We start from the raw sequence: 56030 nt of genomic DNA, 5'->3' as shown, positions 1-56030 counted from the left end.
TCAATGCCTGGTCACATAGTCATCTATGCTCACAGGCTTTTCGGTCTTGTCGCCTTGATACAATTTGGATGATTTTGCGTATCTCGTGGTTAAACCATATACATCCCGCCGTTGACGTGCAAAGTTTCACCAGTGATGTAACCCGCTTCGTCAGAGGCTAAAAATGCAACCGCGCTGGCGATTTCTTTTGGGGAACCTAAGCGACCCGCAGGAACAGCCGCCAGCGTACCCGCACGCTGTTCTTCAGTCAGCGCACGCGTCATGTCCGTTTCAATAAAGCCCGGAGCAACAACGTTTACAGTAATACCGCGGGACGCAACTTCACGCGCCAGCGATTTACTGAAGCCGATCAGACCTGCTTTCGCCGCAGCGTAGTTGGTCTGACCCGCATTTCCCATGGTACCAACCACAGAACCGACAGTGATAATACGTCCATGACGCTTTTTCATCATAGCGCGCATTACCGCTTTTGACAGGCGGAAAACAGATGAAAGATTGGTTTCGAGAATATCGTTCCATTCGTCATCTTTCATTCGCATCAGCAGATTATCACGTGTGATACCGGCATTATTGACCAGGATATCGACTTCACCAAATTCTGCGCGAATTTTTTCCAGAACAGATTCAATAGATGCCGGATCGGTCACATTCAACATCAGACCTTTACCGTTGGCACCTAAATAATCACTAATGGCCTGAGCGCCATTCTCACTGGTCGCCGTACCGATAACGGTCGCGCCACGGGCAACGAGCGTCTCTGCAATGGCGCGGCCAATACCGCGGCTTGCACCGGTAACCAGCGCGATTTTTCCTTCAAAACTCATGGTTTTCCTCTTTTATTGCTCAAGCGCCGCAGACATCGCCGCCGGTTCGTTAAGCGCCGACGCCGTCAGGGTATCAACAATACGTTTCGTCAGACCCGTAAGGACTTTGCCTGGGCCGACTTCATACAAATGTTCGACACCCTGAGCCGCCATAAATTCGACACTTTTCGTCCATTGCACAGGACTATATAACTGACGCACCAGCGCGTCGCGAATCGCATCCGCGTCGATCTCACACTTAACATCAACGTTGTTGATAACCGGTATCATCGGCGCGTTAAAGGGTATTTTCGCTAATTCGACCGCCAGTTTTTCGGCCGCAGGCTTCATCAGCGCACAATGGGACGGCACACTGACCGGCAGTGGCAACGCACGTTTCGCGCCAGCAGCTTTACAGGCGGCGCCCGCACGTTCGACAGCCTCTTTGTGCCCGGCAATGACCACTTGTCCCGGAGAGTTAAAGTTCACCGGAGAAACCACCTGGCCTTCTGCCGCTTCTTCACAGGCTTTTGCAATGGAGGCATCGTCAAGACCGATAATGGCTGACATGCCGCCTGTTCCTTCCGGAACAGCTTCCTGCATGAATTTACCACGCAGTTCCACCAGACGCACCGCATCGGCAAAATTAATCACGCCAGCACAAACCAGCGCAGAGTATTCACCCAGGCTGTGGCCCGCCATCAGCGCAGGCGCTTTACCGCCCTGCTGCTGCCAGACGCGATACAAAGCAACTGATGCCGCTAACAGCGCAGGCTGCGTCTGCCAGGTCTTGTTCAGTTCTTCAGCCGGTCCCTGCTGGGTCAGCGCCCACAGGTCATAACCCAGCGCAGCAGAAGCTTCTGCAAAGGTCTCTTCTACGATAGGGTAGCTTGCCGCCATATCAGCCAGCATTCCCACCGTCTGGGAACCCTGTCCAGGGAACACAAATGCAAATTGCGTCATGTTTAAATCCTTATACTAGAAACGAACCAGCGCGGAGCCCCAGGTGAATCCACCGCCAAAGGCTTCAAGCAACACAAGCTGACCTTCTTTGATACGCCCGTCACGCACGGCTTCATCCAGCGCACACGGAACGGAGGCCGCAGACGTGTTGCCGTGTCTGTCCAGTGTCACCACCACATTGTCCATCGACATGCCCAGTTTTTTAGCTGTCGCGCTGATGATGCGCAGGTTAGCCTGGTGCGGAACCAGCCAGTCAAGTTCTGAACGATCCAGATTATTGGCCGCCAGCGTCTCATCAACGATATGCGCCAGTTCGGTGACAGCCACTTTGAACACTTCGTTACCAGCCATCGTCAGATGAATCGGATTTTCCGGATTCACGCGATCGGCATTCGGCAGTGTGAGCAGTTCGCCATAGCTACCGTCGGCATGCAAATGCGTCGAGATGATGCCCGGTTTATCGGAGGCGCTCAGTACCACTGCGCCTGCACCATCACCAAAAATAATGATGGTTCCGCGATCGCTCGGATCGCAGGTACGCGCCAGTACATCAGAACCAATAACCAGCGCGTGTTTTACTGCACCGGATTTGACGTACATATCGGCAACGCTTAACGCGTAAGTAAAGCCCGCACACGCCGCTGCGACGTCAAACGCCGGGCAGCCTTTAATGCCCAGCATGCTCTGAATCTGGCACGCTGCGCTCGGGAAAGCATGTGTTGCTGAGGTGGTCGCAACCACAATCAAGCCAATCTGATCTTTATCAATGCCCGCCATTTCCAGCGCGCGTTGGGCGGCGGCAAATCCCATCGTTGAGACGGTTTCATTTGGCGCAGCAATATGGCGTTCACGGATACCTGTACGGGTGACAATCCACTCGTCAGACGTATCGACCATTTTTTCCAGATCGGCGTTAGTCCGCACCTGTTCAGGCAGATAGCTGCCAGTACCAATAATCTTCGTATACATGTACGCTCAGTCACTTTTCGGTTATATACCGCTTGTCACAACGGCTAAGAGGCTGGGGCCGTCTCACCACACCGTAATCATTGTGGTTGCGATACGTCGCCATTGCCAGCATCCAGCAGTGTAAATCCAGCTGGGTATACAGATTCCAGGCGAGCGGCAATTCGCTGAGGAACTTGTCGCTGCACCGCCTGCACTGCCTGTTCAATCGCGACGGTAAACGCTCGCTGATTGGCCGCACCATGGCTTTTAATCACCGTGCCACGCAATCCTAACAGACAGGCGCCATTATACTGGTCGGGGTTGAGGTGACTGAATCGCCTCGTCAGGCTTTTTTGCAACCAACGTTTTAATATCAGCAGCCACCACGACCGTTTTTTACCCTCACCCTGAGATTTCAGCAGCGAAAGGAACATTCTGACAACACCTTCCATCGTCTTTAATGTGACATTGCCTGTGAAACCATCACATACCAGAACATCTGTTTTTCCCGTCAACAGTTCGTTGGCTTCAAGATAGCCGATGTAATTGACAGAAGGCGTTGCTTTTAGCACCACAGAGGCATCACGAATACTGTCGAGACCCTTCGTTTCTTCTTCACCGATATTGAGCAGAGCCACGCGAGGGTTACTGATTCCAACCACTTCTTCCGCAAGCACTGACCCCATTATGGCAAATTGCACCAGCATCTTGCTGTCGCAATCGACATTCGCCCCTAAATCGAGGACGACCGTCTTCCCTTTCTGCTGATGTGGCAAAACCGTCACCAGCGCAGGACGCTCAATACCCTCCAGCGGTTTGAGCAGTAATTTCGCAAGTCCCATGAGCGCCCCGGTATTCCCGGCGCTGACACAGGCTTGTGCTCGCCCTTCTTTCACGAGTTCCAGCGCCACACGCATAGAGGTTCCACGGCTGGCGCGGATTGCCTGCGAGGGGCGGGCATCACTGGCGATAACTGACTGTGCAGGAATAATCTGCAGACGCGAACGTTGTTCAAAGTCAGCTTTAGCAAGTAATGGCGTGATTGTATCGGGATCCCCGACTAAAAGAAGTGTGAGTTGTGAATTAGAATTCAGTGCCTGCAGTGCTGCAGGCACTGTCACGGAAGGGCCAAAATCTCCCCCCATGACATCTAACGCCAGGGTTAGACGTGTCAAGGTATCTTCGCCGCCTGGTTTGGTAATTCCCCGCGTGAACGGGGAAGTTCCTCACTAAGCTTCATCACGCAAACGCGTGATTACTTAGCGATTACCTTGCGGCCACGGTAGTAACCGTCGGCAGTGATGTGGTGACGCAGGTGTTTTTCACCAGACGTTTTGTCTACAGACAGGCTGGTGACTGCGGTCAGAGCGTCATGAGAACGACGCATGCCACGTTTGGAACGGGTTGGTTTATTCTGTTGTACGGCCATGGACCTTACTCCTCAATTACTTACGCTTTAAGCTGGCTAATACGGCAAATGGGTTTGGTTTTTGCGCTTCATCAGGCAGTTCCCCAAAGACCATGTCCGCCTCGGACACTTCACAGTGTTCAGAATCATGCACCGGAACTACAGGCAAGGAGAGGATAATTTCATCTTCAACCATTGCAAGCAGATCGATTTCACCGAATTCGTTAACCTCAATCGGCTCATACGCTTCCGGGAGTGCTTCAGCCTGTTCGTCAGAACGGACCGGACTGAAACAATACGTTGTGTGAACATGATGAGGAAACGGCTTCCCGCAGCGCTGACACTCGAGCGTTACCGTAACCTTCGCATCGCCTGTAATTACAGCAAGACGTTGGTTATCGATGGCGAACGACATGTTGCATTCCACATCACTGTCCACACTGACTACAGAACCGGCGACGCGCTCTACGAGATCAGAAGTATAGATACCTTCGTAATCGAGGCGTTTTTGAGCCGTACGAACCGGATCAAGAGTCAGGGGTAATTTTACCTTTTGCATAGGGCGCGCATATTAACTTTGTAACGTCATAGAGTCAAAGAAAAAGGCAGCCTGCGGTTGCCTTTTGCCAATAATTCGCACACATTGCGGTTTACAGACTTATTTTCGCTCAGGAGACGCCATGCGGCACACCTGAAAGACGAAGAGCATAGTTTAAAATGGCTCTCATCATTACGCTATATCTGGTGGAAAAAATATGCCGAATCTCATTCTCGCCTCCACATCCCCCTGGCGCCGCGCCCTGCTGGAAAAACTGGCGATACCGTTTGAATGTGCGGCCCCTGAGGTAGACGAAACACCGTTGCCCGCAGAGAGCCCTCGCCACTTAGTCAACCGTCTGGCGCAAGAGAAAGCGCAATCGCTGGCACACCGTTTTCCTGCACATCTTATTATTGGTTCCGACCAGGTGTGTGTCCTCGACGGGGAAATAACCGGTAAACCATTAACGGAAGAGAAAGCCTGTGAGCAGTTGGCCAAAGCCAGCGGCAATATCATTACTTTCTATACGGGACTGGCGCTGTATAACTCCGCAAGCGGACATCTGCAAACCGAGGTGGAGCCGTTTGACGTGCATTTTCGCCATCTCAGCGAAACGGAGATCAGCGATTACGTTCGCAAAGAGCGACCACTGCACTGTGCCGGCAGTTTTAAAAGCGAAGGATTGGGGATTGCGCTTTTTGAACGTCTGGAAGGTCGTGACCCGAACACACTCATTGGTCTGCCACTGATTGCGCTATGCCAGATGTTACGTCGCGAAGAGATGAACCCGTTAATGGCGTAGCCATCGTCGTTATTCAGGCCTGCTAAAAGGCAGGCCTGAAAAATCGCCCTCAGCCTGCGTTTTTACGCAGTAGCTGCAAACAATGCCTGAGCTGATCGTCCATCGGCGCTTCAATGCGCAGTACTTCACCGGTTCCAGGATGGGTAAATTTCAGCGCCGCCGCGTGCAGGAACAGACGCGATAAACCGGTTCCCGCCAGTTGCTTATCAAATTCACGGTCGCCATAACGATCGTCAAAAGCGATAGGATGCCCGGCATACTGGGTGTGTACGCGAATCTGATGCGTACGCCCGGTGACAGGACTACAACGCACCAGCGTAGCGAAGGCGTAACGCTCCTCCACCTTAAAGCGCGTTTCCGATGGTTTGCCTTCCTGATTCACCCGCACGATACGCTCGCCACTTTGCAGGATATTCTTCAATAGCGGTGCCTGTACGGTTTTGACATGCGACTGCCACTGTCCACGGACCAGCGCGAGATAATCTTTTTGCATCCCTTTCTCGCGCAATTGCTCGTGTAGCGAACGCAGCGCCGAACGTTTTTTCGCCACCAACAACACGCCAGAGGTATCACGATCGAGACGGTGAACCAGCTCAAGAAAACGGGCTTCCGGGCGCAGCGCGCGCAACCCTTCAATCACCCCAAAGCTTAAACCACTGCCGCCATGCACCGCCGTACCCGACGGTTTGTTCAGCACCAGGATGTGATCGTCCTCATAAAGGATAACCTCTGCCAGCGCAGCCACTTTTTGCAGATGTGGCGACACCGCCTCTTCTTCCCGTTCGGCAACACGAACCGGCGGAATACGCACTTCATCGCCCGCTTCCAGTTTATATTCTGGTTTGATGCGTTTTTTGTTCACCCGCACTTCGCCTTTACGCAAAATGCGATAAATCATACTTTTCGGTACGCCTTTAAGCTGCGTACGCAAAAAGTTATCGATGCGTTGCCCCGCTTCGTCAGCAGCAATAGCAACAATTCTTACGGATGGAGTCTCTGTTTTCATGGGCGCCGATTCTAAATAGCCATACCGATTAGCGCCACTCATTTTTCTGTGCTTATATTTATCTTTATCCTCCGTCAGTCACATCTTTCATGGTTGATTTGATGGTTATTAAACCAATCAGCATCGATAAGTGAAAAAACTGTGAGTAAGCGGGTGATAAAAGGTAAAAGTCATCTTGCTATAACAAGGTTAGCAGTGGAATAATGTAACCGTTTCCGTGTCAAATCTTGTTAAAACAAGGAATTTTACGGAAAAACCCATTTTGTCCGGACGATCATCCACGCAGCAATGGCGTAAGACGTATTGATCTTTCAGACAGTTAGCGGGCTGCGGGTTGCAGTCCTTACCGGTAGTTCGGATCTTCTCTGGAGAGTAATACCCAGGCGGTTCCCCTGATAATTGCGCTGTGTTTCCGTATGAAATACAGGCAACCGACACTTTGCGCCTCTTTGAGCTGACGATAACCGTGAGGTTGGCGACGCGAATAGACACGAGGCCATCGGTTCATACCCGGAAAGGCATTACTCTGCCCGTAGCTTAGTCGTCAATGTAAGAATAATGAGTAAGTTACGATGAAAAGAATGTTAATCAACGCAACTCAGCAGGAAGAGTTGCGTGTTGCCCTGGTAGATGGGCAGCGTCTGTACGACCTGGATATCGAAAGTCCAGGGCATGAGCAGAAAAAAGCAAACATCTATAAAGGCAAAATTACCCGTATTGAACCAAGTCTGGAAGCGGCTTTTGTTGATTACGGCGCTGAACGTCACGGATTCCTCCCGTTAAAAGAAATTGCCCGCGAATATTTCCCCGCCAATTACAACGCTCATGGTCGTCCAAACATCAAAGATGTGCTGCGCGAAGGCCAGGAAGTGATTGTTCAGATTGATAAAGAAGAACGCGGCAATAAAGGCGCTGCACTGACCACCTTTATCAGCCTGGCGGGGAGCTATCTGGTTCTGATGCCAAACAACCCGCGTGCGGGCGGCATCTCCCGTCGCATTGAAGGCGACGATCGCACCGAACTGAAAGAAGCGCTGGCAAGTCTGGAACTGCCTGATGGCATGGGGCTTATCGTGCGTACCGCGGGCGTCGGCAAATCTGCCGAAGCGCTGCAATGGGACTTAAGCTTCCGCCTGAAGCACTGGGAAGCCATTCAGAAAGCCGCGGAAAGCCGCCCTGCTCCCTTCCTGATCCACCAGGAGAGCAACGTGATTGTTCGCGCCTTCCGCGACTATCTTCGTCAGGATATTGGTGAAATCCTCATCGATAACCCGAAAGTGCTTGAACTGGCGCGCCAGCATATCGCGGCGTTAGGTCGCCCGGATTTCAGCAGCAAAATTAAACTGTATACCGGTGAAATCCCGCTGTTCAGTCACTATCAGATTGAATCGCAGATTGAATCCGCCTTCCAGCGTGAAGTGCGCCTGCCTTCCGGCGGCTCGATTGTTATCGACAGCACCGAAGCGTTAACTGCGATCGACATCAACTCCGCACGGGCCACCCGCGGCGGCGATATTGAAGAAACCGCGTTTAACACCAACCTGGAAGCGGCCGATGAGATTGCTCGCCAGTTGCGTTTACGTGACCTCGGCGGTCTGATTGTTATCGATTTCATTGATATGACGCCGGTACGTCACCAGCGTGCGGTGGAAAACCGTCTGCGTGAAGCAGTCCGTCAGGATCGTGCGCGTATCCAGATTAGTCATATTTCACGCTTCGGTCTGCTGGAAATGTCCCGTCAGCGCCTGAGCCCGTCGCTGGGTGAGTCCAGCCATCACGTCTGCCCGCGCTGTAGCGGTACCGGCACCGTACGTGATAACGAATCGCTGTCTCTGTCTATTCTGCGCCTGATTGAAGAAGAAGCGCTGAAAGAAAACACGAAGGAAGTACATGCGATTGTCCCCGTGCCAATCGCGTCCTATCTGCTCAACGAAAAACGCATGGCAGTCAATGCCATCGAAGCGCGTCAGGATGGCGTGCGCTGTGTGATCGTGCCAAACGATCAGATGGAAACGCCGCACTACTCCGTTCTGCGTGTACGTAAAGGCGAAGAGACGTCAACCCTGAGCTATATGCTGCCGAAGCTGCATGAAGAGGCTATGGCGTTACCGTCAGAAGAAGAGTTCGCCGAGCGTAAACTGCCTGAGCAGCCCGCTCTTGCGACGTTCGCTATGCCGGAAGTTCCGCCAGCCCCTGCAACAGCCGAACCTGCTGTGAAAGCTGCGCCGTCGAAAGCCGCCGCAGCCTCTGCGACGCCTGCGGAACCGGGCCTGTTAAGCCGTTTCCTGGGGGCGTTGAAATCGCTGTTTAGTGGAAGCGAAGAAGCGAAGCCCGCAGAGCAACCAGCGCCGAAAGCCGCAGAAAAACCGGAGCGCCAGCAGGATCGCCGCAAACGTCAGAACAACCGCCGCGACCGTAACGATCGTAGTGAACGCCGTGACAACCGTGATAACCGTGGTGACCGCCCGGAGAACGGTGAAAACCGTGACGAAAACCGCCGTAACCGCCGTCAGTCTCAACAGAATACTGAGAGTCGTGATAATCGTCAGCAATCCACTGATGTAGCGGATAAGGCGAAATCCGGCGACGAACAGCAGCAACCGCGTCGCGAGCGTAATCGCCGTCGCAGCGAAGACAAACGTCAGGCGCAGCAGGAAGTGAAGGCGCTGAATATTGACGAGCAACCGAGCCAGGAAACGGAGCAGGAAGAGCGCGTTCGTCAGCCTCAGACGCGCCGTAAACAGCGCCAGTTGAACCAGAAAGTGCGTTACAACGAGAATGCCTCTGAAGTGGACGCTGTCACCGTCGTGGCCGCTGAAGCGAGCGATGCTGCACCGGTTGTTGAACAGACGGTTACCACGCAAAGCACTGAACTGGCGAAAGTGCCACTGCCGGTCGTCACCGAGACGGCCTCTGAGCAGGAAGACAATGGTGAAGCACGTGACAACGGCGGTATGCCGCGTCGCTCTCGTCGTTCCCCACGTCACCTGCGCGTGAGCGGTCAGCGCCGCCGTCGTTACCGTGACGAGCGTTACCCGCTGCAGTCGCCCATGCCACTGACGGTTGCCTGTGCATCACCAGAAATGGCTTCCGGTAAAGTGTGGATCCGCTATCCGGTTGTCCGTCCTCAGGATGTGCAGCCAGAAGAGCAGATCGTCGAAGAGATTCAGACGCCGTCCGTTGTGACTGAGCCGCAAGCACTGGTTGCCGCAGTTGAAACGGTTGCAAGTGAATCGGTTATTGAAACACCGGTTGAAGTGATTGCAGAAGCACCGGTTCAGGTTGAAGACATTGTCGAAACCACACATCCGAAAGTGATTGCCGCCCCGGTTGATGAACAGCCGCAGGTGATTGCGAAAGCAGATGTCCCGGTTGCCGAGGAGATCAGCACCCAGGCAGAGCCTGTTGCGCAAACGTCAGAAACGACGCCAGCAGTTGAAGAGGTTGCTGAAGTCGTGGCGGTTGAGCCTGAAGTGGTTGCAGAATCCGTTGCAGAACCCGTTGTTGTCGAAGAGGCTGTTGCGCCTGCGCACGTCGCGGCACCGGTTGCAGCGGAGACGGTTGCCAATATCGTCACACCTGTCGCAGCAGAAGTGGTCGTCGGACACAGCCACGCAACGGCACCGATGACACGTGCGCCAGCGCCGGAATATGTGCCGGAAACGCCACGCCACAGTGACTGGCAGCGCCCTGCCTTTGCCTTTGACGGTAAAGGCGCAGCAGGCGGTCACAGTGCGACGCATCATGCGTCTGCGGAACCGACCCGTCCTCAGTCTGTGGAATAACACCGACTGACGCATAAGCCGACCTTCGGGTCGGCTTTTTTATTCCTCTTTCGGCCGTCGCATTCCCGCCAGTTCAGGCATTACCGCTTTCATCAGTTCCAGAAACTTACGCAAGCGCGTGGGGTAGTAACGCGCCCACGGATAAACCAAGTGTACCGGCAGCGGCGCGGCCTGCCAGTCAGGAACTAACTCAACCAGCCGCCCTTGCGCGATATCATCAGACACCGTCCAGGTGGATACTATTGCGGCACCCAGTCCCGCCAGAGCGGCATTACGTGCAACATAAATACTGTCTGTGCTCAGACGTGGTGTAATCGCCAGGGTTACCGGTTCGCGGCTGTGCTGATGCGTCAACGAAACGTTGTGCTGATAAAAGGTATTCACCGCTATCCAGGGAAGCGCTGAGAGTTGTACTGGCTCGGTTATCTCTGGCAAACCTGCCAGCAGATCAGGCGTCGCCACGACGCTGCGGGGCACTTCAGCCAGTAACACTGAAACCGTCGCCGGGTCGACTTCCGCCCCCACCCGAATTGCGCAATCAATATTATCGCTGAGAAAATCGACCGTTTTATCGTTTAGCATCCACTCCACTGACAGGCTGGGATAACGCGCTAAAAATTGCAGCAACGGTGGAAGGAGTTGCTGCTGACCAAAGGCATGTGGCGCTCGCACGCGCAGCGTACCAACAGGCTCATCCTCCGCGACGTTGAGGCCGTCTTCCAGCGCCAGCCAGGCATCAATAATGTGTTTAGCATGGTGATAGCCGCGTTCGCCGTCATCCGTGAGTTTCATGGCATGGGTGGTGCGCAAGATCAGTTTCACCCCCAGCATGGCTTCCAGTGATTGCAAGCGACGGCTAATCGTTGCCTGTGTGGTTTTCAACTGTCCGGCAGCGGCAGACAGCGACCCCGCCTCCACGATGCGAACAAAAGTCCGCATCAGCTCCACCCTGTCTATACGCTCAGTTCTTATCATTCACAAAATGCTCATACGTGTTACGTATAATTGTTTTACCACACCGCCATCTACCCGGTAAGCGCCCGACAGAGAAAAATAGCCTCACACCTTTGATTGAGGATTTCTGAATGAACACACCGTCTCGTGGGCTGATCTTTATTCTGGCACTGGGCGCAGGCTTCAGCGTAGCCGCCATCTATTACGTCCAGCCGCTGTTACCGTTAATGGGGCAGGATGTAGGCCTGAGTATGACGGGTATGGGCCTGGTACCGACATTAACGCAGGCTGGCTATGCCTTAGGTATTTTATTTTTGCTGCCGCTCGGAGACCGCTACGACCGTCGCACGCTCATTCTGGTAAAGAGCGCAGCGCTCGCCCTGCTATTGCTTGCCTGTAGCCTCACCACGCAGTTGCACTCCCTGCTGACAGTAAGTTTGCTGCTGGGAATGGCCGCCACGATGGCGCAGGATATTGTCCCCGCAGCGGCGATTCTTGCCCCGCAAGGCAAACAGGGGAAAACCGTCGGCACCGTGATGACCGGGCTGTTGTTGGGCATTTTGCTTTCGCGTACGGTGAGTGGACTGATTGGGGAAGCCTTTGGCTGGCGGGAAATGTATCAACTGGCGGCGGTGAGTATCGCTCTGGCTGGCGGGTTACTCTGGAAAGCACTGCCGTCCTTTGGCGCGCATTCCCCCCTGAGCTATCCCGCGCTGATGATGACGATGGCGCAGTTATGGCGTCGCTATCCGACACTTCGCCGCGCCGCGCTGGCTCAGGGGTTTCTCTCGGTCTCATTCAGTGCATTCTGGTCAACGCTTGCCGTCATGCTTGCAGAACATTATCAGATGGGTAGCGCGGCAGCAGGCGCCTTTGGCATCGCCGGGGCGGCAGGGGCACTGGCGGCACCGCTGGCGGGTCATCTGGCGGATAAAGTGGGTGCAGAAAAAGTGACACAACTGGGCGCGTTACTGGTTACCCTCTCCTTTGCGCTGATGTTTCTGTTACCCACCCTGCCCGTTCAGGGACAATGGCTGCTGATTGCCCTCTCGGCGATAGGTTTCGACCTGGGGCTGCAATCCAGCCTCGTGGCGCACCAGAATCTGGTTTACAGTCTGGAGCCACAGGCCAGAGGACGCCTTAACGCCCTGTTGTTTACGGTGGTATTTATCGGTATGGCATCAGGGTCGATGCTGGGCAGCCAGGTCTACGCAGTGGCGGACTGGGAAGGCGTGGTTGCACTTTCCACTCTCGGCGGGATCATTGCACTGATTATCCGGCTTACAGGGAAACGCCAGCCTGCAACCCGGCAAATCAGCGCGTAAAGGACAAAAAAATGCCCGCTCCGGGGTGAGATGGAGCGGGCAGACAAAACATACCCAGTTTCATGATATGTTTCAAAACGGTATTAACGGTTAAGCTGGAACAGCGACATCCCCTGCATATCCGTAAACGCTTTGTACGAGGCCTGTAACGCCGCCTGCTGCATAACATAAGACGAAATCGCTGCGTTCCAGTCCACATCAACCAGTTGGCTCATCTGATCGGTTTGTCCCAGGGCGCGTTCACTGCCCAGAGAGTCAAGCGCACTCAGCTCACTTAATTGCGTTCCCAGTTCCGCACGCACGCTCAGCACATTGTTCAGGGAGTTTCTCAACCCACGGTTGGTTTTTTCCATCACCTCTTTCGCATCGGCTTTCAGCGTTTCGTCATCACCCACCGGCAATTTCAGCGACGCAATCGCCGTATCCAGCATTTTGAACAAACTGGTTTCCGACGGATCGCCATTGGGTTCAGGGACTGCATTACTGGTGATGGTATTGAAGATTTTATCGCCAGTATGACCAATCACCATGGTACGCGATGCATCCACCTGTTGAGTGATACTTTCCGAACCACCATTGTAAGTCCCGTCAGCCTGAGCGAACGGCGGCGTCTCGGTTTTGTAACCGGCAAAAATATAGCGGTTATTACCATCAGTGCTGTTTGCAAGGTTCATCAACTGATCGCGAATCCCCTGTAAATCGGTCGCCAGTGAGGCGCGATCGTCATCACTTAAGGTTCCGTTGACAGCATTGATGATTTTTCCCTGGGCGCTCTGGATGGCCGTCGTTACCTGATTCAGCACATTCTCTTCCAGCGATACCTTTTGTGTGGCAAACGTCCGGGCCAGTGCAAACTGGCTGTTCTGCGCCTGCGCCTGTGAAAGCACCACCGCCTGAGAGGCTGCAATCGGATCGTCGGACGGGTTGATCACCCGTTTACCCGTCGACATCTGTTCGCCATATTTCATCCACTCAGCCTGGGAACTGGTAATTCCACTCATATTCTGCTGGTACATCATTTGGGTACTGATACGCATCGTTGTCTGCTCCCTTAGCGAATACTCAACAGTGCATCAAACAGCGAACTGGCGGTTTGCAGGACCTGGGCATTGGCAAGGTAATACTGTTGGAAACGCTGCAAATTGCCGTACTCTTCGTCAAGGTTAACACCGGAAATAGACTGCTGTTGATTGGTCAACTGCTTCACCACGTTACTCTGGGTGTTACTGCTGGTTTTCAGCGTCGCCGTTTTGCTCCCCACATCGCTCACCAGCGTGGCATAAGCATCGTTAAAGGACTTTGAGCCGCCGACCGTGGTGTTATCTTTTTGCAGATCCAGCAGTGCCTGTCCATTGCGGTTATCACTCGCGCCAGCCGTTGCATCCTTTGCCATCGCGATTTGCGATTCATTGGTGACCTCAACGCCCATATTGATAATGGCGTTACTGACGGGTTTTAAGGTAAAACTGTCGTTTTTCGCCGCCCCCGCGCCCACCGTCACTTCCAGCCCGTCAAAGGTCAGTTTTCCGCCGCTTTCGGTGGCTTCAAAACGGGTATTGTCGGCCAGACGGGTGATCTGCCATTTTGCGCCGTCGTACACCATGGTGTAATCCGTCGCCTGCACCACAGAGGCATCCGTCACCGTTGCAGCCGGCGTCGCCGAACCGGTATTTTTGCCATTTTTAAGCACGGCCGGACTGCCGACACTAAAGAAATCGACATCTGTTTTTCCATCCGCATCGTAGCCTTGTCTGTGCTGCTGGTTAAATGCGTCGGCAAAAGCCAGCGCCAGTTGGCCCAGCGTGTTGCGCGTCTGGTCCAGTTCCTGTGAACGGAACGTCAACAAGCCGCCGAGTGAGCCGGTGGTAAGCAGTTTTTCTGGTATTTCTATATTCCCGGCGACCGGGTCGGCATACGCCACAGTCGTACGGGAAGGATCGGCCTGAGAAGGTACAGCGGCTAACTGGCGTGCGTTGCTGCCCTGCACCAGCGAATAACCGTTTGCCATCGTGATGTTATACGTGCCGCCATCCTGAACGCTTACTTCCACACCGACGATTTTGTTCAGCTCGCTCACCAGTTGGTCACGCTGATCGAGCAAATCGTTTGGCGACGCACCGGCCCCCACGCCTGTCAAACGCGAAATCTGATCGTTCAGACTGGCAATTTGCTTACTGTAGTTATTAATCTGGTCAACGCTTGCGCCAATCGCGATATTGACCTGTTTGTCCTGATCGCGAAGGTACTGATCGGTGGTTTTAAACTGATTGACCAGACCGTTGGCTTTGCCAATCAGCGTCTGGCGTGCTGCCGGGTCCTCTGCGTTACTCACCAGCGTTTGCAGGCTGGTAAAAAAGTCCTGCATTGAGGTCGAGACCGAACTGGTTTTGCTCGCCAGCAGGTTATCAATTTTAGACATTTGCTCGTAACGGGTTGTCAGACCGCTACTCTGATTTTGCGCCGCACGCAGTTGATTCGTAATAAACGCATCGTATTCACGCTGTACGCCCGATACGTAAACCCCATTGCCTACCCAACCGCCGGCCCCCAGCGTGCTATTGGCTTGCGCCATAATGGTCGTCTGACGGGTATAGCCCGCAACGTTGTAGCTGGAAATGTTGTTACTGGCAGTATTCAGCGCCGCCTGGGCCGCACTCAGCCCGCTCATGGCGTTATTAATCAAGCTGGACATGGAGGTTCCTTTTAATCCTGGAGTTACAAAGCATTATCGGCAGCAGGTCGCGGGACTTGAGCCATTTAGAAGAGATTATCGAGACGGGTGCTATACGCGTCGCTCACCTTCTCACTCATCGACTTCAGTTGCTGGATCATACTGGTCAATTTGCGGGCATAATTCGGATCGGTGGCATAGCCTGCGCTCTGCAACGCCTGCGCTCCCTGCTCTGCCGTTGCCGCAGTAGTCACCGCGGCATAGCGCGGATTGCGGGTCAACACGCTGACGTAATCTGACAACGCCTCCAGATACGAACTGTAAACGCGGAATTTGGCTTTCACCTTCTTCGCCTCGCCGTTTTCAAATTCAGTGGTGGTGATCTCCGTTACCGGCCCTTTCCAGTTAGCCGACGCCTTCACCCCGAACAGGTTGAAACTGGGCTCGCCATTTTCACGGCGAATTTGCCGCTGGCCCCAGCCGGACTCCAGCGCGGCCTGCGCCAAAATAAGATGATGCGGCACACCGCTTTTCTCACTCGCCAGACGAGCGGGTAGCGACAGTTGCGCCAGGAAGTCCTTACTGTCTCCGGACAGCGGCTCGTCATTGCTCTGCGCTGTTTTAGGCAGCGCTTTGCGCACCAGTTGCGTCAGCGCCTGATTTTGATAGCTGGTCACCGTTTCCAGTGGAAACTTCATCGGCACCTGAGCCGACTCTTCCGTTGGTTGCGCCAGCCCTTGCGTCATCTGTTTCACCATCATTTCCGCCAGCCCCAGTCCTTTACCGGCGGTCATCTGTTGAGCAATCTGCTGGTCATACATGCTGGTATAGAGCCGCGTCTGGCTGCTGCTGAAAACGCCGTCTTTCGGCAGCGCTTCACGCATGCTTTTCAACATCATTTGCACGAACATCCCTTCCACCTGGCGGGCCACCGGCCGAATGTTCGCCGCCGGATCCTGGCCCGCTTTGGCTTTCAGTTCATTCAGCGATTGCGCGTCCCAGGCGGCGCTCGCCATCAGCTTGCTGTCGCTAATCATCAGATGATTTCCAGTTTGGCGCGCAGGCAACCCGCGCTCTGCATGGATTGCAGGATTGACATCAGATCCATCGGCGTTGCGCCCAGCGCGTTCAGCGCGCGCACCACGTTATTCAGATTGGCGCTTGAACGGACGCTTTGCAGCGAGCCTCCGCTCTGGCGGAGATCGATCTGCGTCTGTGGCGTCACCACCGTCTGACCGCCGCCAAAAGGCGTATCCGGTTGGCTGACGTTCGCCTGCCGGTTCACCGTGACAGAGAGGTTACCCTGCGCCACAGCGCAACTGTCCAGCGTCACCTCGCGGTTCATCACCACCGAACCAGTACGCGAGTTGATCACCACTTTCGCATCCTGTGGCGTGACGTTGACTTCCATATTCTGGATATCGGCCAGGAAACGAACCTGGGAACTATTACCGCTTGGTACACGCACCTGAATCGTTCGCGCGTCCAGTGCCGTCGCGCTGCCAAAACCCCGCGCCCGGTTGATGGTATCGGCAATCTGCTGCGCCATCGTGAAGTCTTCATTATTCAGTTGCAGGTTGAGGGTATTACCTGCGCCAAACTGGCTGGGAAGTTCACGCTCGATGATCGCGCCGTTGGTAATGCGCCCACCGTTTAGCTGATTCACCTGCACGCTACTGCCGCCCGCTGATGCGCCCGCGCCGCCGACTAAAATGTTCCCTTGCGCCAGCGCGTACACCTGACTATCAACGCCTTTCAGGGGCGTCATCAACAGCGTGCCGCCACGCAGACTTTTGGCGTTCCCCATTGACGACACCACCACGTCAATGGTTTGCCCCTGACGGCCAAAAGCCGGAAATGACGCAGTGACCATCACCGCCGCCACGTTTTTCAATTGCATGTTCGTTCCGGTTGGCACCGTGATGCCAAGCTGCGACAACATGTTATTCAGCGTTTGCGTGGTAAAAGGTGTCTGGGTGGTCTGGTCCCCCGTCCCGTCCAGCCCGACGACCAGACCGTAACCAATCAGCGAGTTTTCACGCACGCCCTGGACGCTGGTAAGATCGCGAATACGATCGGCATGGGCCAGCGCGCCGGCGAGGACCAGAACCAGTCCAATGACATATTTAAACATGGAAGACCTCGCTTACATCGGCGACAGGTTGAGGAAGAAACGCTGGAGCCAGCCCATATTTTGCGCTTCGTTGATGTAGCCGTTACCGACATATTCAATACGCGCATCGGCCACCTGCGTCGACGGAACGGAGTTACTGCCGCTAATGGTGCGCGGATTCACCACCCCGGAGAAGCGGATGAACTCAGTGCCCTGGTTGATGGCAATCTGCTTTTCACCCACAACATGTAAATTGCCGTTGACCAGCACCTGATCGACGGTCACAGTCAGCGTGCCGCTAAAGGTATTGCTGGCGTTAGCGCCGCCTTTACCGTTAAAGGTATTCCCGCCAGAGGCGTCAACATCCGCTCTCGCGTTGCCAAAGAGCCCTTGCAGATAACGCGGGACGGTATCGAAGCCAAAGTTGGTTTTACCGTCACGACTGGCGTTCGCAGAAGAGCTTTTACTGGCGCTGACGTTTTCCTGTAGCACGATGGTCAGCGTGTCGCCAATGTTGCGCGGACGGCGGTCCTCAAACAGCGGCTGGTAGCCATAGTTGATGGGCTGCGCGGACTGAAAAATCGACCCATTCGCTACCGGCGTCGGGCCAGGAATCGGCTGCGCCGTGGTCGCGCCCTGAACGAGCGGAGTGGAAGGTATCCAGGCACATCCTGACAGCGAAACCACCAGCAGGGCCATAATCGGGTAAGCGTGCGCAGCGTTTTTTTGCATTGCCTTTATCTTCTGAAACAGGGTGCCGGTGAGACAACCGCCCCACCGGATCACGCCTTAGAGTTGCGTCAGTTTTTGCAGCATCTGGTCAGTCGTCGATACCGCTTTGCTGTTAATTTCGTAGGCGCGTTGAACCTGAATCATATTGACCAGTTCTTCCGCGACATTAACGTTTGAGGTCTCGACATAGCCCTGATACAGCAGACCCGCACCGTTCAACCCTGGCGTACTATCGTTTGGCGCGCCAGAAGACTGGGTTTCGGTGTACAGGTTTTCGCCTATGCTCTCCAGACCGGTATCGTTCATAAAGGTTGTGAGGTTCAACTGTCCGACCTGAACCGGTGCAGCCTGACCCTGCTGGGTCACGCTAACCACGCCATCACGACCGATAGTGATACTCAGCGCGTTCGCCGGAATGGTAATCGCAGGCTGAACCTGAAAGCCGCCCGCCGTCACCAGTTGACCGTTCTGATCGACCTGGAATGAACCATCGCGGGTATACGCAGAGGTTCCATCCGGCAACAGCACCTGAAAGAACCCCTGCCCTTTAATCGCGACGTCTTTACTGTTGTTGGTTTGCGACAGGTTGCCCTGACTGTGCAAACGTTCGGTTGCGACCGGACGCACGCCGGTCCCGATTTGCAGACCGGACGGCAGCGTGGTTTGCTCAGAAGACTGCGCGCCAGGCTGACGAATAGTCTGGTAAAGCAGATCTTCAAACACCGCACGCTGACGTTTAAAACCATTGGTACTGACGTTTGCCAGGTTGTTGGCAATCACATCCATATTGGTTTGCTGCGCGTCCAGGCCGGTTTTGGCGATCCATAATGAACTGATCATAAAATGTCCTGTGTTAACTCATCGACAGCAGTTGGTTAGCGCGCCCCGCGTTGTCATCCACGCTGCTGATAACCTTCATCTGCATCTCAAAACGGCGGGCGCTGGCAATCATGTCGCTCATCGCGGACACCGAGTTGACGTTACTGCCCTCCAGTACCCCCGACATCACACGGATGCTGGGATCGGGTTGCAGCACCGGACCTCGGGTTGCCTGGGCCGCGGCGGTCAGACGAAACATGCCGTCGTCGCCCCGCTGCACTTCGTTGCCTTGCGCCTTCACCAGTTTCAGACGTCCTACCGGGGCGATGGTGTTTGCCGGGTCGCCCGGATTGAGCGCGGAGATCGTCCCGTCGGCCGCAATGGTGATTTCTGAACCTTCCGGTACGGCAATCGGTCCCGCCTCACCGATGACAGGATGCCCCTGAATGGTCAGTTGTCCGGTCGGATCGACCTGAATGCTGCCGTTACGGGTATACCCTTCGCGACCATCTGCGGTCTGTACGGCCAGCCAGCCGTCCTGCTGTAATGCGACATCAAGCGGACGCGAGGTGTAATCCATCTGTCCGGGCGTCATATCCGCCCCCGGCGTTGAAGCGGTCACCAGCGTACGCGTGGGCAGCGACAAACCTTCAACCGGGACGGCGCGCAGCGCATTAAGCTGTGCGCGAAATCCCGGCGTTGAGGCGTTTGCGAGGTTACTGGCCGTCACTGCCTGTTGGTTCAGCGTCTGACTGGCCGCCCCCATAGCGGTATAGATTGCGTGATCCATTAAGCTATCCCGTCAGGCGCTTAGCGCAGGTTAACCAGCGTGTTGAGGATCTGGTCCTGGGTTTTGATGGTCTGCGCGTTCGACTGATAGTTACGCTGCGCGACAATCATGTTCACCAGTTCTTTACTCAGATCCACATTGGAAGACTCCAGCGCGCCGTTGGTCAGCTTGCCGAAGTTACCGGTGCCCGCCGTTCCCAGCAGTTCTACGCCAGAAGCCTGAGTTGCCGCCCAGACGTTGTCGCCCTGAGAGGCCAGGCCTTCATTGTTGGCAAAGTTCGCCAGCACGATTTGGCCGAGGATCTGTTTCTGTTCGTTGGAGTAGTTACCAACTACGGTGCCGTCGTCGTTAATCTGGTAGCTGACCAGGTCGCCCGGTTTGTAACCGTTCTGGGTTGTGGCAATCACCGCGTTTGAGCCGGTGTTCTGCTGCATTGAGTTTTGCAGGCTGAGAGTGAACTGCGCAGGAACCGCGCCGTTTACCGTCCCGGTGGTGATCTCAAATGAAGGGGTAGCATTCGCCGTCCCGTTCAGCGTCCAGGTTGATTCAGTGGCGGGTGGAACAGGCGCAACTTCGGTATACCCTGTGACGGTATCGAGCGCGCCATTCTCGTCGAACTTCATCTGCGCAGACTTCACCAGCGGCGAGTTAGCCACGCTGGAGTCCTGTGTCCAGACATCCCAGGTGTTATCGCCGGTTTTGACGTAATAGAGGTTAATGTCATGCTGGTTACCCTGGCTGTCGAACACCGTCACCGGGGCACGTTTGTTATAGCTGTCAGCGTCAGTCGGTTTAAAAGGGGTGTTCGCCGGAATTTTATCCGTCGAGTTCAGGTTAATTTGCATCGCCGCAGTATCGGTGCTTTTCGCTCCCATCAGGGTGTTCGGGATAGTAATCGGCCCCGGATTTGCCCCCTGTTGGATAGTCGGCGGCGTACCGGTTGCCGGATAGCCCGTCAGTTGCATCCCCTGCATGTTGACCAGATTACGGTTTTCATCGAGCTTAAACTGTCCGTTACGGCTGTAGAAAACGGAACCGTTACTGTCGACCAGACGGAAGAAACCATTCTGGCTGATGGCGACATCCAGGCCACGACCGGTATTGGTGGTTGTCCCGTCGGTAAAGTCCTGGGTAATTCCCGCAACTTTTACCCCCAGACCGACTTTGGAACCCGCAAACATATCCGCAAAGGACGCCGTACCTGATTTAAAACCATAGGTGGCGGAGTTGGCGATGTTGTTACCAATGACATCGAGGTTGGTGGCGGCGGCATTCAGGCCGCTTACCGCTTGTGAAAAAGCCATGATGACTCCTGATTAGTGTGAAGGCTTAGATGATCTGCCGTACTTCGTCGAGGGTGGTGGTGCCATAAGTGCCGAGATCGAGGGTGTTGCCGCCATTGCTGCGGATCACCCCCTGCACCAGAGCAAACTGCAGTGGCTGGGCCACCAGTTGCGTCGCGCCGTTGCTGGCGTTGATCGCAACGTTATAAGAGCCGTTTGGCGCCGTGGTGCCATCGGTCAGGGTGCCGTCCCAGGTAAAGGTGTGTACCCCTGCTTTCAGTGCGCCAATCTCAATCGTCCTCACCACTCTGCCATCTTTATCGGTAATGGTGGCGGTGACTTTGTCTGCCGGTTGTTGCAGCTCAACGCCAAACGGCGTCGTGGTGGTGGTCGCCCCCTCTTCGGTGCCTTTGCCCGCCAGAACGGTAGTACCCGGGATCATCACGCCATGACCAATCAGCGCGCTGGCCTGTAAGGACTGACTGTTGTCAATTTGACCGGAAATCGAACCCAGCGTGGTGTTCAGCTTCTCGATCCCGCTTACGGTGCTGATCTGCGCTAACTGGGTGGTCAGCTCATTGTTCTGCATCGGGTTGGTGGGATCCTGGTTCTTCAGTTGCGCCACCAGCAGCGTCAGAAAGCTGCTTTGCAGATCGGAGGCATTGCTGCCGGTCAGCGAACTCCCGTTGCTGGTGTTTTTCACGCCAGTGTTAGTCGGATCGTTTACGTTTACCGCAATAGACATCGCCGTCTCCTTTACTGGCCCAGTGTCAGGGTTTTAAGCATCATGCTTTTAACCGTGTTGAGTACTTCAACGTTTGCCTGATAGCTGCGGGAAGCCGACATGGTGTTAACCATTTCGCCCACCACATCCACATTTGGCATCTTCACGTAGCCGTTCGCGTCCGCCAGCGGATTGCCCGGCTCGTAGACCAGTTTGTCCGGCGCCTGGCTCTCAATCACGTCCGACACCTTCACCCCGCCCGTCGCCACACCGGGCGCCGCGTCGACCTGAAAGACCACCTGTTTGGCACGATAAGGTTGACCATCCGGACCTGTGACGCTGTCGGCGTTCGCCAGGTTACTGGCCGCCACGTTCAGACGCTTGGACTGCGCCGTTAAAGCCGAACCAGCAATATCAAAAATATTCAGCAGCGCCACGGATTAGTTCCCTCCCTGTAGCACGTTCATCATGCCTTTAATCTGGCCGCTCAACGCGGTCAGACTCATTTGGTATTTCAGGCTGTTATCCGCAAACTGCGTACGTTCGCGATCCATATCAACAGTGTTGCCGTCGAGTGAAGGCTGATCGGGAATGCGATAAAGCAGATCGCCAGGCGCTGTCTGGATGGCCTGGGCAGGAATATGTTGGGCAGCGGTCAATGCCAGCGAAATACCACTGGTTTCTTGCCGTCCACGCACCATGACTTTTTTTAATTCACTGGCAAAATCCATGTCGCGCGCCTGATACCCCGGCGTATCGGCGTTAGCAATGTTAGCGGCCAGTACTTCTTGCCGTTGGGCACGCAGATTCAGCGCTTCCTGTTGAAAACGTAAAGCGGCATCGAGCTTATCGAGCATATCTCCTCCGCAGATGACAAAATTCAGCCGACAGCTTAAATCTCATTACGCGCGCGTTATCGCCGGAATAAACGCAAAATGCGTCGCTATTTATTGCGTTGATGGTTGCGTCACACAGGTAGAATCCTGTCATTGCTAAAACGGAGGGAGGTGACGATGCGAACGTTAAAAGGTGGATTAGCCATGCTGGCGTTGCTGCTCAGCCCCCTGACCCTGGCTCAGGATTTAAACTCGCAGTTGAACGACTGGTTTGCCCAGCGTCTGGCCGGATTCAGCGATGACGTGGTGGTCACCGTCCGTACCGCGCCCAATCTGCTGCCGCATTGCGACACACCTGCGTTCAGCATGACCGGCGCGAAGCTCTGGGGAAACGTCAACGTCCTGGCGCGCTGTGCGAATGAAAAACGCTATTTGCAGGTTAACGTTCAGGCGACAGGCAACTATGTGGTTGCCGCCGTGCCCGTCGCACGCGGTGGAACGATAGGCCCGGCCAGCGTCACGCTAAAACGCGGACGGCTTGATCAACTGCCGCCCCGTACCGTGCTGGATATCAGTCAGATTCAGGACGCGGTAAGCCTGCGCGACCTTGCGCCGGGGCAGCCCATCCAGCTCAACATGCTGCGACAGGCATGGCGCATTAAAGCCGGGCAGCGTGTGCAGGTCATCGCCAGTGGTGATGGATTTCGCGTCAATGCGGAAGGTAAAGCGTTGAACAATGCGTCGGTGGCGCAAAACGCAAGAGTGAGAATGTTATCGGGACAGATCGTCAACGGGATTGTCGACCCTGATGGGAATATTCTTATTAACCTATAATAAGTTAAAGATTTTGTGGCGGCTGCCGATAGTTATGAAACATTTGATGATAGCTTGCCGCTACAGCATAACCCCTCGATGAGGATGATAAAATGAGCATTGACCGTACCTCACCTTTGAAACCCGTTAGCACCGTCCAGCCGCGGGAAACCAGCGATACGCCGGTACAAAAAGCCCGTCAGGAAAAAACCTCCACGGCAACCAGCACCAGCGTGACGTTAAGCGATGCTCAGGCCAAACTGATGCAACCCGGCGCCAGCGATATCAACATGGAACGCGTTGAGGCGCTGAAAACCGCCATTCGCAACGGCGAGCTGAAAATGGACACAGGAAAAATTGCCGACGCGCTGATCCGCGAGGCGCAGAGCTATCTCCAGAGTAACTGATCGTATGACTCGCTTGTCAGAAATACTTGATCACATGACGGCCGTTCTGAATGACCTGAAAACGGTGATGGATGCCGAACAACAACAACTTTCCGTCGGCCATATTAACGGTAGCCAGTTGCAGCGTATTACAGAAGAAAAAAGCTCTCTGCTGGCCACCCTGGATTATCTGGAACAGCAGCGACGTCTGGAACAAGACTCGCAGCGTAGCGCCAACGATGACGTCGCCGAGCGCTGGAAAGCGATTACGGAAAAAACGCAGCATTTACGCGATCTCAACCAGCACAACGGCTGGCTGCTGGAAGACCAGATTGAGCGCAACCAACAGGCGCTTGAGGTGCTGAAGCCTTATCAGGAGCCTTCGCTCTATGGAGCAAACGGTCAGGCCGCTTCTGCCCATCGCGGCGGAAAAAAAATCTCGATTTAACGGTTGTCGGATGGCGACGTTTCGCCTTATCAGACCTCCACTGTGCGGTAGGTCTGATAAGCAAAGCGCCATCAGGCATCCTGATTACGCCGTCCGGCGTGCAAACTCTTTGACTTTAAAGCCCATCACCGCCAGTGCAGCAAAGTAGGCGGCAATCCCGGCGACCACCACCGCCATCAGGCGAAGCAGACGCCACAACATCGTGCCCTGTGACCATTCCGGCATGATGTGCAACATGCCTACCAGTACGGCCGACATCACCAACACGGCAATCACCAGACGGCTCAGAAAACCCATCCAGCCTGGTTGCGGGGTAAAAATCTTCTGCTTACGCAGTTGCCAGTACAGCAGCCCGGCGTTCAGACAGGCGGCGAGACCAATCGACAACGACAGCCCGGCGTGTTTTAGCGGCCCGATAAACGCGAGGTTCATCAATTGCGTCATAATCAGGGTCACAATGGCGATCTTGACCGGTGTTTTGATATCCTGACGCGAGTAAAACCCCGGTGCCAGCACTTTCACCACGATCAGCCCCATCAGCCCCACCGAATAGGCAATTAACGCCCGTTGCGTCATTAGCGCATCAAAGGCGGTGAATTTACCGTACTGGAACAGCGAGGCAATGAGCGGACCGGAGAGGATCCCGAGCGCCACCGCGCTTGGCAGCGCCAGCAGGAAGCATAACCGCAATCCCCAATCCATCAGACGGCAATATTCATCGTGGTTACCGCTGGCAAAGCTCTTCGACAGTGAAGGCAGCAGAATGGTCCCCAGCGCCACGCCCAACACGCCGGACGGAAACTCCATCAGACGATCTGCGTAGTACATCCACGACACGGAACCGGATGCCAGAAAGGAGGCAAAAATAGTGTTAATGATAAGCGAGATCTGGCTGACGGAAACCCCGAGGATCGCCGGGCCCATCTGCTTCACTACCCGCATTGCACCTGTGTCACGAAAGTTGATACGCGGCAGCACCAGCATGCCGATTTTTTTCAGATGCGGCAGTTGGTACACCAGTTGCAGCACGCCGCCGACGGTGACCGCCCAGGCCAGCGCCAGTACTGGCGGGTTGAAATACGGTGCGGCGAACAGCGCGAAACCAATCATGCTGATATTCAGAAAGGTCGGGGCAAACGCCGGGATGGAGAAGCGGTTCCACGTATTGAGGATCGCCCCAACCAGCGATGCCAGTGAAATCAGCAGAATATAGGGAAAGGTAATTTGCAGCAGCCGGGTGGTGAGCGCAAATTTATCGGCGGTATCGGCAAAGCCCGGTGCCGTCACCATAATCACCCAGGGGGCAGCCAGCATCCCGGCGACGGTCACCACCGCCAGCGCCAGCGTCAGCAGCCCCGAGACATAGGAGACAAACACGCGGGTGGCCTCTTCGCCCTGCTTACTTTTGTATTCGGCGAGGATAGGTACAAACGCCTGAGAAAACGCCCCTTCGGCAAAAATGCGGCGTAACAGGTTAGGCAATTTAAAGGCCACAAAAAAAGCATCGGTCGCCATCCCGGCACCAAAAATTCTGGCGACAATCGCGTCTCGCGCAAACCCCAGCACGCGCGAAAACATGGTCATTGAGCTGACGGCTGCCAGCGATTTTAACAAATTCATCTCTTTTTTATTCCAGACCCTACGGCAAAACGCCTGCAAAGCAGGCGTTGGAAGAGGCGCTTAGTCTACCGGGATTACGGTGAATTACTACCGCCAGATGTTACAGGGAATTATTCGCTCATCGCCTCGCGCCAGAGCTTTTCTACTACCCGCTGGGCGAGGATCGCCTGCTCTCCGGCGGTTTCCGGAACTGTCTGATTTTGTACGCATTCCACAAAATGGCGCGCGCAGCCCGCAAAGCCACGCTGCTCAAGCGTCGTCTGCCAGCCAGGAACCGGTTTATGCACCACGCCCTGTCCGCGCTCTTCTCGCCATTCACGCATATCTGTCACATCAATCAGAGCGCCATCCGTTACCGCCTGAACACACTCCCGCTGGCTTCCCGCCCGGCGATGCATACTGGTGGTGACGTGCAACTGGTCGGCAGTAAAGTGATGCTCCGCATAGAGCATCTCGCCCGCGTCATTAGTGAGCAGCGATCCGCTACTCAGTTGTGCCTTGCCGCCGGCGAGCCACAGCGCCGTGTCAACCACGTGCAGATAATCATCCAACAGCGTAAACCGCAGATCGTGAGGGCCTACACTGTTAGTCCGGTGTTTATCCATGCGCACAGAGGCCGCGTTATCCAGTTCGGCCTTCAGATCACGATATAGCGGCGCAAAGCGGCGGTTAAACCCGACCATTAGCGTCAGCTTTTTCTTTGCCGCCAGTTCCACCAGCCGTTCTGCATCGCGTAAGTTTTCTGCCAACGGCTTATCAACGCAAACATGCACGCCAGCATTGAGCAGTTCACTGACGACGGCATAATGGGTCGCGGTGCTGGAGTGGACAAACACCGCGTCACAGTCTGCGGCCAGACTCGTGAGCGATGCGGCATACGGCATACGCCAGGTTTCACAGATCTTTTCCGCTTTTTCACGCGAGGGCGACCAGGCGGCCTGTAGCGTCCAGTCGCCTGACGTACCGAGCACAGGCAGCCAGGCTTTCTGCGCGATACCCCCCAGCCCCACCACCCCAATGCGTAATGTCGTCACGTTATTCTCCCAGATGCGCCAGCAGTGACTCCAGTCGCTGCTTCAGTTCAGCGACTTCGCTTTCCAGCAGTTCAACGCGGGCCTGTAAATCCCCTGCTGCGGCCTGTGGCGCTTCTGTCGCGAGCGCCTGTTCGTCCACATCACCGCAGAACAAATGCATATAACGGCTCTCGCGTTTACCCGGCTCACGCGCCAGACGAACAACATAAGGGCCGTCTTCACGCGTCGCCAGTTGCTCAAGCGTCGCCTCAACCTGCGCCATATCGCTGAACTCATACATTCGCGAAGCACGGCTGCGCAATTCACCTGGCGTTTGCGCGCCCCGCAGCAGCAATGTGGTGACCAGCGCCACTTCCGCAGGGCTGAGCTTCAGATTGCCAAACTCAGAGTTACAAAAACGCTGTTCGTATTTGGTGACACGATTGCCAAAACCGCTCACGGTACGCAGGAAATGGCGTTTTACCAGGTTGTCGAGTTGCTCCTGCACCTCATGCTCAGAAAGATTCATCACTGGTTCGCGGTTGGTTTTCTGGTTACAGGCGGTGACGACGCCGTTTACAGAAAGCGGATACTGCTCCGGCGTGGTGACCTGTTTTTCCAGCAGGCAGCCTATCACCCGGGCTTCAACGGCAGTTAATTCATATTTCATTAGGGTATCCTCACCGACCTGCGGTCCATTCTGCTGTCGTTAACGCTGTCAGCACGTGGTCACGCCACTGACCGTCAATCAACAGATAATCTTTGGCGTAGCCCTCTTTTTCAAAGCCGAGCCGTGCCAGTAAATCGCCGCTGCGTTTATTGTGCGGCATGTAGTTCGCCATAATGCGATGAATATGCTGCGTGCGTTGCATATAGCGGATGGCGGCGGTCAACGCTTCAAACATCAGGCCTTGTCCCTGCCATTTCTGGGCGATGGAGTAGCCCAGATAACAGGCATGGAACGACCCCCGCACCACGTTAGAGAAATTCGCCACGCCGATGATCTCCTTTTCGTCAGGATCCAGCAGCGCAAAATAGTATGCGGAACCTTGCTTATGAAATTCGGCGATCATGCCAAGTCGTGCCTGCCAGCCGGAAGGGTAGCAGTGACTCTCATCGCGAATGGGTTCCCAGGGTTTTAAAAAATGACGATTTTCCGCGTAATAATCTGCCAGACGCCAGGCATCACGCTCATGCACTAAACGCACGACCAGGCGGTCGGTGGTTAAGCGCACTTTTGGCACGTTACTGCGATAGCCAAACATAGTTATTCCTACTCCTTCCCGAATCGCCGTTATCCACGCCATCCTTCAGTCTGCCCCTGCGTTGGCTGCGTCCTGAATGATTGGGTGTATTTACCCTGACTGACTTACTATACCTGCGCAAATCCGCCCTGTGAAAAGCGCAGTTCGCCATTTTTTGAATTATTCCTGCATTTTGATGAAAACTCTCTATCAAGATGGACTTTTGATAAAAAAATATTGTCCCGCCAGGGGTGGGCAAAAAGAGAGCAAACCCGCAGAATAGAAGCGTCCCTATTGATAACTCTTAGTTATTCCTGTTACAGGCGCATGTTTGTAGCAGGAAGCATGACGAGTCTATTTCCCGGGAGGGGAAATGTCGCGTGTCTCGCAGGCCAGGAACCTGGGTAAATATTTCCTGCTCATCGATAATATGCTGGTGGTGTTGGGCTTCTTCGTCGTTTTCCCACTGATCTCAATTCGTTTCGTCGATCAAATGGGGTGGGCCGCGGTTATGGTCGGCATCGCGCTGGGTCTGCGCCAGTTCATCCAGCAGGGATTAGGTATTTTCGGCGGCGCAATTGCCGACCGTTTTGGCGCGAAACCGATGATCGTCACCGGCATGTTAATGCGCGCCGCCGGGTTCGCTACTATGGGTATCGCCCATGAACCCTGGCTTCTGTGGTTTTCCTGCTTTCTCTCTGGTCTCGGCGGTACGCTGTTCGACCCACCACGCTCGGCGCTGGTGGTTAAGCTGATTCGCCCTGAGCAACGTGGTCGTTTTTTCTCTTTATTAATGATGCAGGACAGCGCCGGGGCCGTTGTGGGTGCGCTGTTAGGCAGTTGGCTGTTGCAGTATGACTTCCGCCTGGTTTGCGCTACCGGCGCGATTCTGTTTGTGCTCTGTGCCGCTTTCAACGCCTGGCTACTCCCTGCCTGGAAACTCTCCACGGTGCGCATTCCGGTACGTGAAGGGATGGGCCGCGTACTGAGTGATAAACGCTTTGTCACCTATGTGCTGACGCTGGCAGGCTATTACATGCTGGCAGTTCAGGTGATGCTGATGCTGCCAATTATGGTCAATGACATCGCCGGATCCCCCTCCGCGGTGAAATGGATGTACGCCATTGAAGCGTGTCTGTCACTGACCCTGCTCTACCCTATCGCCCGCTGGAGCGAGAAACGCTTCCGGCTTGAGCATCGCCTGATGGCGGGCCTGCTGCTTATGACCCTGAGCATGTTGCCCATCGGACTGGTGAGTGATTTACAGCAACTGTTTACGCTAATTTGCACGTTCTACATCGGCTCGATTATCGCTGAACCCGCACGTGAAACGCTTAGCGCCTCGCTGGCGGATGCGCGGGCACGCGGTAGCTATATGGGCTTTAGCCGACTGGGATTAGCCATTGGCGGCGCGATTGGCTATATCGGCGGCGGCTGGCTGTTTGATATGGGCAAACTGCTCCAGCAACCGGAGTTACCGTGGATGATGCTGGGGATTATCGGCGTTATCACCTTTCTGGCGCTGGGCTGGCAGTTCAGCCACAGGCGCACATCCCGGCGCATGCTGGAACCCGGCGCCTGATTTGATACCTGCGCGCGTCTCCTCCATACTGAAAGAGAACTGACAGTCAAATGGAGGAGAAACGTGAAGCTTTATATTTACGATCACTGCCCTTTCTGCATCAAAGCCCGCATGATTTTCGGCCTCAAAAACATCCCCGTCGAACTGAATGTCTTAGCCAATGACGATGACGCCACGCCAACCCGGATGATTGGCCAAAAGATGGTTCCCATTTTGCAAAAAGACGACAGCCGCTATATGGCTGAAAGCATCGACATTGTGCATTACGTCGACAAGATCGATGGAAAACCCCTGCTCACCGGCAAGAAAAATCCTGCCATTGAAGAATGGCTGCGTAAGGTGAACAGCTATGTCAATCACCTGCTACTGCCGCGTTTTGCAAAATCTGCGTTTGCGGAGTTTTCCACTCCTTCGGCACGCAAATACTTTACTGAGAAGAAAGAGGCAATGATCGGCAGTTTTGCTGACCATCTGTCCCATTCCGCAGGCCTGACCAAAAAAATCAGTGACGATCTGCGTGCCCTGGACAAGCTCATCGTCAAACCTAACGCGGTGAATGGCGAACTTTCGGAAGATGATATCCAGTTGTTCCCTTTGCTGCGTAATCTGACACTGGTGTCAGGTATCACCTGGCCGACACGCGTCGCAGACTATCGCGACAATATGGCGAAACAGACGCAGATCAATCTGTTATCATCTATGGCGATATAACCCTTACCCGCGGTGGTATGTTCAGACATATCACCGTTATTTTCAGTTTTATCTACTGGCGGCGTTCGCGCCGGTAATACATGCTGCGTGATATCAAAACGATGTCGATTGCATCATGTTGAGGAACCTCATGAAGAAGATTTTTTTTGCCGCCGCGCTGATGGTTGGCGGCTTATTAGCTGGCTGTAACCAGCTCACACAGTACACCGTAAGCGAACAAGAAATTAATCAGGCGCTGGAAAAGCGCAATAATTTTGCCAAAGATATCGGCTTGCCTGGTGTGGCTGATGCGCACATTGTACTGAATAACCTCGCCAGCCAGATTGGTCGGGAAGAACCCAACAAAGTGACGCTAACCGGCGATGCTATGCTGGATATGAATTCGCTGTTCGGCAGTCAAAAAGCGACTATTAAGCTGAAGCTCAAAGCGCTGCCGATGTTTAATAAGGAAAAAGGGGCGATTTACCTGCAGGAAATGGAAGTGGTGGATGCCACCGTCACTCCGGAAAAAATGCAATCTATTCTGCAAACGCTGATGCCCTATCTGAACCAGTCGCTGCGTAATTACTTTAACCAGCAACCGGCCTATGTTCTGCGAGAAGACAGCAGTAAAGGCGAAGCGCTGGCGAAAAAATTTGCTAAAGGCATTGAGGTGAAACCGGGGGAAATTATCATCCCGTTCACCGATTAAACGACAAGGGCGCTCCGGTGCCTTTTTTTACGTGCAAACGAAAACGTTTCCGCTTATCCTTTGTGTCCGGCAAAAATGACATCCCCCCAGCCGGAGCCTATTGATGACAGCACCTTCCCAGGTTTTAAAAATTCGCCGCCCAGATGACTGGCACCTTCACTTTCGCGATGGCGAGATGCTGAAAACGGTCGTGCCTTATACCAGCGACGTTTATGCTCGTGCGATTGTAATGCCAAATCTGGCACCGCCGATCACCACGGTTGATGCAGCGATCGCATATCGCCAGCGTATTCTTGATGCCGTCCCTGCCGGACACACCTTCACCCCGCTGATGACCTGTTACTTAACAGATACGCTGGACCACGACGAACTGGAACGCGGATTCCATGAAGGCGTGTTCACCGCAGCAAAACTGTACCCGGCGAATGCCACCACCAACTCCAGCCACGGCGTGACCTCCATTGATGCAATTATGCCGGTGCTGGAACGAATGGAAAAACTGGGTATGCCGCTGCTGGTGCATGGCGAAGTCACCCACGCGGAGATTGACATTTTCGACCGGGAAGCACGTTTTATAGACACGGTAATGGAGCCTCTGCGCCAGCGCCTTCCCGCACTGAAAGTCGTTTTCGAACATATCACCACCAAAGATGCTGCCGAATATGTTCGCGATGGAAATGAACGGCTGGCCGCGACGATCACGCCGCAGCACCTGATGTTTAACCGCAACCACATGCTGGTTGGCGGTATTCGCCCGCATCTCTATTGTCTGCCAATTCTGAAACGCAATGTGCACCAACAGGCACTACGTGAGCTGGTCGCCAGTGGGTTTGAACGCGCTTTCCTCGGAACCGACTCTGCGCCGCACGCTCGTCATCGTAAGGAAGCAAGCTGCGGCTGTGCCGGCTGTTTTAACGCGCCAACGGCGCTGGCGAGCTACGCCACTGTGTTTGACGAGATGAATGCCCTTGCGCATTTTGAGGCATTCTGCTCGCTGAATGGACCACGTTTCTACGGCCTGCCGGTGAATGAAACGTTTATCGAACTGGTACGTGAAGAGCAGCAGATCCCGGAGAGCATTGCGTTAACTGACGATTCGCTGGTGCCCTTCCTTGGCGGAGAAGCGGTTCGCTGGTCAATTAAAAAGAAAAAAAAATCAGCGCCCCCTGTTGTAATATCGCCGAGATAACTGTATAAATAACCAGTATATTATACAGGGGGCCATTATGCGTATTGAAGTCACTATTGCTAAAACTTCACCTTTGCCTGCCGGCGCAATTGATGCACTGGCGGGTGAACTCTCCCGCCGTATCACCCATCATTTTCCCGATAATGACGGCAACGTTACCGTTCGTTATGCTGCCGCGAATAATTTGTCCGTGATTGGCGCATCGAAAGAAGATAAAGAACGCATCAGCGAAATTCTTCAGGAAACCTGGGAAAGTGCGGATGACTGGTTCATCAAAGAATAAAAATGCTATGCCGTAGTCTCTTTTGCCGGGTCGCCCCGGCTTTTTTATTCTCAGCAACGATTTGTTGCGCAACTGGCTATATTTTCGCCATTACTCAAAATCATTGCACAACATACTTAAAAAGAGTGAACAAGATGGGGTGAAATACCCACATAATTCTTATTTTTTAGAAAATTATGCTTATCCCTCTTTAAATTTTCAGTGAATACCCTTATTTATTGATATACTGAAGTTGCTTCAGATAAAAACGCATTGAACCTCGAAAACCGTTGTCTTGTAACACGAATTAGGGGGCATGATGGAAAAGAATAATGAAGTCATTCAGACTCATCCGCTTGTGGGATGGGACATCAGCACCGTTGACAGCTATGACGCGCTGATGCTGCGTTTACACTACCAGACGCCGAATCGCCCGGAACAGGCGGATACGGAGGTAGGTCAAACGCTCTGGTTAACCACCGATGTTGCCAGACAATTTATTTCGATATTAGAAGCCGGTATTGCCAAAATCGAATCCGGTGATTACCAGGAAAATGAATACCGTCGGCACTAATGAGACGGAAATGTTCACCAAAAAGGCACCTTCACGGTGCCTTTGCCATTTCTGGGTTGTATTACGCATTTCACTTATTTACTCTGCTTGCATCGCGATAGCAGAGAGATACCAATGAAATACGATTTAATCATTATAGGCAGCGGATCCGTTGGTGCAGCCGCAGGTTATTATGCCACTCGCGCCGGGTTAAATGTCCTGATGACAGACGCGCATATGCCCCCCCACCAACAGGGCAGTCATCACGGCGACACACGATTGATCCGCCACGCTTATGGCGAAGGGGAAAAGTATGTTCCGCTGGTACTCCGCGCGCAGGCGCTGTGGGACGAACTCTCTGCGCAAAATGAAGATCCCATTTTCATTCGTTCCGGCGTCGTCAACCTCGGCCCGTCCGGGTCAGCCTTCCTGACCAACGTCGCAAACAGCGCGAAACAGTGGCAGTTGAACGTTGAGCAACTGGATGCCAACGCCATTATGGCGCGCTGGCCTGAAATTCGCGTCCCGCAAGACTATACGGGGCTGTTTGAAGCGGATTCCGGGTTCCTGCGCAGCGAACTGGCGATAAAAACCTGGATCCGTCTGGCAGAAAAAGCGGGATGCGCGCAACTCTTCAACTGTCCGGTCACTGCCCTTCGTCATGATGAGGATGGCGTGACGATTGAAACACCTGACGGTGAATACCGCGCGAAGAAGGCGCTGGTGAGTGCAGGCACCTGGGTTAAGACGCTGCTTCCCCAACTCCCCATTCGGCCCGTACGCAAAGTGTTTGCCTGGTATCAGGCGGATGGACGTTACAGCGTTAAAAACCACTTTCCGGCCTTTACGGGTGAACTGCCAAATGGCGATCAGTACTACGGTTTTCCGGCTGAAAACGATGAACTTAAAATCGGCAAGCATAATGGCGGGCAGGAAATAAATGCTGAGGATGAACGCGTGCCTTTTGCCGCTATCGCCAGCGATGGTTCTGAAGCTTTCCCGTTCCTGCGTCAGGTTCTTCCTGGCATTGGCTGCTGTCTGCATGGAGCGGCATGTACCTATGACAACTCTCCGGATGAAGACTTTATCATCGATACACTCCCCGGCCATGACAACACGCTGATTATCACTGGCCTCAGCGGTCATGGTTTTAAGTTTGCCCCGGTATTAGGTGAAATTGCCGCAGATTTTGCTCAGGAAAAACCCACAGCCTTTGACCTTACGCCATTCAGACTGTCCCGGTTTACGTCATAATCGTTAAATGGCCTCACGATGAGGCCGTTTTTTATGGTGATGAAAATATGCGGCATCTGTTTCTCTGGCTGGTCAACAATATTCGCGAGCATTTTATGCTTTACGTTATTTTGTGGTCTCTTCTGGCTATCCTCGATGTTATTTATCTCTTTTTTTACTGACCTGTTGCGATTGACAAATATTGACATAAACTGAAGTTCATCTAATTTTAGTTTGATTTTTTGAACGAACCGATTACCTCACGCTACCTGGATAGCATCACCTCGTAGTCCTGAAACACGAATCTATTGAAGAAAAATTTCAGGCTCAGACAAATTTATTGAAAAAAAATTAAATATTCTCGCAAGTGTTATTTTTTAGTTGCAATACTGTCTCTGACACGCCATTTTCATTCAATCCTGAAATATAAACTGGTGTGTTTATGCAGTTTTCAAATACCCCTCAACGCTATGGTTTTATTTCTGCCTCGCTACATTGGCTCACTGCCCTTGTGGTGTACGGCATGTTTGCCCTTGGCCTCTGGATGGTTACGCTCAGCTACTACGACGGCTGGTATCATCAGGGACCTGAAATACACAAAAGCATCGGGATCCTTTTGATGATGGGTCTGGTCGTGCGTGTTATGTGGCGTCTTTTCTCCCCACCGCCGAAAGCACTGCACAGCTATTCGACATTGACCCGGATCAGCGCATCACTGGGCCACATCGCGCTCTATCTGCTGCTGTTCAGCCTTATCATTAGCGGCTATCTGATTTCGACTGCGGACGGTAAACCGATTAGCGTTTTTGGCTGGTTTGAGGTTCCGGCGACCTTTGCTGACGCTGGCGTTCAGGCCGATCTCGCGGGAAGCATTCATCTGTGGCTGGCCTGGAGTGTGGTCATTCTTTCCGTTCTGCACGGCCTGATGGCCTTCAAACATCACTTTATTGATAAAGACGACACCCTGAATCGCATGTTGGGTAAATCGTCATCTGACTATGGAGCTCAAAAATGAAAAAAAGCCTGCTGGGTTTAACCTTCGCCTCTTTGCTGTTCACGACCGGTTCGGCCCTTGCCGCGGACTATAAAATTGACAAAGAAGGGCAACATGCCTTTGTGAATTTCCGCATTCAGCATCTGGGATACAGTTGGCTGTACGGGACGTTTAAAGATTTCGACGGGACTTTTACCTTTGATGAAAAGAACCCCGCTGCGGATAAAGTGAATGTGACTATCAATACCAACAGCGTGGATACCAACCATGCCGAGCGCGATAAGCACCTGCGTAGCGCCGATTTCCTGAACGTGGCGAAATTCCCGCAAGCCACTTTTACCTCCACCAGCGTGAAGAAAGATGGAGATGAACTGGACATCACCGGTAACCTGACGCTGAACGGTGTGACAAAGCCTGTCACGCTGGAAGCCAAAATGATTGGTCAGGGCGACGATCCGTGGGGCGGCAAACGTGCAGGCTTTGAAGCCGAAGGTAAAATTAAGCTGAAAGATTTCAACATCACTACCGATCTGGGTCCAGCCTCGCAGGAAGTGGATTTGATTATCTCAGTGGAAGGCGTACAGCAGAAGTAAGTCTAACGAGAGAGGGGCTTGTCCCCTCTCCTGCTCTTTACTTTGTGGGGTCGGGAATCCCCAGTTTCGTGTTCAGACGTCCACGCGATTTATTGAAGATCTTATTCCCGTTTTCACGTCCTGCACGGCGGCGACGCTGCTCATCTCCCGGCAACGCGCGCTCTTCACAGCAAAGGTCGCTACAGCACCCTTTATACTTTTGCGCACAGGCCGGGCACTGAATAAACAGCAGATGGCAGCCGTCGTTTTTGCAATTGGTGTGACTGTCACACGGCGCGCCGCACTGATGGCAATGCGCGATCACCTCATCGGATATACGCTCGCCCATACGCTCATCGAACACAAAATTCTTGCCAATGAAACGCACCGGTAGCCCCTGTTCGCGGGCTTTCCGCGCATATTCGATAATCCCGCCTTCGATGTGCCACACTTTGTTAAAACCGTTGTGCTTCATCCACGCGCTGGCTTTTTCACAGCGAATACCGCCCGTACAGTACATGACGATTTTTTTATCCTTGTGCGCCTGCATCATCTCAACCGCTTTCGGTAACTGCTCGCGGAAGGTATCAGCCGGAATTTCCAGCGCGTTCTCAAAATGCCCTACCTCGTATTCATAGTGGTTACGCATATCGATGAAAACCGCCTCCGGATCGTCCAGCATCGCGTTGACTTCAGCCGCTTTCAGGTAATCGCCAACGTCGCTGGCGTCAAAATCCGGATCGTCGATACCGTCCGCCACAATGCGATCGCGCACCTTCATCCGCAGCACCCAGAAGGATTTACCGTCATCCTCCAGCGCAATATTCAGGCGCAGGCCATCGAGCGCGGGATCAAAGGCATAGAGCTGCTCGCGGAAAGTCTCAACCTGACTTTGCGGCACGCTGATTTGGGCATTAATACCTTCATGGGCCAGATAGATGCGACCAAACACATTCAAGGCTGTTAGCTTCTGATACAACGCATCACGTGTGGCCTGCGGATCCGCAATGGTAAAATACTTGTAGAAAGAAATGGTCGTGCGCGGCTCAGTTTCAGCCAGCATACGGGCCCTGAGGTCATCATTGGAAATGCGGTTGTGTAACACTGGCATGGTGTACGAATCCTGCAAAGAGTGAAAATCAAAATCGGCGGCATCATATAGCAATCACCACCAATTTACATCCACACATTTTGCGCTACATTTCTTTTTTCAAACGCTAAATATGACAACATTTGCTGTTTTTATCGCCACTCTTTAGTCGCATATTTTTGCTGAGCGCGAAAAAATGCAACAATACCAGTAATTGTCCGTTTTAAGATTTTTTTTACAGGAATGACATGACGAATTTACCTAAGTTCTCCGCAGCATTACTGCATCCACGGTATTGGTTAACCTGGCTCGGTATTGGCGCACTTTGGTTGGTCGTGCAGTTGCCCTACCCGATTCTCTACCGCCTGGGTCATATGATGGGCCATCTGGCACGTCGCCTGATGAAGCAACGCGCAAAAATCGCTTATCGCAATCTTGAACTCTGTTTTCCCGAGATGAGTGAACGCGAGCGTCATGACAGGGTGGTAAAAAACTTTGAATCCGTCGGTATGGGTCTGATGGAAACCGGCATGGCCTGGTTCTGGTCCGACAAGCGTATCGCCCGTTGGACCGAAGTGATTGGCATGGAGCATATTCGCGAGGTTCAGTCGCAAAAGCGCGGCATTTTACTGGTTGGCCTGCACTTTCTGACCCTGGAACTCGGTGCGCGTCAGTTTGGCTTGCAGGAACCGGGGATCGGCGTGTATCGACCCAATGACAATCCCCTGATCGACTGGCTGCAGACCTGGGGGCGGATGCGCTCCAATAAATCGATGCTCGATCGCAAGGATCTGAAAGGCATGATTAAGGCACTGAAAAAAGGCGAAGTCGTCTGGTATGCGCCGGACCATGACTATGGCCCTCGTGCCAGTGTGTTTGTCCCGCTTTTTGCTGTCGACCAGGCCGCCACGACGTCGGGCACCTGGATGCTGGCGCGCATGTCCAACGCCTGTCTGGTGCCGTTTGTGCCGCGTCGTAAACCGGATGGCACTGGCTATCAGTTGATTATGTTACCGCCGGAGTGTTCACCACCGCTGGACGATGCAGAAACTACCGCAGCCTGGATGAACAAGATTGTTGAGAAATGCATCATGATGGCGCCAGATCAGTACATGTGGTTGCACCGCCGTTTTAAAACGCGCCCTGCCGGAATGCCCTCCCGCTACTGACTATTTTTAACGCAGCCCTTCGGGCTGCTTTTTTCTTCCATTTTAGCGATTAAAGCCCTCTGGATTGCAGCCTCCGGCACGCAGGCGCATAATGAATATGCTTAATTTATATTCGTTTTTTGCCTGATAGCGCCTGGGGCGCGTCATACTGCGGATCGCTATGTCAGTCTCTGATACTCCCATAAACTGGAAACGCAATCTTACCGTCGCCTGGCTTGGCTGTTTTTTAACCGGCGCCGCATTTAGCCTGGTGATGCCTTTTTTACCGCTTTATGTCGAGCAACTCGGCGTCACAGGCCACAGTGCGCTCAATATGTGGTCCGGACTGGTTTTCAGTATTACGTTTCTGTTTTCCGCCATTGCTTCTCCTTTCTGGGGTGGACTTGCCGATCGTAAAGGCCGAAAGATCATGTTGCTGCGCTCCGCCCTCGGGATGGCAATTGTGATGCTGCTGATGGGACTTGCGCAAAACATCTGGCAATTTCTGGCGCTGCGCGCGCTGCTCGGCTTACTCGGCGGTTTCATTCCCAACGCTAACGCCCTGATCGCCACGCAGGTACCACGATATAAAAGCGGGTGGGCGCTGGGGACACTGTCGACCGGGGGCGTCAGCGGCGCGCTGTTGGGGCCGCTGGCAGGCGGTTTGCTTGCCGATCAGTATGGTTTGCGTCCCGTTTTCTTCATCACTGCCAGCGTGTTGCTGATCTGTTTCTTGCTGACACTGTTTTTCATTCGTGAGCATTTTCAACCCGTCAGCAAGAAAGAGATGCTGCATATGCGCGAGGTGGTAACCTCGTTAAAAAACCCGAAACTGGTGCTCAGTCTGTTTGTCACGACCTTAATCATTCAGGTGGCGACCGGTTCTATCGCGCCGATCCTGACGCTCTATGTGCGGGAGCTTGCGGGTAACGTCAGCAATATCGCGTTTATCAGCGGGATGATCGCCTCGGTGCCCGGTGTGGCAGCATTACTCAGTGCGCCACGATTAGGCAAACTGGGGGATCGGATCGGGCCGGAGAAAATCCTCATCGTCGCGCTGATGCTTTCTGTTCTGCTGCTGATCCCCATGTCGTTTGTGCAGACGCCGTGGCAACTGGCAGTTCTGCGCTTTTTACTGGGTGCCGCCGATGGCGCGCTGCTCCCTGCGGTGCAAACGCTGCTGGTGTACAACTCCACTAACCAGATTGCCGGGCGCATATTCAGCTATAACCAGTCGTTTCGCGATATCGGTAACGTCACAGGTCCGTTAATGGGCGCAGCGATTTCGGCCAGTTACGGATTCCGCGCTGTCTTTCTGGTCACTGCGGGTGTGGTCCTGTTTAACGCGATCTATTCGTGGAACAGCCTGCGCCACCGCCCTCTCTCGCGGTCAGTTGGGTGAATTTTCAGCATTCATACTTGCAAAACCGCAGAATCAGCTATTCTTTCCCTGAATACCTCAGCAAATCAAAGGGAGAGACTGATGACCATGTACGCAACGCTGGAAGAAGCCATTGACGCAGCCCGTGAAGAATTTCTGGCAGACCATCCTGAAATTGACCAGGAAGATGCCAATGTACAACAGCTCAACGTGCAAAAATACGTCCTGCAGGATGGCGACATCATGTGGCAGGTCGAGTTTTTTGCCGATGAAGGCGAGGAAGGTGAATGTCTGCCCATGCTGAGTGGTGAGGCCGCGCAAAGTGTCTTTGACGGCGATTACGATGAGATAGAGATCCGCCAGGAGTGGCAGGAAGAAAACACGCTGCACGAATGGGATGAAGGTGAATTCCAGCTTGAGCCACCGCTGGATACGGAAGAAGGTCAAACCGCCGCTGACGAGTGGGATGAACGCTGATTACTCGTAAGGGCCGTGGTGCGCATCCAGCGGCAACAGCAACGTGTCAAATACCAGGGAAAACGGTAAATCGAGAATGGTGAGATAACGCCATGCCGAATCCCGCACATCCCATTGAACCCCCGGATAGTACTGGTTGCCATGCCCCTGTCCGGGGATTGTCCGACTGATAATGCTGCCACAGCCGCTTAGCAGCACGACCATCATACCCATCGCCAGTATTCGCACCTGATACCTCATCATTTGTTTTACTGAGTATAAAAAAATACCGGCCCAGGCCGGTATTTTTCAGATGATATCACCACAAGGTGGCTACTTATGATTAAGCGCCTTTGCGTTCAGAGTGATGCCCTGATAGTAATTCACCCATGATGAATACTTCTCTGGTGAATTCCACACCCGATAGTGTAAACGGGCCATGGTGACCGGATCGCTCAACAACACCAGACGACGGTCGCGATTCAGTTTTTCCGGCGTTTCGTTCAGCGCCTGTTCAACATGGCGATCGCGGGCAATCTCCAGCACCTGGCTTGCGCGGTGACGCGCCGTCGCCATGGCGGTAGCCAGCGCATTGAACGATGGGTTAAACACCGCATGCATGAAGCCATCATCCAGCGAGCGGTCGCGATTCATCGCCAGATACTTGTCGGTATCCACCAGCACCTGCGGCGGGGAATACTCTTCCGGGATCAGGAACAGCTTCCAGCGCTTGGTGCGCAGCCCCACCGTTGAACGACTGGAGATCACGGAAACAAATGGCGACAGGATCAATGAGAACACTATCGGCGACAACCAGAACAGGAAGCGCAGATCCAGCCACGCCATGCCGACAGCCCACACCAGACCCAGCAGTAACTGCGAACCATGGCGCATAAACGCTTCGCCCCATGGCGTTGAGTCATCATCACGCTGCGGCGAGTTCCAGACCACTTCCCAGCCGAGAAACGCGCTCACCACAAAAACGGTGTGGAACAGCATACGCACCGGTGCCAGCAGTACGGAGAACAGCACTTCAAGCAGTAGCGACAGCGTCACGCGGAAAAATCCACCGTACTCTTTTGTGCCTTTACACCAGATGAGCAGAATACTCAGTAGCTTGGGCAGGAACAGTAGCACCATTGTGGAGGCAAACAGCGCAATCGCCAGCTCTGGACGCCACTGCGGCCAGACCGGGAACAACTGACGCGGTTGCAGGAAGTATTGCGGCTCGGTCAGCGCATGCACCACCTGCAACGCGGTCGACAGCGCGAGGAACATAAACCACAGCGGTGCTGAAAGGTAAGACATGACCCCTGTCAGGAACACGGCGCGATGAACCGGATGCATCCCTTTGACCAGGAACAGACGGAAGTTCATCAGGTTGCCGTGACACCAGCGGCGGTCGCGCTTGAGTTCATCCAGCAGGTTTGGCGGCAGCTCTTCATACGAACCGGGAAGATCGTAGGCAATCCAGACGCCCCACCCTGCACGACGCATCAGCGCCGCTTCCACAAAGTCGTGAGAAAGGATAGAACCCGCGAAAGACCCTTCGCCCGGCAGAGGCGCCAGCGCACAGTGTTCGATGAACGGCTTCACGCGGATAATCGCGTTATGGCCCCAGTAGTGCGATTCACCTAACTGCCAGAAGTGCAGACCGGCCGTGAACAGCGGACCGTATACTCGCGTCGCAAATTGCTGGCAACGTGCATACAGAGTGTCCATTCCGGACGCCTTCGGCGATGACTGAATAATCCCGGCATTCGGGTTGGCCTCCATCAGACGCACCAGCCCGCTCAGGCATTCACCGGTCATTACGGAGTCCGCGTCCAGCACCACCATATAGCTGTACTGGCTGCCCCAGCGACGACAGAAGTCATCAATGTTGCCGCTTTTACGCTTCACACGGCGGCGGCGGCGGCGATAGAAAATTTGCCCTTCGCCCTGTACTTCGGCAATCAGCTCCATCCACGCTTTTTGTTCTGCAACGCAGATATCGGGGTTGTAGCTGTCACTGAGTATGTAGACGTCAAAATGTTCGCCGTTACCGGTCGCTTTTACCGATTCCCAGGTTGCGCGCAGCCCTGCGAAAACGCGGTCAACGTCTTCATTACAGATAGGCATAATCAATGCAGTACGGTGCTGCGGGTTCAGCGGTTCATCACCGACCGTTGACGCCGAAATACTGTATTTATCGCGCCCGATGAGCAATTGCAGGAAGCCCATTAGCGCCGTCCAGAATCCGGCTGAAACCCAGCAAAACAGAACGGCGAACAGAATCAGAATGCCCGTTTGCAGCACATACGGCAGCAACTGCATGAAGGAGACCCAGAGATCCTGCCCCACCATATCAACCGGGTTGATCAGTGCCCACCCCTGATACGGAAGAATGGTCTTCATGTACCAGGTCGCCACCACCGTTTGCGCCAGCGTCAACAGCAGCAACGTATAGCGACGGAGTGTCCCGACGGTACGCCACTTCTGTTCGCTTTCCTGCTCTTCTTTAGTCAGACGCGCCAGGTAGCGCGGCGTAACATCGCGCCCACGCAGTCGATCCCAGAAACGCCCTACCGGGTTAGTTCGCCAGGGATCGGGAAACATCGAAGAACGCTTCGCTTTCGGCATCGCCTTAAGCTGATCGCGCCCTTCGTCGTCTTTGATCAACTGACCCTCCGCCAGTGAGTCAGGCCAGGCCTGCTCAAGGCGTGCTTTAACAGACCCCTGTGGTGAGTCGTCTTCTCGCGAGTAAAGGCGATGTTCGGCATCCAGCGCTTCGTGCACCGCGCGAATGTCCGTTTTCGGCAGTGCCGCTTTCTCGATATCCGAGAGCGGCATTGCGTCAATGTACTCAGTTGTCTTATTCATTGGCAGGTAACTGGTAGCTCCAGGTTTCACTCAACGTCTGATCGGCATTGACCAATGCCGCACGCATTTCAGTGGTTTTCTTCGCATCTTTCACTTTCACGCGCAGCGTCATACGCCAACCTTTGGTGACCGGATTGTAACGCACTATGTTTTCAACGATCTCGCCGTTATCGCCGATGCTGGTTTGTGCGGTAACCGGGGTATCCTGCGGCAGTTTCTTCATGTCTGTGCCGGTGAAATCCACCACAAACGCGATGGTGCCATCAGGCTGACGGATGAGATTCGACTGTTTGACATCTCCGGTTGAGCGGCGAGTCTGTTGCACCCAGGCGTTATCCGGCGCATGAAGTTTGTCTTCATCACGGCTGAACGTCAGGGTGTATTTGAAGTTCATCTCCTTGCCTGCTTCTGGCAGTTGATCCGGCGTCCAGTAGGCCACGATGTTATCGTTGGTCTCATCATTGGTCGGGATTTCAACCAGTTCAATTTTCCCTTTGCCCCACTCGCCTTTCGGCGTAATCCACGCGCTTGGGCGCAGATCGTAACGGTCGTCAAGATCTTCAAAGCGCGAGAACTGACGGCCACGCTGCAACAGACCAAATCCTTGCGGATTTTCCATCGCAAAGCTGCTTACGGCGAGATGTTTCGGGTTATTCAGCGGACGCCAAATCCATTCACCGTTGCCGGCGTGGATAGACAATCCGTTGGAATCATGCAATTCAGGGCGGAAATTGGTTGCCGGAGACGGCTGGTTCGGCCCGAACAGGAACATACTGGTTAACGGTGCAACGCCCAGTTTGCCCACTTTATCGCGCAAATAGACTTTTGACTGCACGTCAACAACGGTGTCACGTCCCGGGATAATCACAAAGCGATAGGCACCCGTGGCGCGCGGAGAGTCGAGTAACGCGTAAATGGTCAGGCGTTTGTCAGTCGGTTTTGGACGTTCAACCCAGAATTCGCGGAAGCGGGGAAATTCTTCACCTGAAGGTAGTGCGGTATCAATCGCCAGACCACGGGCAGATAAGCCATACACCTGGCCTGCGCCCAGTACGCGGAAATAGCTCGCGCCAAGCATACTGACGATTTCATCGTTTTTATCTTTGCTGTTAATGGGATACAGCACTTTGAACCCGGCGAAACCGAGGTCTTTTACCGTGTCTTTATCATGTGGCACATCGCCAAAATTGAAGTAATCCGGGCTGTACTTAATGCGTTTTACAGCGGTCGCCGTGACTTCATTGATTTTGACAGGCGTGTCGAAGTACATACCCTGGTGGTAGAACTCGAGCTTGAATGGGGTTTTGATATTGCTCCAGTACGCTTTATCGTGATTAAACTGGATCTGCTGATAGTCCGCGTATTTCATCTCGCGGAAAACGGAGGGCAAGTTACTTTTTGGCGCCTCATAGCCTTTACCGGCTAAGGATTGGGCCTGCTTTGCAACGTCATCGATGGTGAAAGCCCAACCCGACGAGGTGTACAGCGCCAACACGACAGCCGCACCCAACCAACGCATTTTCATCATTTGTGGTTTATGTTTCATAATTAGTAAGCACTTCCCCCTTTGTGTGCTTATATCGATCCGATCTATTTTAATGGATAATCAGGCATTAGGACAACTGAATCCCTCCATTGTTCGGCACGCTGGCTCATGGTTTAAGCACCTCTGCGAGCCCCTTTGCACTTTGCGTGCTTATCCTGGAGACAGGTCATCAGTCTTCGTGTAGGGTTGCCACCGAATGTAACTATTAATCGCCTTAGGGATAAGACGATTAGTCTGAGAATCTGAGAATACGAAAATCGCTATGAACCCCGTACCTGCACAGCGTGAATATTTTCTTGACTCCATCCGCGCCTGGCTGATGTTGTTGGGTATTCCCTTTCATATTTCATTAATCTATTCCGGCCATACCTGGCACGTGAACAGCGTCGAGCCGTCGTGGTGGCTCACCTTGTTTAACGATTTCATTCATGCATTCCGTATGCAAGTGTTCTTCGTTATTTCAGGTTATTTTTCGTACATGTTATTTCTGCGTTATCCATTAAAACGCTGGTGGAAAGTTCGCGTTGAACGTGTGGGCATCCCAATGCTCACTGCGATTCCCTTGCTGACCTTACCGCAATTTATTATGTTGCAGTATGTCAAGGGAAAAGCCGACAACTGGCATACACTGTCGCTGTATGAAAAATACAATACGCTGGTCTGGGAGTTAATTTCTCACCTGTGGTTTTTGCTGGTGCTGGTAGTATTAACCACCGTCAGTATGTGGATATTTACCCGGATGCGGAAAAACCTGGAAAAAGCGGATAAAAAGCGTATTGCTTCCATTTCCATGGGGAAACTGACGCTCATTTTTTTATTACTGGGTATCGTTTACGCGGCAGTAAGGCGGACGCTTTTTATTATTTATCCGCCGATTCTCAGCGACGGTTTATTTAATTTCGTCGTGATGCAAACCCTGTTTTATATCCCGTTCTTTATGCTGGGGGCGCTGGCCTTCATCTCTCCCGAGTTAAAGACGCTGTTCACGACGCCATCCCGAGGCTGCACGCTGGCTGCGGCCTGCGCGTTTATCGCTTACCTGCTGAATCAGCGCTATGGCAGTGGCGATGCCTGGATGTATGAAACGGAATACGTCATTACAATGGTTCTGGGTTTGTGGATGGTAAATGTGGTATTTTCTCTGGGCCATCGCCTGTTAAATTTCCAGTCGGCGCGCGTCACCTATTTTGTTAACGCGTCGCTGTTTATCTATCTGGTGCATCATCCTTTGACGCTGTTTTATGGTGCTTATATCACGCCGCATATTTCTTCCAATCTGCTGGGTTTTCTTTGCGGACTCATCTTTGTGATTGGTATCGCGCTGGTACTGTACGAAATCCACTTACGTATTCCGCTGCTCAAATTCCTGTTCTCCGGAAAACCCCTGGTTAAACCGGAGCAAAATAAGAAAGTAGCTGGATGATTGCTGTCTTGCTGTGTTAAAGCAGCCACTCGACGGGCAGTATCGTTGCCAGCCGTACCAGAACCCGCTTCCAGAATCCTGTGGCGGGTTCTTTTTTGAGTACAATTTCTTCATTGTGCTGCCTGTCGACCCAGTTAATGCGCCCCCAGCGATCGAGTCGCAGTTGCCATGCGGCATCGCGTTGACTCTCGGTAAACCGGCGATGGATAAGCGTCGCCAGCGTCTCGCTTTCTATCGCAAAACCCATTTCCGTATTCAGTAAGGTAGAACGCGGGTCAAAATTGAGTGAACCAATAAACACCTTACGTCCATCAATGCTGAACGTCTTGGCATGCAGACTGGAGCCAGAATTCCCGGTAAGCCCCCGATCGTGCAGTACCGTCTGGCGTTCCCGCGTCGGTTTTAGTTCGTAAAGCTCAACGCCATAGCGTAAGAGCTTTTTGCGCCAGCGCGCATAGCCGGCATGTACCACCGCGACGTCATTGGCCGCGAGTGAATTGGTAAGAATTGCAATTTTTACCCCTTTACGCACCAGTTGCAGCAACAGCGCAACTCCTGCCCGGGTCGGAACAAAATAGGCAGAAATGATATCAATCCGCTCAACCGGTGACCCCATCACGTCAAACAAACGCTGCGGCAACAGTGAATGGCGCAGCGCTCTCCCCTCGCCTTTAAGAGGATCGTCACTTAACAAACGGGTCTTTGCCCAGATAAGCGGCAATGCGCCACGGTCGAGCTGCGTCATAAACTGGCTGGTTTTCAGTTTATCCAGATAGCGGCGGGTGATGTCGTTATTGTGCCAGGATTCAGGCAATTCAATACGTTCGCTAATCTCCTGCTCCGAAACCGCCAGCACCGATTTCAGCGTCGAGACCGAACCACACTGCCAGTAGCGTTCGAAATCCTTCGCGACCTCGTTAACAACGGGTCCGATGGCCATCACGTCGAGATCGGAAAACAGCGGCTCTTCCCCTGCGCCAAAATAGGCATCGCCAATATTTCGACCGCCCACCAGCGTCACAACGCTATCCGCAGTGAAGCTTTTGTTATGCATACGCCGGTTTAACCGGGCAAAGTCAGTTAAATAGCCCAGCGCGCGCAGCGTACGAAAAGAGAATGGATTAAACAGACGGACGTCAATATTAGGATGGGCATCGAGCAGTTGCAGGGTGTCATCCATGCCGGGCGTATTGTTATCATCAAGCAACAGACGCACATGCACGCCCCGTTTTGCCGCGGCTAACAGCACGGCGAACAGGAGTCGCCCGGACATATCGTCTTCCCAGATGTAATACTGAACATCCAGCGTACGCTCGGCCATCTCTGCCAGACGATAGCGGGCCGCAAAGGCGTCCATGCTGTCATCCAGGGCAAGAATGCCGCACTTACCAGGGTGTGAATCACACAGTGGATGGGTCGCGCGGGCGAGACGGGTCAACTCATTCGTCGCCTTGCTGGGTAAGTAAGCGCTGGTAAAGTCGGGTCGTTTCTTCGTCATAACAGACAAAGTATACCTGCTCGGGTAGCGCGCGGCGGGTAATGAATTCCGAAACCGTTTTCAGCGCAATTTCGGCGGCGGCAGGTCGGGGATATCCATAAACGCCGGTACTGATTGCCGGAAAGGCAATGGTTTTGTATCCGTTCGCCAGCGCCAGATTCAGGCTGTTGTAATACGCATCCTGTAATAGTTGCGCTTCGTTGTGATCGCCGCCGCGCCACACCGGGCCGACAGTATGAATCACCGCTTTGGCTGGCAGATTCCCGGCAAGGGTGATAACCGCATGTCCGGTTGGACACTCGCCCTGCTGTTGCCTGACTTTCATACAGGCTTCCAGTAAGTCAGGGCCGGCCGCGCGATGAATGGCGCCGTCCACACCGCCCCCCCCCATCAATGAAGGGTTGGCGGCATTAACGATGACATCAACCGCGACGGTGGTGATATCCCCCCGGATAACATGAATACGCGATTCCATAGTCCCTCCTTGCTTCACTTTATCTCCTAAGTGTACAGCAGGAATTCCTGTGAAATCGCTCTTTTCGTCAATCTGGTGAAGCGCCTTGTTTAACGGTAGTTAACTTCCAGTATTGCCAACTTTTTCTGTTTATCAAGATAACGCATATTAACGGTGGCAATCTGTTTAAAGTGCTGCGACGCCTGAGGTAGCATTTGTGCGGAATAGTAGCGGGTCTGCGAATGCCCGTCGTTATCACAGGACATTGCAATACGCTGTTGAACATGGGCGACCTCGCAAGGCGATTCCACGATACGACCGGAAAAATGAATCATCCCTCCTTGTCCATTCGTTTCAGCCAGGGTTGCGAGGGGGAATAGCGCAGAAAAGCAGAGAAGCAACAACGGTTTTTTAAGAGCGACAGATGACAGCATAGTGAATCCTCAATGATCATTCATCCTTGAGGGAATGTTTCCCTTACTGCCGCAATGGCTGAGCCGAAGGGAATTATGCGTTTTGCATAACTCTATTCATAGTTCAGCCGTTTCACCTCTGCCACAGAGAAAAGACCAATAATTATCCGATCAGGACGAGGCGGCAGAGGGCGGCCATTGTTGTAATAAATGCAGCGACTGGCCGTCAGAGACGGTGACGACGATTTTGACGGAGTCCTGTGCTGAGATATTTACACTGAGCCTGGTCAAATCAATGGCCCGATTAGCGGGCAATGAGAGCGTCTTTTTCTGCCGTGACTGACTTTGTCCCGCCACACCGTCGCGAAGGGCGACTATTTGTACCTGACATACGCAAGGTTGTGTCAACGTGACCTGAGGAATAATCGTGTAGATATCGCCTTGATGGCTGGTGTTAAAGGTGATCTGACTGGAAAGCGCCGCAAGGAGTAATAAGCTGTGCATCATGTCCTCCCGAAAAAAAACAGGGCGTTCGCCCTGTTTATTGTCAGCATATAAAGGAAATTAGTACTGATTGGCGGTGGCGTTGTTGCCAAAACCCACTTGTTTAACCAGAACGCTGGAGTCAGACGCTGTCTGGTTAACCAGAGCGGCGTTACGTCCACCGTACTGGCTCACAGTAATATCTGAGTTTTTGCCATTCCACTGATCGATGGTGGCGTTGTTTTTGAAGCCTTTCTGAGTCAGATCAATGGTACTGTTATCCGACCCCTGGCCAACATCTGCGCCGTTACCATAGCCGTGCTGAGTGATTGTCGTGTCTGATTTACGAGCGTCGCTTTGCAGCGCAAGCGCGGCGTTATTTGTCCCGTACTGATAGATACTCAGCGTCGATTCCGGGCCAGAACTGCTTCCGCCACCGCCGTGATGACTTCCGCCCCATTGAGAAACGGAACCAGCCAGAGCACTGCCAGACACCACGATTGCTGCAAATGCTGCCACTTGTAAAAGTTTCATGGTAAACCCCCATCGGATTGATTTAATAGCCGTCAATGTATTAGCGTTGCGTAACGCGAATTGCCATTTGCGACTGTCTCTGCACTACAACTGCTGTTTTTTGCGTACCGTACTGCGTAATATTTGCTTTATTTCCAGAGCCCTTCTGGATAATCATCGCACTATTACCGTAGTTACTCTGCGATATACTGGCATCATTGGAATTACCCGACTGAGCAATATATGCAAAGTTATAAGCTCCTGACTGGTCAACGTTAGCCCGGTTGCTTCCACCGTTCTGGGAAATAACCGACAAAAGTTTTGAACCGTCCTGACGTATCGTTGCACTATTATTAGTACCGACCTGACCAATAATGGCCGCCTGATTAAATGAAGACTTGCTTAATTCATTTACCGCAAAGTTATATTCAGAACGCGCTAAATCATAACTTGATGCGGATACCATCCCAGGCGCACCCAGTACTGTTAACATCATAAATAACAATTTGTTCTTCATGTTGTCACCCTGGACCTGGTTCTCTGTCGATAAAATTAACATCATCAAATTGTTGTTAACGTCAGACATTATTTGTTAATGCTGCGTTACGATGAAGAGTATGTCTGTGGAAACATTTTAAATAACTCACCCACCAGTGGTATTTTTTATATTTATGCTCACCCCAAAGTGCTAAATGGTGCATGAATATGCGGCTAACTGTGGTTATTTCATTTGCTGTTGGTCATTAGCAATACTTTTTAAGGAGCGTTACTGAGAGGTTGTAAACCGGGCTTTCCAGCCTAAAGAAGGAGGCGAAAGAGGAAGAAGGTGATCAAGTCGTGACAAACCTCCTCTTTTTCTTCACCAGAATGGGCAGGCTGGCAGAAAGAAGAAGTTTATGAATTTCACGGAGTGTCTGTAAACAGATTATCATTCATTTAATGCATTAAATTCATGATGTTATAAATATTTGTATGATTTTTAAAATCTGTGCACTTATGTGAAGATGTACAACTTTACTATCAAATCTAAACTAAAAAAAAGAGCAATATTCACAAGTTAATATATATTTTTACATTTAGTTACACGTTTAACACTTGCTTTAAGATTTGTAATGGCTAGATTGAAATCAGTTGTAGTTCATTTGTATTAATACTTTTCCCTGTTCGGGTTGTTTCATATTTCACTACACACAGCAGTGCTACATCTGTCAGTACTTCTGGTGCCTCTATTTTCATAAAGGCAACTGTCAGATGAGAGACTAAAAAAGTGGGGTTTCATCATGTTTAATGAAGTCCATAGTATTCATGGTCATACATTATTGTTGATCACCAAACCATCCCTGCAAGCGACGGCATTATTGCAGCATTTAAAACAATCACTGGCTCTCACCGGAAAACTGCATAATATTCAACGTTCTCTGGATGATATCTCCTCCGGTTGCATTGTTTTAATCGATATGATGGAAGCAGATAAAAAACTGATCCATTACTGGCAAGATAACTTAAGTCGGAAAAACAATAATTTGAAGACATTATTGTTGAATACCCCCGACGATTATCCCTTCCGGGACATTGAAAACTGGCCACATATTAATGGCGTATTTTACGTCGCGGATGATGAAGAGCGGGTCGTTGACGGTTTGCAGGGGATCCTGCGTGGAGAGTGCTACTTCTCGCAAAAACTGGCCAGCTATCTTATCACCCACTCAGGCAATTACCGTTACAACAGTACCGAGTCTGCCCTACTGACTCATCGTGAGAAAGAGATCCTGAATAAGCTGCGTATCGGCGCCTCCAATATCGAAATCGCCCGCTCACTGTTTATCAGTGAAAATACGGTTAAGACGCATCTTTATAATCTTTTCAAAAAGATAGCTGTCAAAAATCGTACACAGGCGGTTTCATGGGCAAATGATAACCTCAGGCGATAACGCCATGAAACGCTATTTGACCTGGCTGGTAGCCGCACATTTCATGCTCGCTACCGGAACCGTGCAGGCTGTGGAAGTTGAAGTTCCTGGGCTCTTAACTGACCATACCGTCTCATCTATTGGACACGATTTTTATCGTGCGTTTAGCGACAAATGGGAAAGTGATTATCCAGGCAATTTAACCATTAATGAAAGACCCAGTGCACGTTGGGGAAGCTGGATCACGATAACGGTGAATCAGGACGTTATATTCCAGACTTTTTTATTTCCAACGAAAAGAGACTTCGAAAAAACGGTTGTCTTTGCACTGGCCCAAACCGAGGAGGCGTTAAACCGTCGGCAAATAGATAAAACGCTATTGAGCACTGGCGATTTAACCCATGACGAATTCTAAAGAGTGATTTTGTCCGGAGGCTATAATGCGTGTCAAACATGCAGTAGTTGCACTCATGCTTATTTCGCCATTCAGTTGGGCCGGAAATATGACTTTCCAGTTCCGTAATCCCAATTTTGGTGGTAACCCAAATAACGGTGCTTTTTTACTGAATAGCGCCCAGGCGCAGAATTCTTATAAAGATCCCAGTTATAAAGATGATTACGGAATTGAAACGCCCTCAGCGTTAGATAACTTCACCCAGGCCATACAGTCGCAAATTTTAGGCGGGCTGTTGACCAATATAAATACCGGAAAACCCGGCAGGATGGTGACTAATGATTTCATCGTCGATATTGCCAACCGGGATGGTCAGTTGCAGCTAAATGTCACGGACAGGAAAACGGGAAAAACATCGACCATTGAAGTGTCGGGTTTACAGTCTGATTCAACCGGTTTCTGAGCACCGATACATAAGGACAATAATCATGCAGCGCTTATTTGTATTCGTCGCCGTCATATTACTGAGCGGATGCTTAACTGCTCCGCCAAAAGAAGCCGCCAAACCGACACTCATGCCCCGTGCGCAAAGCTATAAGGATTTAACGCACTTGCCCGCGCCAACAGGCAAAATCTTTGTCTCGGTGTATAACATTCAGGATGAAACCGGACAGTTTAAACCCTACCCTGCCAGTAACTTTTCCACCGCGGTGCCGCAGAGCGCCACCGCGATGCTGGTTACTGCACTGAAAGATTCTCGCTGGTTTGTGCCGCTGGAACGCCAGGGCCTACAGAACCTGTTGAACGAACGTAAAATCATTCGTGCCGCACAGGAGAATGGGACTGTCGCCATCAACAACCGGATCCCGCTACAGTCACTGACAGCAGCAAATATCATGGTTGAAGGCTCGATTATCGGTTATGAAAGTAACGTAAAATCAGGGGGGGCTGGCGCGCGTTACTTCGGTATTGGCGCGGATACACAGTATCAACTTGACCAGATCGCGGTAAACCTGCGCGTCGTTAACGTCAGTACCGGTGAGATTCTGTCATCTGTCAATACCAGTAAAACCATTCTCTCTTATGAAGTCCAGGCCGGGGTGTTCCGCTTTATCGATTACCAGAGGCTACTGGAGGGCGAGATTGGTTACACCTCTAACGAGCCCGTGATGTTATGTCTGATGTCCGCCATTGAAACGGGAGTTATCTTCCTCATCAACGACGGTATCGATCGCGGACTGTGGGATTTGCAGAATAAAGCGGATCGACAAAACGATATCCTGGTGAAATACCGCCATATGTCGGTACCTCCGGAATCCTGATGGGTCAGGTGTAAAAAAAGCGTGAGGCAAGCCTCACGCTTTTTTTTATTTGTTGGTCACCGCTCGCGGGTTTTGCCTTTCACGCCGCGCCGCCAGCCACAGACCACTATTTTTCATGGCATAACCGAAGAGCAACCCCACTGCCAGAGAAGGCAGAACCAGCTTCCAGTCTCCCTGCCCGGCAAACGTGGCACACGCGCCAATAAACGTTCCCGGTACAAACGACAGCAGAAGCTGCTTTGCCTGAATACACATCAGAAATGCGACGAAGCCTGTGATCGCATAGCCCACAATCTCCAGGTGCGGCGTCAGGGCGCTGCCATAAATAATGACCAATGCCCACACCACACCGCTCAGGAGGGTGGAAGCGGAGATAGCCAGTCCTTTCAACCCACCTTGCGGGCAGGCGAAATAGGCCGTGCAGCCCAGAAATCCAGCCCAGCTAAGCAGGCCAAGAGAAACGGCCACCCATCCCCAGATACCAGAGAGAATGCCCGTTGTGATTGCAATGGAAAGAAGTATGTTCATGCCGCGCATGATAACAGAAAAGGCCAATATGAATGAGATCGCGCACACAATTTATGCAACCATTAATACTCATTGCAGTTATGCGTGATATATCTCACATTTACTCATCTGTTTCTTCTTCCAGCTCGTCCCACATCGCACCAATCGCATCACGGGTAAGAGGGGCCATTGTGCGCCAGAACGGGGTCGTAGCATGGGCCTCGACTTTCCCCAGGAAAGTCCCACACCACGGAAGAAGGTAATCCGCAAACAGCGTTTCCAGCGCTTCGCTCTCATCCTCTGCCGATTGATCTTCCAGCCAGGAAGCAGCCAGCAACAGTGTACCAATATGGTCAGCGGGCGTATCCGCAAGCGGCATTCCCCGCGATGAAAGAAACGCGCGAACCTCCGATTCCGTCGCCCCTTCCACCCACGCGCTGCGGTATGGAGACACGGCGCATTCCTGACCGACAAACAGCGCATTGTAATCCGCCGCCAGTTGCGCCATATCGCAGCTTTTCTGCAACCGCGCTAACAGCTCATCCTGCTCAAGCGGCCAGTTCGCCGACAGTTTTCCCTCCCGAATCAGGGTAAAAAGCGGAACCAGTAAAGGATCCTGCGGTTGGCGGTAGTACAACGATCCCAGCACGCGGCAGAGAATAGAAAACTCGTTCATCAATATATTCCAGTTACCAGGGGTTAAAGTTCTGCAAATTCAGGAATCGGCGCCATGCCGCGTGATTCGAGGAAATTCAATAATCGTCTCGGTGTAACGTTCAAAATGCGATCTTCCGGGAAATCCACATCATCAAGAATTTTCTGGCACTCGCCAAAATCACCCATTGTAAAAGCGGTGTGTGAATCCGAGCCTAACGCCACCCAACCACCGGCATCGCGTACTGCTGCCGCCACGGCACGACAATTGGCCTCACTGCCTTTACGTGAATGGAGGAAGGAAGAGTTGTTGATTTCAAGCGCCACCTGATATTTCGCCGCGGCCTGAGCAATCGCCGTGATATCGACAGGATATTTCGGATTACCGGGATGGCTGATAATGTGCACAACGCCGCTGGCCATTGTGGCAATCATCGCCTGTGTATTCGTAGCCTCATCGTGAGGAGCGAAAACGGGTTCGTGAAAACCCGCGATGATCAAATCCAGAGACGTAAGCATCGGACCGGTACAATCAATTTCACCTTCGATGTTCTTGATGTTTGCTTCAATGCCCCGCAGGATCCCTACCCCATCCACCACGCGCGGCCAGATACGCATATTAATGAAATGCCAATGGTGCGGCGCATCCGCCATATCCGGACCGTGATCGGTGATCGCGAAAAGTTTCAGTCCCTGGCGTTTAGCCTGGGCGATGTAATCACTCAGAGTACTATAAGCGTGGGTGCTGGCGACGGTATGCATATGCAGGTCAACGGGATACATATCTCTCTCCTGTAGTCATTTTTAACAAGAATAACAGGAATCGCCAGTGTTTATTAGTCGAAACCCGGCAGCCGCCGGGTATACATTAATAGCCGCGCTGACGATCAACCTGACCTGTCACCGCATCGCCTTTTTCCAGATGTGAAATTGTCCGGGAGATGTAGGCGACCGCTTCGGCAGGACGTGTGACTGCTGCAATATGCGGCGTCATCGCCACGCGCGGATGTTTCCACAGCGGACTGTCCGTTGGCAACGGTTCGCGGCTGAAGACGTCAAGCATCGCCCCCTTCAGTTTCCCACGATTTAACGCCGCCAACAGATCGTCTTCATTGACGTGAACGCCGCGGGCGAGGTTAAGCAGGTAGGCGCCATCCTGCAACTGCTCAAGCCGTTCAGCATTAATAATGCCGATTGTTTCTGCTGTATTGGGGAGCAGATTGATTAGTACCCGCGTCTGGCTGAGGAATGCGCCCAACTCCTCACTGCCCGCAAAGCTCTCAACGCCCGGCCAGTTTTTGCGGCTACGGCTCCAGCAGCGCAACGGGAACCCCCAGGCTTGCAGGCTTTCGGCCACTTTAGCCCCCAGCACGCCCGCCCCCATAATTCCCACGGTAAATTCCTCGCGTGTATATTCCGGCAGCGGTTGCCACTGGCTTTGATTTTTCAGTGCCTGATAATCATCAAAGCGACGGAACCAGTGAAGAACCTGACTCACTGCATACTCCTGCATTTGCAGCCCCATGCCGGTATCTTCCAGGCGAAAAAGCGGGACAGAGGAATCAAGCATGGTGGGATGGGCTTTCAGCTTACTCAGGATCGAATCCACCCCCGCGCCGAGCGCAAAAACGGCCTTGAGTTTTCGCCCTTCCAGCATCTCCACAGGCGGATGCCAGACAAGCGCATAATCTGCCGGATCGTTATCCCCCTGTATCCATTCCCGAACTTTTGCGCCGGGCAGCGCTTTTTCCAGTGCGTTGACCCACCAGGGGGTATCAAACGTAGGGTGATAGAAAATGATATCCATAATGACTCCTGCGGGTTTGTGCGGGATTTGGCGCACTTATTATCATCGTTTTCAAAGGGATCATCAGCATAGCAAATTCGTGAGCGCTGGCAAAAAAAGCAGTTTCCGCTTAATTAAGCTCCAGGTTGCTTGAAGTTTGTGTAAACGCACGATTTTTTCGAAAAGTAGATTGACGCAGGCGGTGTATTTCCCTAAATTAGCGCCCGTTCCGGTAGTTGAGGAACAACAATTTGGTGAGGTGTCCGAGTGGCTGAAGGAGCACGCCTGGAAAGTGTGTATACGGCAACGTATCGGGGGTTCGAATCCCCCCCTCACCGCCATATTTAAAGAAGAGCTCGTACGAAAGTACGGGCTTTTT

Annotated in this window: 61 protein-coding genes and 1 tRNA gene; 25 read left to right on the top strand and 37 right to left on the bottom strand. The window is 52.9% G+C overall.

Annotated elements, in window-relative coordinates:
* Positions 1 to 89: 89 nt before the first annotated feature.
* The 6 genes from fabG to yceD form a co-directional block, all read right to left on the bottom strand.
* Positions 90 to 824, bottom strand: coding sequence for a 3-oxoacyl-ACP reductase FabG (gene fabG, locus WB371_RS18075; RefSeq protein WP_336221413.1), 735 nt, complete (start codon positions 822 to 824; stop codon positions 90 to 92).
* Between the two features lie 12 nt (positions 825 to 836).
* Positions 837 to 1766, bottom strand: a complete 930-nt coding sequence (gene fabD, locus WB371_RS18070) for an ACP S-malonyltransferase (protein WP_336221412.1) — start codon at positions 1764 to 1766, stop codon at positions 837 to 839.
* Positions 1767 to 1781: 15 nt separating this feature from the next.
* Positions 1782 to 2735 (bottom strand): beta-ketoacyl-ACP synthase III, encoded by a 954-nt coding sequence (gene fabH, locus WB371_RS18065; protein WP_336221411.1) that lies wholly within the window; start codon positions 2733 to 2735, stop codon positions 1782 to 1784.
* 77 nt (positions 2736 to 2812) lie between these two features.
* Entirely contained in the window at positions 2813 to 3889 is a 1077-nt protein-coding gene (gene plsX / locus WB371_RS18060) for a phosphate acyltransferase PlsX (protein WP_336221410.1), read from the bottom strand.
* An 80-nt stretch (positions 3890 to 3969) separates the two neighbouring features.
* A complete protein-coding gene (rpmF, locus tag WB371_RS18055; RefSeq protein ID WP_000290727.1) occupies positions 3970 to 4143 on the bottom strand; it encodes a 50S ribosomal protein L32 in 174 nt (57 codons plus the stop codon).
* Positions 4144 to 4159: 16 nt separating this feature from the next.
* Positions 4160 to 4681, bottom strand: a complete 522-nt coding sequence (gene yceD / locus WB371_RS18050; RefSeq protein ID WP_336221409.1) for a 23S rRNA accumulation protein YceD — start codon at positions 4679 to 4681, stop codon at positions 4160 to 4162.
* Positions 4682 to 4877: 196 nt separating this feature from the next.
* Between yceD and WB371_RS18045 the strand changes: the two genes are divergently transcribed.
* On the top strand, positions 4878 to 5462 hold the full coding sequence (locus tag WB371_RS18045) for a nucleoside triphosphate pyrophosphatase (protein ID WP_336221408.1): 585 nt from the start codon (positions 4878 to 4880) through the stop codon (positions 5460 to 5462).
* A 49-nt stretch (positions 5463 to 5511) separates the two neighbouring features.
* Here WB371_RS18045 and rluC read toward each other — a convergent pair whose 3' ends face one another.
* Positions 5512 to 6468, bottom strand: coding sequence for a 23S rRNA pseudouridine(955/2504/2580) synthase RluC (rluC, locus tag WB371_RS18040; protein WP_336221407.1), 957 nt, complete (start codon positions 6466 to 6468; stop codon positions 5512 to 5514).
* Between the two features lie 572 nt (positions 6469 to 7040).
* Here rluC and rne point away from each other — a divergent pair.
* The gene (rne, locus tag WB371_RS18035; protein WP_336221406.1) at positions 7041 to 10253 is read left to right on the top strand and encodes a ribonuclease E; all 3213 of its coding nucleotides are present in this window, start codon (positions 7041 to 7043) and stop codon (positions 10251 to 10253) included.
* 39 nt (positions 10254 to 10292) lie between these two features.
* Here rne and WB371_RS18030 read toward each other — a convergent pair whose 3' ends face one another.
* Positions 10293 to 11228 (bottom strand): LysR family transcriptional regulator, encoded by a 936-nt coding sequence (locus WB371_RS18030; RefSeq protein ID WP_336221405.1) that lies wholly within the window; start codon positions 11226 to 11228, stop codon positions 10293 to 10295.
* Between the two features lie 110 nt (positions 11229 to 11338).
* Between WB371_RS18030 and WB371_RS18025 the strand changes: the two genes are divergently transcribed.
* The gene (locus WB371_RS18025; protein ID WP_336221404.1) at positions 11339 to 12532 is read left to right on the top strand and encodes an MFS transporter; all 1194 of its coding nucleotides are present in this window, start codon (positions 11339 to 11341) and stop codon (positions 12530 to 12532) included.
* 83 nt (positions 12533 to 12615) lie between these two features.
* Here WB371_RS18025 and flgL read toward each other — a convergent pair whose 3' ends face one another.
* The 11 genes from flgL to flgB form a co-directional block, all read right to left on the bottom strand.
* Complete coding sequence (flgL, locus tag WB371_RS18020) at positions 12616 to 13569, bottom strand: flagellar hook-associated protein FlgL (RefSeq protein ID WP_336221403.1); 954 nt, start codon at positions 13567 to 13569, stop codon at positions 12616 to 12618.
* A gap of 14 nt (positions 13570 to 13583) precedes the next feature.
* Positions 13584 to 15224, bottom strand: coding sequence for a flagellar hook-associated protein FlgK (gene flgK / locus WB371_RS18015; RefSeq protein ID WP_336221402.1), 1641 nt, complete (start codon positions 15222 to 15224; stop codon positions 13584 to 13586).
* A 65-nt stretch (positions 15225 to 15289) separates the two neighbouring features.
* Positions 15290 to 16240 (bottom strand): flagellar assembly peptidoglycan hydrolase FlgJ, encoded by a 951-nt coding sequence (flgJ, locus tag WB371_RS18010; RefSeq protein ID WP_336221401.1) that lies wholly within the window; start codon positions 16238 to 16240, stop codon positions 15290 to 15292.
* Complete coding sequence (locus tag WB371_RS18005; RefSeq protein WP_336221400.1) at positions 16240 to 17337, bottom strand: flagellar basal body P-ring protein FlgI; 1098 nt, start codon at positions 17335 to 17337, stop codon at positions 16240 to 16242. The genes flgJ and WB371_RS18005 overlap by 1 nt, the downstream gene beginning before the upstream one ends.
* Positions 17338 to 17349: 12 nt before the next feature.
* A complete protein-coding gene (flgH, locus tag WB371_RS18000) occupies positions 17350 to 18048 on the bottom strand; it encodes a flagellar basal body L-ring protein FlgH (protein WP_336221399.1) in 699 nt (232 codons plus the stop codon).
* Between the two features lie 57 nt (positions 18049 to 18105).
* Positions 18106 to 18888, bottom strand: a complete 783-nt coding sequence (gene flgG / locus WB371_RS17995) for a flagellar basal-body rod protein FlgG (protein ID WP_336221398.1) — start codon at positions 18886 to 18888, stop codon at positions 18106 to 18108.
* Between the two features lie 13 nt (positions 18889 to 18901).
* Positions 18902 to 19657: a flagellar basal-body rod protein FlgF gene (flgF, locus tag WB371_RS17990; RefSeq protein WP_336221397.1), complete on the bottom strand. Its 756-nt coding sequence runs from the start codon at positions 19655 to 19657 to the stop codon at positions 18902 to 18904.
* 20 nt (positions 19658 to 19677) lie between these two features.
* A complete protein-coding gene (flgE, locus tag WB371_RS17985) occupies positions 19678 to 20961 on the bottom strand; it encodes a flagellar hook protein FlgE (RefSeq protein WP_336221396.1) in 1284 nt (427 codons plus the stop codon).
* A gap of 25 nt (positions 20962 to 20986) precedes the next feature.
* The gene (gene flgD / locus WB371_RS17980) at positions 20987 to 21685 is read right to left on the bottom strand and encodes a flagellar hook assembly protein FlgD (protein WP_336221395.1); all 699 of its coding nucleotides are present in this window, start codon (positions 21683 to 21685) and stop codon (positions 20987 to 20989) included.
* 11 nt (positions 21686 to 21696) lie between these two features.
* The gene (gene flgC / locus WB371_RS17975) at positions 21697 to 22101 is read right to left on the bottom strand and encodes a flagellar basal body rod protein FlgC (protein WP_336221394.1); all 405 of its coding nucleotides are present in this window, start codon (positions 22099 to 22101) and stop codon (positions 21697 to 21699) included.
* 3 nt (positions 22102 to 22104) lie between these two features.
* Complete coding sequence (gene flgB, locus WB371_RS17970; protein WP_336221393.1) at positions 22105 to 22521, bottom strand: flagellar basal body rod protein FlgB; 417 nt, start codon at positions 22519 to 22521, stop codon at positions 22105 to 22107.
* 156 nt (positions 22522 to 22677) lie between these two features.
* On the opposite strand from flgB, the gene flgA reads away from it, so the two are divergent.
* The 3 genes from flgA (at position 22678) to flgN (ending at position 24147) form a co-directional block, all read left to right on the top strand.
* A complete protein-coding gene (gene flgA, locus WB371_RS17965; protein ID WP_336221392.1) occupies positions 22678 to 23334 on the top strand; it encodes a flagellar basal body P-ring formation chaperone FlgA in 657 nt (218 codons plus the stop codon).
* Positions 23335 to 23426: 92 nt separating this feature from the next.
* Positions 23427 to 23720, top strand: a complete 294-nt coding sequence (gene flgM, locus WB371_RS17960; protein WP_336221391.1) for a flagellar biosynthesis anti-sigma factor FlgM — start codon at positions 23427 to 23429, stop codon at positions 23718 to 23720.
* Between the two features lie 4 nt (positions 23721 to 23724).
* Entirely contained in the window at positions 23725 to 24147 is a 423-nt protein-coding gene (gene flgN / locus WB371_RS17955; protein ID WP_336221390.1) for a flagella biosynthesis chaperone FlgN, read from the top strand.
* An 84-nt stretch (positions 24148 to 24231) separates the two neighbouring features.
* Here the strand turns inward: flgN and murJ are convergent, their stop codons facing one another.
* From murJ to rimJ, 4 genes are all read right to left on the bottom strand, one after another.
* A complete protein-coding gene (gene murJ, locus WB371_RS17950; protein ID WP_336221389.1) occupies positions 24232 to 25767 on the bottom strand; it encodes a murein biosynthesis integral membrane protein MurJ in 1536 nt (511 codons plus the stop codon).
* A gap of 110 nt (positions 25768 to 25877) precedes the next feature.
* Complete coding sequence (locus tag WB371_RS17945) at positions 25878 to 26801, bottom strand: Gfo/Idh/MocA family oxidoreductase (RefSeq protein WP_336221388.1); 924 nt, start codon at positions 26799 to 26801, stop codon at positions 25878 to 25880.
* A gap of 1 nt (position 26802) precedes the next feature.
* Entirely contained in the window at positions 26803 to 27450 is a 648-nt protein-coding gene (locus tag WB371_RS17940) for a YceH family protein (protein WP_336221387.1), read from the bottom strand.
* Positions 27451 to 27460: 10 nt separating this feature from the next.
* Positions 27461 to 28045 (bottom strand): ribosomal protein S5-alanine N-acetyltransferase, encoded by a 585-nt coding sequence (gene rimJ, locus WB371_RS17935; RefSeq protein ID WP_336221470.1) that lies wholly within the window; start codon positions 28043 to 28045, stop codon positions 27461 to 27463.
* A 352-nt stretch (positions 28046 to 28397) separates the two neighbouring features.
* On the opposite strand from rimJ, the gene mdtH reads away from it, so the two are divergent.
* The 10 genes from mdtH (at position 28398) to WB371_RS17885 (ending at position 35832) form a co-directional block, all read left to right on the top strand.
* Complete coding sequence (mdtH, locus tag WB371_RS17930) at positions 28398 to 29606, top strand: multidrug efflux MFS transporter MdtH (RefSeq protein WP_336221386.1); 1209 nt, start codon at positions 28398 to 28400, stop codon at positions 29604 to 29606.
* 63 nt (positions 29607 to 29669) lie between these two features.
* Positions 29670 to 30317, top strand: a complete 648-nt coding sequence (gene grxB, locus WB371_RS17925) for a glutaredoxin 2 (protein WP_336221385.1) — start codon at positions 29670 to 29672, stop codon at positions 30315 to 30317.
* A 130-nt stretch (positions 30318 to 30447) separates the two neighbouring features.
* Positions 30448 to 31008, top strand: coding sequence for a lipoprotein (locus WB371_RS17920; protein WP_336221384.1), 561 nt, complete (start codon positions 30448 to 30450; stop codon positions 31006 to 31008).
* Positions 31009 to 31111: 103 nt separating this feature from the next.
* Entirely contained in the window at positions 31112 to 32197 is a 1086-nt protein-coding gene (gene pyrC / locus WB371_RS17915; protein ID WP_336221383.1) for a dihydroorotase, read from the top strand.
* A 37-nt stretch (positions 32198 to 32234) separates the two neighbouring features.
* Positions 32235 to 32480, top strand: a complete 246-nt coding sequence (gene dinI / locus WB371_RS17910) for a DNA damage-inducible protein I (RefSeq protein WP_336221382.1) — start codon at positions 32235 to 32237, stop codon at positions 32478 to 32480.
* 298 nt (positions 32481 to 32778) lie between these two features.
* Positions 32779 to 33033, top strand: coding sequence for a biofilm formation regulator BssS (bssS, locus tag WB371_RS17905; RefSeq protein WP_336221469.1), 255 nt, complete (start codon positions 32779 to 32781; stop codon positions 33031 to 33033).
* Between the two features lie 114 nt (positions 33034 to 33147).
* Positions 33148 to 34266 (top strand): N-methyl-L-tryptophan oxidase, encoded by a 1119-nt coding sequence (gene solA, locus WB371_RS17900; RefSeq protein WP_336221381.1) that lies wholly within the window; start codon positions 33148 to 33150, stop codon positions 34264 to 34266.
* Between the two features lie 47 nt (positions 34267 to 34313).
* The gene (locus tag WB371_RS17895) at positions 34314 to 34427 is read left to right on the top strand and encodes a DUF2770 family protein (protein WP_336221380.1); all 114 of its coding nucleotides are present in this window, start codon (positions 34314 to 34316) and stop codon (positions 34425 to 34427) included.
* 260 nt (positions 34428 to 34687) lie between these two features.
* Positions 34688 to 35260, top strand: coding sequence for a cytochrome b (locus WB371_RS17890; protein WP_336221379.1), 573 nt, complete (start codon positions 34688 to 34690; stop codon positions 35258 to 35260).
* Positions 35257 to 35832, top strand: coding sequence for a YceI family protein (locus WB371_RS17885; RefSeq protein WP_336221378.1), 576 nt, complete (start codon positions 35257 to 35259; stop codon positions 35830 to 35832). Before WB371_RS17890 ends, WB371_RS17885 begins: the two co-directional genes overlap by 4 nt.
* A 37-nt stretch (positions 35833 to 35869) precedes the next feature.
* On the opposite strand, the gene WB371_RS17880 is transcribed toward WB371_RS17885, so the two are convergent.
* Positions 35870 to 36922 carry a rhodanese-related sulfurtransferase gene (locus tag WB371_RS17880; RefSeq protein WP_336221377.1) on the bottom strand — a complete coding sequence of 351 codons (1053 nt, stop codon included), beginning with the start codon at positions 36920 to 36922 and terminating at the stop codon, positions 35870 to 35872.
* Positions 36923 to 37149: 227 nt separating this feature from the next.
* Here WB371_RS17880 and WB371_RS17875 point away from each other — a divergent pair, with 227 nt between their 5' ends.
* The 3 genes from WB371_RS17875 to WB371_RS17865 all read left to right on the top strand — a co-directional run bounded on the left by WB371_RS17875 (position 37150) and on the right by WB371_RS17865 (position 39907).
* Entirely contained in the window at positions 37150 to 38070 is a 921-nt protein-coding gene (locus tag WB371_RS17875) for a Kdo(2)-lipid IV(A) acyltransferase (RefSeq protein WP_336221376.1), read from the top strand.
* 160 nt (positions 38071 to 38230) lie between these two features.
* The gene (gene mdtG / locus WB371_RS17870) at positions 38231 to 39451 is read left to right on the top strand and encodes a multidrug efflux MFS transporter MdtG (RefSeq protein ID WP_336221375.1); all 1221 of its coding nucleotides are present in this window, start codon (positions 38231 to 38233) and stop codon (positions 39449 to 39451) included.
* Between the two features lie 81 nt (positions 39452 to 39532).
* Positions 39533 to 39907, top strand: coding sequence for a MysB family protein (locus WB371_RS17865; protein WP_336221374.1), 375 nt, complete (start codon positions 39533 to 39535; stop codon positions 39905 to 39907).
* Here the strand turns inward: WB371_RS17865 and WB371_RS17860 are convergent, their stop codons facing one another.
* The 3 genes from WB371_RS17860 to mdoG form a co-directional block, all read right to left on the bottom strand.
* Positions 39908 to 40147, bottom strand: a complete 240-nt coding sequence (locus WB371_RS17860) for a YceK/YidQ family lipoprotein (RefSeq protein ID WP_420704061.1) — start codon at positions 40145 to 40147, stop codon at positions 39908 to 39910.
* A gap of 72 nt (positions 40148 to 40219) precedes the next feature.
* The gene (mdoH, locus tag WB371_RS17855; RefSeq protein WP_336221373.1) at positions 40220 to 42748 is read right to left on the bottom strand and encodes a glucans biosynthesis glucosyltransferase MdoH; all 2529 of its coding nucleotides are present in this window, start codon (positions 42746 to 42748) and stop codon (positions 40220 to 40222) included.
* Positions 42741 to 44276, bottom strand: coding sequence for a glucans biosynthesis protein MdoG (gene mdoG, locus WB371_RS17850; RefSeq protein ID WP_336221372.1), 1536 nt, complete (start codon positions 44274 to 44276; stop codon positions 42741 to 42743). The genes mdoH and mdoG overlap by 8 nt, the downstream gene beginning before the upstream one ends.
* Positions 44277 to 44556: 280 nt before the next feature.
* Between mdoG and mdoC the strand changes: the two genes are divergently transcribed.
* On the top strand, positions 44557 to 45717 hold the full coding sequence (mdoC, locus tag WB371_RS17845) for a glucans biosynthesis protein MdoC (protein ID WP_336221371.1): 1161 nt from the start codon (positions 44557 to 44559) through the stop codon (positions 45715 to 45717).
* A gap of 16 nt (positions 45718 to 45733) precedes the next feature.
* Here the strand turns inward: mdoC and WB371_RS17840 are convergent, their stop codons facing one another.
* The 6 genes from WB371_RS17840 to csgB form a co-directional block, all read right to left on the bottom strand.
* The gene (locus tag WB371_RS17840; RefSeq protein WP_336221370.1) at positions 45734 to 47215 is read right to left on the bottom strand and encodes a phospholipase D family protein; all 1482 of its coding nucleotides are present in this window, start codon (positions 47213 to 47215) and stop codon (positions 45734 to 45736) included.
* Positions 47157 to 47690 (bottom strand): O-acetyl-ADP-ribose deacetylase, encoded by a 534-nt coding sequence (gene ymdB / locus WB371_RS17835; protein WP_336221369.1) that lies wholly within the window; start codon positions 47688 to 47690, stop codon positions 47157 to 47159. Before ymdB ends, WB371_RS17840 begins: the two co-directional genes overlap by 59 nt.
* A gap of 89 nt (positions 47691 to 47779) precedes the next feature.
* On the bottom strand, positions 47780 to 48103 hold the full coding sequence (locus tag WB371_RS17830) for a type 1 fimbrial protein (protein ID WP_336221367.1): 324 nt from the start codon (positions 48101 to 48103) through the stop codon (positions 47780 to 47782).
* Between the two features lie 150 nt (positions 48104 to 48253).
* Complete coding sequence (gene csgC / locus WB371_RS17825) at positions 48254 to 48586, bottom strand: curli assembly chaperone CsgC (protein WP_336221466.1); 333 nt, start codon at positions 48584 to 48586, stop codon at positions 48254 to 48256.
* A 60-nt stretch (positions 48587 to 48646) separates the two neighbouring features.
* Complete coding sequence (csgA, locus tag WB371_RS17820) at positions 48647 to 49099, bottom strand: curli major subunit CsgA (protein WP_336221366.1); 453 nt, start codon at positions 49097 to 49099, stop codon at positions 48647 to 48649.
* A gap of 40 nt (positions 49100 to 49139) precedes the next feature.
* On the bottom strand, positions 49140 to 49595 hold the full coding sequence (gene csgB, locus WB371_RS17815; RefSeq protein WP_336221365.1) for a curli minor subunit CsgB: 456 nt from the start codon (positions 49593 to 49595) through the stop codon (positions 49140 to 49142).
* 763 nt (positions 49596 to 50358) lie between these two features.
* Between csgB and csgD the strand changes: the two genes are divergently transcribed.
* Genes csgD through csgG form a run of 4 tightly spaced genes read left to right on the top strand, consistent with a single transcriptional unit; the run spans position 50359 to position 52704 of the window.
* Positions 50359 to 51009, top strand: a complete 651-nt coding sequence (gene csgD, locus WB371_RS17810) for a biofilm master transcriptional regulator CsgD (protein WP_336221364.1) — start codon at positions 50359 to 50361, stop codon at positions 51007 to 51009.
* Between the two features lie 4 nt (positions 51010 to 51013).
* Complete coding sequence (gene csgE, locus WB371_RS17805; RefSeq protein ID WP_336221363.1) at positions 51014 to 51403, top strand: curli production assembly/transport protein CsgE; 390 nt, start codon at positions 51014 to 51016, stop codon at positions 51401 to 51403.
* 25 nt (positions 51404 to 51428) lie between these two features.
* On the top strand, positions 51429 to 51845 hold the full coding sequence (gene csgF, locus WB371_RS17800; RefSeq protein ID WP_336221362.1) for a curli production assembly/transport protein CsgF: 417 nt from the start codon (positions 51429 to 51431) through the stop codon (positions 51843 to 51845).
* 25 nt (positions 51846 to 51870) lie between these two features.
* Positions 51871 to 52704, top strand: a complete 834-nt coding sequence (gene csgG / locus WB371_RS17795; protein ID WP_336221361.1) for a curli production assembly/transport protein CsgG — start codon at positions 51871 to 51873, stop codon at positions 52702 to 52704.
* Positions 52705 to 52749: 45 nt separating this feature from the next.
* On the opposite strand, the gene WB371_RS17790 is transcribed toward csgG, so the two are convergent.
* From WB371_RS17790 to ghrA, 4 genes are all read right to left on the bottom strand, one after another.
* On the bottom strand, positions 52750 to 53232 hold the full coding sequence (locus WB371_RS17790; protein WP_336221360.1) for a DUF1097 domain-containing protein: 483 nt from the start codon (positions 53230 to 53232) through the stop codon (positions 52750 to 52752).
* A 100-nt stretch (positions 53233 to 53332) separates the two neighbouring features.
* Complete coding sequence (locus tag WB371_RS17785; protein WP_336221359.1) at positions 53333 to 53887, bottom strand: molecular chaperone; 555 nt, start codon at positions 53885 to 53887, stop codon at positions 53333 to 53335.
* A gap of 23 nt (positions 53888 to 53910) precedes the next feature.
* Entirely contained in the window at positions 53911 to 54648 is a 738-nt protein-coding gene (locus tag WB371_RS17780) for a phosphatase (protein WP_336221358.1), read from the bottom strand.
* 85 nt (positions 54649 to 54733) lie between these two features.
* Positions 54734 to 55672: a glyoxylate/hydroxypyruvate reductase GhrA gene (ghrA, locus tag WB371_RS17775; RefSeq protein ID WP_336221357.1), complete on the bottom strand. Its 939-nt coding sequence runs from the start codon at positions 55670 to 55672 to the stop codon at positions 54734 to 54736.
* Between the two features lie 232 nt (positions 55673 to 55904).
* On the opposite strand from ghrA, the gene WB371_RS17770 reads away from it, so the two are divergent.
* Positions 55905 to 55992: transfer RNA gene (locus WB371_RS17770), tRNA-Ser, on the top strand.
* Positions 55993 to 56030 lie beyond the last annotated feature (38 nt).

The sequence above is a fragment of the Citrobacter amalonaticus genome, from assembly GCF_037053465.1.
Lineage (GTDB): Bacteria > Pseudomonadota > Gammaproteobacteria > Enterobacterales > Enterobacteriaceae > Citrobacter_A > Citrobacter_A amalonaticus_H.
The sequence above is the reverse complement of the archived record's forward strand: the minus strand, read 5'-3'. Positions and strand labels throughout refer to the sequence as shown.

Bases quoted from the DNA above. Each gene is read 5' to 3' on its own strand.
- WB371_RS18005 (WP_336221400.1), bottom strand. From the start codon at position 17,337: ATGTTTAAATATGTCATTGGACTGGTTCTGGTCCTCGCCGGCGCGCTG.
- flgE (WP_336221396.1), bottom strand. From the start codon at position 20,961: ATGGCTTTTTCACAAGCGGTAAGCGGCCTGAATGCCGCCGCCACCAAC.
- flgA (WP_336221392.1), top strand. From the start codon at position 22,678: ATGCGAACGTTAAAAGGTGGATTAGCCATGCTGGCGTTGCTGCTCAGC.
- csgF (WP_336221362.1), top strand. From the start codon at position 51,429: ATGCGTGTCAAACATGCAGTAGTTGCACTCATGCTTATTTCGCCATTC.
- WB371_RS17840 (WP_336221370.1), bottom strand. From the start codon at position 47,215: ATGACGAAGAAACGACCCGACTTTACCAGCGCTTACTTACCCAGCAAG.
- WB371_RS18045 (WP_336221408.1), top strand. From the start codon at position 4,878: ATGCCGAATCTCATTCTCGCCTCCACATCCCCCTGGCGCCGCGCCCTG.
- ymdB (WP_336221369.1), bottom strand. From the start codon at position 47,690: ATGGAATCGCGTATTCATGTTATCCGGGGGGATATCACCACCGTCGCG.
- mdtG (WP_336221375.1), top strand. From the start codon at position 38,231: ATGTCAGTCTCTGATACTCCCATAAACTGGAAACGCAATCTTACCGTC.
- WB371_RS17875 (WP_336221376.1), top strand. From the start codon at position 37,150: ATGACGAATTTACCTAAGTTCTCCGCAGCATTACTGCATCCACGGTAT.
- mdoH (WP_336221373.1), bottom strand. From the start codon at position 42,748: ATGAATAAGACAACTGAGTACATTGACGCAATGCCGCTCTCGGATATC.
- rimJ (WP_336221470.1), bottom strand. From the start codon at position 28,045: ATGTTTGGCTATCGCAGTAACGTGCCAAAAGTGCGCTTAACCACCGAC.
- murJ (WP_336221389.1), bottom strand. From the start codon at position 25,767: ATGAATTTGTTAAAATCGCTGGCAGCCGTCAGCTCAATGACCATGTTT.
- WB371_RS17830 (WP_336221367.1), bottom strand. From the start codon at position 48,103: ATGCTGTCATCTGTCGCTCTTAAAAAACCGTTGTTGCTTCTCTGCTTT.
- flgN (WP_336221390.1), top strand. From the start codon at position 23,725: ATGACTCGCTTGTCAGAAATACTTGATCACATGACGGCCGTTCTGAAT.
- flgH (WP_336221399.1), bottom strand. From the start codon at position 18,048: ATGCAAAAAAACGCTGCGCACGCTTACCCGATTATGGCCCTGCTGGTG.
- mdoC (WP_336221371.1), top strand. From the start codon at position 44,557: ATGAACCCCGTACCTGCACAGCGTGAATATTTTCTTGACTCCATCCGC.
- flgL (WP_336221403.1), bottom strand. From the start codon at position 13,569: ATGCGTATCAGTACCCAAATGATGTACCAGCAGAATATGAGTGGAATT.
- flgJ (WP_336221401.1), bottom strand. From the start codon at position 16,240: ATGATTAGCGACAGCAAGCTGATGGCGAGCGCCGCCTGGGACGCGCAA.
- WB371_RS17895 (WP_336221380.1), top strand. From the start codon at position 34,314: ATGCGGCATCTGTTTCTCTGGCTGGTCAACAATATTCGCGAGCATTTT.
- csgD (WP_336221364.1), top strand. From the start codon at position 50,359: ATGTTTAATGAAGTCCATAGTATTCATGGTCATACATTATTGTTGATC.
- flgD (WP_336221395.1), bottom strand. From the start codon at position 21,685: ATGTCTATTGCGGTAAACGTAAACGATCCGACTAACACTGGCGTGAAA.
- rluC (WP_336221407.1), bottom strand. From the start codon at position 6,468: ATGAAAACAGAGACTCCATCCGTAAGAATTGTTGCTATTGCTGCTGAC.
- mdoG (WP_336221372.1), bottom strand. From the start codon at position 44,276: ATGATGAAAATGCGTTGGTTGGGTGCGGCTGTCGTGTTGGCGCTGTAC.
- WB371_RS17920 (WP_336221384.1), top strand. From the start codon at position 30,448: ATGAAGAAGATTTTTTTTGCCGCCGCGCTGATGGTTGGCGGCTTATTA.
- fabH (WP_336221411.1), bottom strand. From the start codon at position 2,735: ATGTATACGAAGATTATTGGTACTGGCAGCTATCTGCCTGAACAGGTG.
- fabG (WP_336221413.1), bottom strand. From the start codon at position 824: ATGAGTTTTGAAGGAAAAATCGCGCTGGTTACCGGTGCAAGCCGCGGT.
- csgA (WP_336221366.1), bottom strand. From the start codon at position 49,099: ATGAAACTTTTACAAGTGGCAGCATTTGCAGCAATCGTGGTGTCTGGC.
- WB371_RS17785 (WP_336221359.1), bottom strand. From the start codon at position 53,887: ATGAACGAGTTTTCTATTCTCTGCCGCGTGCTGGGATCGTTGTACTAC.
- WB371_RS17860 (WP_420704061.1), bottom strand. From the start codon at position 40,147: ATGAGGTATCAGGTGCGAATACTGGCGATGGGTATGATGGTCGTGCTG.
- bssS (WP_336221469.1), top strand. From the start codon at position 32,779: ATGGAAAAGAATAATGAAGTCATTCAGACTCATCCGCTTGTGGGATGG.
- flgK (WP_336221402.1), bottom strand. From the start codon at position 15,224: ATGTCCAGCTTGATTAATAACGCCATGAGCGGGCTGAGTGCGGCCCAG.
- ghrA (WP_336221357.1), bottom strand. From the start codon at position 55,672: ATGGATATCATTTTCTATCACCCTACGTTTGATACCCCCTGGTGGGTC.
- WB371_RS17880 (WP_336221377.1), bottom strand. From the start codon at position 36,922: ATGCCAGTGTTACACAACCGCATTTCCAATGATGACCTCAGGGCCCGT.
- flgG (WP_336221398.1), bottom strand. From the start codon at position 18,888: ATGATCAGTTCATTATGGATCGCCAAAACCGGCCTGGACGCGCAGCAA.
- WB371_RS17780 (WP_336221358.1), bottom strand. From the start codon at position 54,648: ATGTATCCCGTTGACCTGCATATGCATACCGTCGCCAGCACCCACGCT.
- rpmF (WP_000290727.1), bottom strand. From the start codon at position 4,143: ATGGCCGTACAACAGAATAAACCAACCCGTTCCAAACGTGGCATGCGT.
- WB371_RS17940 (WP_336221387.1), bottom strand. From the start codon at position 27,450: ATGAAATATGAATTAACTGCCGTTGAAGCCCGGGTGATAGGCTGCCTG.
- yceD (WP_336221409.1), bottom strand. From the start codon at position 4,681: ATGCAAAAGGTAAAATTACCCCTGACTCTTGATCCGGTTCGTACGGCT.
- mdtH (WP_336221386.1), top strand. From the start codon at position 28,398: ATGTCGCGTGTCTCGCAGGCCAGGAACCTGGGTAAATATTTCCTGCTC.
- flgB (WP_336221393.1), bottom strand. From the start codon at position 22,521: ATGCTCGATAAGCTCGATGCCGCTTTACGTTTTCAACAGGAAGCGCTG.
- flgM (WP_336221391.1), top strand. From the start codon at position 23,427: ATGAGCATTGACCGTACCTCACCTTTGAAACCCGTTAGCACCGTCCAG.
- WB371_RS17790 (WP_336221360.1), bottom strand. From the start codon at position 53,232: ATGAACATACTTCTTTCCATTGCAATCACAACGGGCATTCTCTCTGGT.
- solA (WP_336221381.1), top strand. From the start codon at position 33,148: ATGAAATACGATTTAATCATTATAGGCAGCGGATCCGTTGGTGCAGCC.
- WB371_RS17885 (WP_336221378.1), top strand. From the start codon at position 35,257: ATGAAAAAAAGCCTGCTGGGTTTAACCTTCGCCTCTTTGCTGTTCACG.
- WB371_RS17890 (WP_336221379.1), top strand. From the start codon at position 34,688: ATGCAGTTTTCAAATACCCCTCAACGCTATGGTTTTATTTCTGCCTCG.
- dinI (WP_336221382.1), top strand. From the start codon at position 32,235: ATGCGTATTGAAGTCACTATTGCTAAAACTTCACCTTTGCCTGCCGGC.
- WB371_RS18030 (WP_336221405.1), bottom strand. From the start codon at position 11,228: ATGATAAGAACTGAGCGTATAGACAGGGTGGAGCTGATGCGGACTTTT.
- fabD (WP_336221412.1), bottom strand. From the start codon at position 1,766: ATGACGCAATTTGCATTTGTGTTCCCTGGACAGGGTTCCCAGACGGTG.
- csgE (WP_336221363.1), top strand. From the start codon at position 51,014: ATGAAACGCTATTTGACCTGGCTGGTAGCCGCACATTTCATGCTCGCT.
- WB371_RS18025 (WP_336221404.1), top strand. From the start codon at position 11,339: ATGAACACACCGTCTCGTGGGCTGATCTTTATTCTGGCACTGGGCGCA.
- csgG (WP_336221361.1), top strand. From the start codon at position 51,871: ATGCAGCGCTTATTTGTATTCGTCGCCGTCATATTACTGAGCGGATGC.
- rne (WP_336221406.1), top strand. From the start codon at position 7,041: ATGAAAAGAATGTTAATCAACGCAACTCAGCAGGAAGAGTTGCGTGTT.
- WB371_RS17865 (WP_336221374.1), top strand. From the start codon at position 39,533: ATGACCATGTACGCAACGCTGGAAGAAGCCATTGACGCAGCCCGTGAA.
- csgB (WP_336221365.1), bottom strand. From the start codon at position 49,595: ATGAAGAACAAATTGTTATTTATGATGTTAACAGTACTGGGTGCGCCT.
- flgF (WP_336221397.1), bottom strand. From the start codon at position 19,657: ATGGATCACGCAATCTATACCGCTATGGGGGCGGCCAGTCAGACGCTG.
- pyrC (WP_336221383.1), top strand. From the start codon at position 31,112: ATGACAGCACCTTCCCAGGTTTTAAAAATTCGCCGCCCAGATGACTGG.
- csgC (WP_336221466.1), bottom strand. From the start codon at position 48,586: ATGCACAGCTTATTACTCCTTGCGGCGCTTTCCAGTCAGATCACCTTT.